Annotated in this window: 50 protein-coding genes and 1 other annotated feature; of the genes, 39 read left to right on the top strand and 11 right to left on the bottom strand. The window is 51.1% G+C overall.

Annotation, left to right across the window (positions count from 1 at the left end; all coding sequences use genetic code 11):
- Positions 1 to 202 precede the first annotated feature (202 nt).
- Positions 203 to 315 (top strand) — a sequence feature (Thr leader region).
- Positions 316 to 399: 84 nt separating this feature from the next.
- Genes thrA through thrC form a run of 3 tightly spaced genes read left to right on the top strand, consistent with a single transcriptional unit; the run spans position 400 to position 5,107 of the window.
- Positions 400 to 2,859, top strand: a complete 2,460-nt coding sequence (gene thrA, locus L4D19_RS24200) for a bifunctional aspartate kinase/homoserine dehydrogenase I (protein ID WP_428454581.1) — start codon at positions 400 to 402, stop codon at positions 2,857 to 2,859.
- 2 nt (positions 2,860 to 2,861) lie between these two features.
- Positions 2,862 to 3,818: a homoserine kinase gene (gene thrB / locus L4D19_RS24195; protein ID WP_160649564.1), complete on the top strand. Its 957-nt coding sequence runs from the start codon at positions 2,862 to 2,864 to the stop codon at positions 3,816 to 3,818.
- A 2-nt stretch (positions 3,819 to 3,820) separates the two neighbouring features.
- Entirely contained in the window at positions 3,821 to 5,107 is a 1,287-nt protein-coding gene (gene thrC, locus L4D19_RS24190; RefSeq protein ID WP_428454580.1) for a threonine synthase, read from the top strand.
- A gap of 129 nt (positions 5,108 to 5,236) precedes the next feature.
- Here the strand turns inward: thrC and L4D19_RS24185 are convergent, their stop codons facing one another.
- Both L4D19_RS24185 and grcA read right to left on the bottom strand, forming a co-directional pair.
- Entirely contained in the window at positions 5,237 to 6,421 is a 1,185-nt protein-coding gene (locus L4D19_RS24185; protein WP_428454579.1) for a dicarboxylate/amino acid:cation symporter, read from the bottom strand.
- A 289-nt stretch (positions 6,422 to 6,710) separates the two neighbouring features.
- Positions 6,711 to 7,088: an autonomous glycyl radical cofactor GrcA gene (gene grcA, locus L4D19_RS24180; protein WP_075762571.1), complete on the bottom strand. Its 378-nt coding sequence runs from the start codon at positions 7,086 to 7,088 to the stop codon at positions 6,711 to 6,713.
- 361 nt (positions 7,089 to 7,449) lie between these two features.
- Between grcA and nfo the strand changes: the two genes are divergently transcribed.
- The 4 genes from nfo (at position 7,450) to L4D19_RS24160 (ending at position 10,076) form a co-directional block, all read left to right on the top strand.
- Entirely contained in the window at positions 7,450 to 8,295 is an 846-nt protein-coding gene (gene nfo / locus L4D19_RS24175) for a deoxyribonuclease IV (RefSeq protein ID WP_428454578.1), read from the top strand.
- Between the two features lie 206 nt (positions 8,296 to 8,501).
- Positions 8,502 to 8,636 (top strand): hypothetical protein, encoded by a 135-nt coding sequence (locus L4D19_RS24170; protein WP_428454577.1) that lies wholly within the window; start codon positions 8,502 to 8,504, stop codon positions 8,634 to 8,636.
- Positions 8,637 to 8,739: 103 nt separating this feature from the next.
- Positions 8,740 to 9,420: a uracil-DNA glycosylase gene (gene ung, locus L4D19_RS24165; protein WP_428454576.1), complete on the top strand. Its 681-nt coding sequence runs from the start codon at positions 8,740 to 8,742 to the stop codon at positions 9,418 to 9,420.
- A 122-nt stretch (positions 9,421 to 9,542) separates the two neighbouring features.
- On the top strand, positions 9,543 to 10,076 hold the full coding sequence (locus L4D19_RS24160; RefSeq protein ID WP_160649574.1) for a hemerythrin domain-containing protein: 534 nt from the start codon (positions 9,543 to 9,545) through the stop codon (positions 10,074 to 10,076).
- Positions 10,077 to 10,160: 84 nt separating this feature from the next.
- Here the strand turns inward: L4D19_RS24160 and L4D19_RS24155 are convergent, their stop codons facing one another.
- Positions 10,161 to 10,343, bottom strand: a complete 183-nt coding sequence (locus L4D19_RS24155; protein ID WP_160649576.1) for a DUF3545 family protein — start codon at positions 10,341 to 10,343, stop codon at positions 10,161 to 10,163.
- 683 nt (positions 10,344 to 11,026) lie between these two features.
- Between L4D19_RS24155 and L4D19_RS24150 the strand changes: the two genes are divergently transcribed.
- On the top strand, positions 11,027 to 12,457 hold the full coding sequence (locus tag L4D19_RS24150) for an alanine/glycine:cation symporter family protein (RefSeq protein ID WP_428454575.1): 1,431 nt from the start codon (positions 11,027 to 11,029) through the stop codon (positions 12,455 to 12,457).
- 109 nt (positions 12,458 to 12,566) lie between these two features.
- Positions 12,567 to 13,340, top strand: coding sequence for a peroxide stress protein YaaA (yaaA, locus tag L4D19_RS24145; protein WP_075762565.1), 774 nt, complete (start codon positions 12,567 to 12,569; stop codon positions 13,338 to 13,340).
- Positions 13,341 to 13,411: 71 nt separating this feature from the next.
- Here yaaA and srmB read toward each other — a convergent pair whose 3' ends face one another.
- Both srmB and L4D19_RS24135 read right to left on the bottom strand, forming a co-directional pair.
- The gene (gene srmB / locus L4D19_RS24140) at positions 13,412 to 14,668 is read right to left on the bottom strand and encodes an ATP-dependent RNA helicase SrmB (protein ID WP_428454574.1); all 1,257 of its coding nucleotides are present in this window, start codon (positions 14,666 to 14,668) and stop codon (positions 13,412 to 13,414) included.
- Between the two features lie 183 nt (positions 14,669 to 14,851).
- Positions 14,852 to 15,568 (bottom strand): tRNA1(Val) (adenine(37)-N6)-methyltransferase, encoded by a 717-nt coding sequence (locus L4D19_RS24135; RefSeq protein WP_160649581.1) that lies wholly within the window; start codon positions 15,566 to 15,568, stop codon positions 14,852 to 14,854.
- Positions 15,569 to 15,926: 358 nt separating this feature from the next.
- Here L4D19_RS24135 and brnQ point away from each other — a divergent pair, with 358 nt between their 5' ends.
- Positions 15,927 to 17,234: a branched-chain amino acid transport system II carrier protein gene (brnQ, locus tag L4D19_RS24130; RefSeq protein ID WP_128785312.1), complete on the top strand. Its 1,308-nt coding sequence runs from the start codon at positions 15,927 to 15,929 to the stop codon at positions 17,232 to 17,234.
- 64 nt (positions 17,235 to 17,298) lie between these two features.
- On the opposite strand, the gene fldB is transcribed toward brnQ, so the two are convergent.
- Positions 17,299 to 17,817 (bottom strand): flavodoxin FldB, encoded by a 519-nt coding sequence (gene fldB / locus L4D19_RS24125; protein ID WP_075762561.1) that lies wholly within the window; start codon positions 17,815 to 17,817, stop codon positions 17,299 to 17,301.
- Between the two features lie 252 nt (positions 17,818 to 18,069).
- On the opposite strand from fldB, the gene xerD reads away from it, so the two are divergent.
- The 9 genes from xerD (at position 18,070) to L4D19_RS24080 (ending at position 29,126) form a co-directional block, all read left to right on the top strand.
- Positions 18,070 to 18,966 carry a site-specific tyrosine recombinase XerD gene (xerD, locus tag L4D19_RS24120; protein ID WP_075762560.1) on the top strand — a complete coding sequence of 299 codons (897 nt, stop codon included), beginning with the start codon at positions 18,070 to 18,072 and terminating at the stop codon, positions 18,964 to 18,966.
- Positions 18,967 to 19,129: 163 nt separating this feature from the next.
- Entirely contained in the window at positions 19,130 to 19,852 is a 723-nt protein-coding gene (gene dsbC, locus L4D19_RS24115) for a bifunctional protein-disulfide isomerase/oxidoreductase DsbC (RefSeq protein ID WP_160649589.1), read from the top strand.
- 120 nt (positions 19,853 to 19,972) lie between these two features.
- Positions 19,973 to 21,697, top strand: a complete 1,725-nt coding sequence (recJ, locus tag L4D19_RS24110; RefSeq protein ID WP_428454573.1) for a single-stranded-DNA-specific exonuclease RecJ — start codon at positions 19,973 to 19,975, stop codon at positions 21,695 to 21,697.
- Between the two features lie 235 nt (positions 21,698 to 21,932).
- Positions 21,933 to 23,031 (top strand): peptide chain release factor 2 gene (gene prfB / locus L4D19_RS24105; protein WP_160649593.1). Its coding sequence is split into 2 segments (ribosomal slippage): positions 21,933 to 22,007 and positions 22,009 to 23,031, totalling 1,098 coding nucleotides; the frame shifts between segments, so codons are not numbered across the junction.
- Between the two features lie 31 nt (positions 23,032 to 23,062).
- The gene (lysS, locus tag L4D19_RS24100) at positions 23,063 to 24,571 is read left to right on the top strand and encodes a lysine--tRNA ligase (RefSeq protein WP_428454572.1); all 1,509 of its coding nucleotides are present in this window, start codon (positions 23,063 to 23,065) and stop codon (positions 24,569 to 24,571) included.
- Positions 24,572 to 24,728: 157 nt separating this feature from the next.
- A complete protein-coding gene (locus tag L4D19_RS24095; RefSeq protein ID WP_428454571.1) occupies positions 24,729 to 25,151 on the top strand; it encodes a hypothetical protein in 423 nt (140 codons plus the stop codon).
- 422 nt (positions 25,152 to 25,573) lie between these two features.
- Entirely contained in the window at positions 25,574 to 26,848 is a 1,275-nt protein-coding gene (locus L4D19_RS24090) for a dicarboxylate/amino acid:cation symporter (protein ID WP_428454570.1), read from the top strand.
- A gap of 229 nt (positions 26,849 to 27,077) precedes the next feature.
- Positions 27,078 to 28,415, top strand: coding sequence for a sigma-54-dependent transcriptional regulator (locus L4D19_RS24085; protein ID WP_160649600.1), 1,338 nt, complete (start codon positions 27,078 to 27,080; stop codon positions 28,413 to 28,415).
- A 465-nt stretch (positions 28,416 to 28,880) separates the two neighbouring features.
- Positions 28,881 to 29,126 carry a hypothetical protein gene (locus L4D19_RS24080; RefSeq protein ID WP_160649602.1) on the top strand — a complete coding sequence of 82 codons (246 nt, stop codon included), beginning with the start codon at positions 28,881 to 28,883 and terminating at the stop codon, positions 29,124 to 29,126.
- A gap of 114 nt (positions 29,127 to 29,240) precedes the next feature.
- On the opposite strand, the gene L4D19_RS24075 is transcribed toward L4D19_RS24080, so the two are convergent.
- Positions 29,241 to 30,275 carry an NADP(H)-dependent aldo-keto reductase gene (locus L4D19_RS24075; RefSeq protein WP_428454569.1) on the bottom strand — a complete coding sequence of 345 codons (1,035 nt, stop codon included), beginning with the start codon at positions 30,273 to 30,275 and terminating at the stop codon, positions 29,241 to 29,243.
- Between the two features lie 192 nt (positions 30,276 to 30,467).
- Between L4D19_RS24075 and L4D19_RS24070 the strand changes: the two genes are divergently transcribed.
- Positions 30,468 to 30,770, top strand: coding sequence for a DUF6482 family protein (locus L4D19_RS24070; protein ID WP_075762552.1), 303 nt, complete (start codon positions 30,468 to 30,470; stop codon positions 30,768 to 30,770).
- On the opposite strand, the gene mutH is transcribed toward L4D19_RS24070, so the two are convergent.
- Positions 30,762 to 31,433, bottom strand: coding sequence for a DNA mismatch repair endonuclease MutH (gene mutH / locus L4D19_RS24065; protein WP_428454568.1), 672 nt, complete (start codon positions 31,431 to 31,433; stop codon positions 30,762 to 30,764). The genes L4D19_RS24070 and mutH overlap by 9 nt on opposite strands.
- A gap of 809 nt (positions 31,434 to 32,242) precedes the next feature.
- Between mutH and rppH the strand changes: the two genes are divergently transcribed.
- The 5 genes from rppH (at position 32,243) to L4D19_RS24040 (ending at position 37,697) form a co-directional block, all read left to right on the top strand.
- Positions 32,243 to 32,764, top strand: coding sequence for an RNA pyrophosphohydrolase (rppH, locus tag L4D19_RS24060; RefSeq protein WP_075762550.1), 522 nt, complete (start codon positions 32,243 to 32,245; stop codon positions 32,762 to 32,764).
- A gap of 26 nt (positions 32,765 to 32,790) precedes the next feature.
- Positions 32,791 to 35,046 (top strand): phosphoenolpyruvate--protein phosphotransferase, encoded by a 2,256-nt coding sequence (gene ptsP, locus L4D19_RS24055; RefSeq protein ID WP_160649610.1) that lies wholly within the window; start codon positions 32,791 to 32,793, stop codon positions 35,044 to 35,046.
- Between the two features lie 9 nt (positions 35,047 to 35,055).
- Positions 35,056 to 35,859 (top strand): sulfite exporter TauE/SafE family protein, encoded by an 804-nt coding sequence (locus tag L4D19_RS24050; RefSeq protein WP_428454567.1) that lies wholly within the window; start codon positions 35,056 to 35,058, stop codon positions 35,857 to 35,859.
- Between the two features lie 66 nt (positions 35,860 to 35,925).
- Positions 35,926 to 36,732 carry a prolipoprotein diacylglyceryl transferase gene (lgt, locus tag L4D19_RS24045; protein WP_160649614.1) on the top strand — a complete coding sequence of 269 codons (807 nt, stop codon included), beginning with the start codon at positions 35,926 to 35,928 and terminating at the stop codon, positions 36,730 to 36,732.
- Between the two features lie 113 nt (positions 36,733 to 36,845).
- Positions 36,846 to 37,697, top strand: a complete 852-nt coding sequence (locus L4D19_RS24040) for a thymidylate synthase (protein ID WP_428454607.1) — start codon at positions 36,846 to 36,848, stop codon at positions 37,695 to 37,697.
- Between the two features lie 129 nt (positions 37,698 to 37,826).
- On the opposite strand, the gene L4D19_RS24035 is transcribed toward L4D19_RS24040, so the two are convergent.
- Positions 37,827 to 38,969 (bottom strand): Na/Pi symporter, encoded by a 1,143-nt coding sequence (locus L4D19_RS24035; RefSeq protein ID WP_160649617.1) that lies wholly within the window; start codon positions 38,967 to 38,969, stop codon positions 37,827 to 37,829.
- Between the two features lie 483 nt (positions 38,970 to 39,452).
- On the opposite strand from L4D19_RS24035, the gene nhaA reads away from it, so the two are divergent.
- The 4 genes from nhaA (at position 39,453) to L4D19_RS24015 (ending at position 42,301) form a co-directional block, all read left to right on the top strand.
- A complete protein-coding gene (gene nhaA / locus L4D19_RS24030) occupies positions 39,453 to 40,610 on the top strand; it encodes a Na+/H+ antiporter NhaA (RefSeq protein WP_160649618.1) in 1,158 nt (385 codons plus the stop codon).
- A 1-nt stretch (position 40,611) separates the two neighbouring features.
- The gene (locus tag L4D19_RS24025; protein WP_160649619.1) at positions 40,612 to 40,878 is read left to right on the top strand and encodes a hypothetical protein; all 267 of its coding nucleotides are present in this window, start codon (positions 40,612 to 40,614) and stop codon (positions 40,876 to 40,878) included.
- A gap of 113 nt (positions 40,879 to 40,991) precedes the next feature.
- The gene (gene nhaR, locus L4D19_RS24020) at positions 40,992 to 41,879 is read left to right on the top strand and encodes a transcriptional activator NhaR (protein WP_075762542.1); all 888 of its coding nucleotides are present in this window, start codon (positions 40,992 to 40,994) and stop codon (positions 41,877 to 41,879) included.
- 107 nt (positions 41,880 to 41,986) lie between these two features.
- Positions 41,987 to 42,301 (top strand): ArsR/SmtB family transcription factor, encoded by a 315-nt coding sequence (locus L4D19_RS24015; protein WP_075762541.1) that lies wholly within the window; start codon positions 41,987 to 41,989, stop codon positions 42,299 to 42,301.
- 69 nt (positions 42,302 to 42,370) lie between these two features.
- On the opposite strand, the gene rpsT is transcribed toward L4D19_RS24015, so the two are convergent.
- Complete coding sequence (rpsT, locus tag L4D19_RS24010) at positions 42,371 to 42,631, bottom strand: 30S ribosomal protein S20 (protein WP_075762540.1); 261 nt, start codon at positions 42,629 to 42,631, stop codon at positions 42,371 to 42,373.
- A 209-nt stretch (positions 42,632 to 42,840) separates the two neighbouring features.
- Here rpsT and murJ point away from each other — a divergent pair, with 209 nt between their 5' ends.
- The 7 genes from murJ to dapB all read left to right on the top strand — a co-directional run bounded on the left by murJ (position 42,841) and on the right by dapB (position 51,283).
- Complete coding sequence (murJ, locus tag L4D19_RS24005; RefSeq protein ID WP_428454566.1) at positions 42,841 to 44,400, top strand: murein biosynthesis integral membrane protein MurJ; 1,560 nt, start codon at positions 42,841 to 42,843, stop codon at positions 44,398 to 44,400.
- 111 nt (positions 44,401 to 44,511) lie between these two features.
- On the top strand, positions 44,512 to 45,483 hold the full coding sequence (gene ribF, locus L4D19_RS24000; protein ID WP_428454565.1) for a bifunctional riboflavin kinase/FAD synthetase: 972 nt from the start codon (positions 44,512 to 44,514) through the stop codon (positions 45,481 to 45,483).
- Positions 45,480 to 48,326: an isoleucine--tRNA ligase gene (gene ileS / locus L4D19_RS23995; RefSeq protein ID WP_428454564.1), complete on the top strand. Its 2,847-nt coding sequence runs from the start codon at positions 45,480 to 45,482 to the stop codon at positions 48,324 to 48,326. Before ribF ends, ileS begins: the two co-directional genes overlap by 4 nt.
- Positions 48,326 to 48,856: a signal peptidase II gene (lspA, locus tag L4D19_RS23990; RefSeq protein WP_075762536.1), complete on the top strand. Its 531-nt coding sequence runs from the start codon at positions 48,326 to 48,328 to the stop codon at positions 48,854 to 48,856. Before ileS ends, lspA begins: the two co-directional genes overlap by 1 nt.
- 106 nt (positions 48,857 to 48,962) lie before the next feature.
- The gene (gene fkpB / locus L4D19_RS23985) at positions 48,963 to 49,397 is read left to right on the top strand and encodes an FKBP-type peptidyl-prolyl cis-trans isomerase (protein ID WP_428454563.1); all 435 of its coding nucleotides are present in this window, start codon (positions 48,963 to 48,965) and stop codon (positions 49,395 to 49,397) included.
- Between the two features lie 12 nt (positions 49,398 to 49,409).
- Complete coding sequence (gene ispH / locus L4D19_RS23980; protein WP_428454562.1) at positions 49,410 to 50,351, top strand: 4-hydroxy-3-methylbut-2-enyl diphosphate reductase; 942 nt, start codon at positions 49,410 to 49,412, stop codon at positions 50,349 to 50,351.
- Positions 50,352 to 50,473: 122 nt separating this feature from the next.
- Positions 50,474 to 51,283: a 4-hydroxy-tetrahydrodipicolinate reductase gene (gene dapB, locus L4D19_RS23975; RefSeq protein ID WP_428454561.1), complete on the top strand. Its 810-nt coding sequence runs from the start codon at positions 50,474 to 50,476 to the stop codon at positions 51,281 to 51,283.
- Here dapB and L4D19_RS23970 read toward each other — a convergent pair.
- Positions 51,244 to 51,594: a hypothetical protein gene (locus tag L4D19_RS23970; RefSeq protein WP_428454560.1), complete on the bottom strand. Its 351-nt coding sequence runs from the start codon at positions 51,592 to 51,594 to the stop codon at positions 51,244 to 51,246. The genes dapB and L4D19_RS23970 overlap by 40 nt on opposite strands.
- Positions 51,595 to 51,831: 237 nt before the next feature.
- Here L4D19_RS23970 and carA point away from each other — a divergent pair, with 237 nt between their 5' ends.
- From carA to L4D19_RS23955, 3 genes are all read left to right on the top strand, one after another.
- Positions 51,832 to 52,971 carry a glutamine-hydrolyzing carbamoyl-phosphate synthase small subunit gene (gene carA, locus L4D19_RS23965; RefSeq protein WP_428454559.1) on the top strand — a complete coding sequence of 380 codons (1,140 nt, stop codon included), beginning with the start codon at positions 51,832 to 51,834 and terminating at the stop codon, positions 52,969 to 52,971.
- 16 nt (positions 52,972 to 52,987) lie between these two features.
- Complete coding sequence (carB, locus tag L4D19_RS23960; RefSeq protein WP_428454558.1) at positions 52,988 to 56,212, top strand: carbamoyl-phosphate synthase large subunit; 3,225 nt, start codon at positions 52,988 to 52,990, stop codon at positions 56,210 to 56,212.
- A 524-nt stretch (positions 56,213 to 56,736) separates the two neighbouring features.
- The gene (locus L4D19_RS23955) at positions 56,737 to 57,591 is read left to right on the top strand and encodes a magnesium transporter (RefSeq protein WP_428454557.1); all 855 of its coding nucleotides are present in this window, start codon (positions 56,737 to 56,739) and stop codon (positions 57,589 to 57,591) included.
- The last annotated feature ends 80 nt before the right edge of the window (positions 57,592 to 57,671 follow it).

The raw sequence follows: 57,671 nt of genomic DNA, 5'->3' as shown, positions 1-57,671 counted from the left end.
CTATGCAACGCTGCACGCTTAACTTCAATCTATCCCCTGTTTTTTTATTCCTTTTAGCGATTGATAACGTGGGTGTTTTGTCACCTATTTGTTAGCAGCTTATTCGAGAAATGCAAAAAAGCTTGTTGACTCAGTCAGTGGAATCAGGTAAACGTTAAGTAATACAGAATATTGGCTAAACCTAAGGCTATTATGTTTTCAGCGATCAGCATTACCACCACCATTATTATTACCGGCACCATGCGTGTTGGGGCGGGCTGATACGCATAAGATTTGAAAAAAAGCCCGCACTCAAAAAGTGCGGGCTTTTTTTTACCTTTTAATTTGGAATATTGTTTGCTCACACCAGCGCGAGTTATGCGGATCGGTCGTCAGTGAATCAGGAAGTTGGAGTAGGGAATGCGAGTATTAAAGTTTGGTGGTTCATCATTGGCAGATGCGGACCGTTTTTCACGGGCAGCAGATATCATTGCCAACAATGCCCAGCAGGGCGAGGTATCGGTGGTGTTGTCGGCACCGGGGAAAGTGACCAACAAATTGGTCTCGGTTATTGAAAGCACCGTTAAAACCGGCGAAGCCGAGTTGCAGATTGCGGATCTGGAAGCGGTATTCAAAGAGTTGTTTGCCGGTTTGCTGGAACTGGAGCCTAAGTTCGACAAAGCCTTGCTCGATGCCAAACTGACCAGCTCGCTGGGCCAGCTAAGGCAGTATGTTCATGGCATGAAGCTGTTGGGGCTATGTCCGGATAATGTTTATGCCAAGGTGATCAGCAAGGGTGAGCGCCTGTCCATCGTGGCGATGAAGGCCATGCTTGAGGCCAAGGGCCAGCCTGCTAGCCTGATCAATCCTGTCGAACGCCTGCTGGCGCATGGGGACTACCTCGAAGCCCATGTCGATATCGAAGTCTCGACCAATAACTTCAAGCAAGATCCGCTGGCCGAGGGGCATGTCCATATCATGCCTGGCTTTACTGCCGGTAACGAGAAAGGCGAGCTGGTTACCCTGGGACGAAACGGTTCGGATTACTCCGCGGCCGTACTGGCTGCTTGTCTGCGTGCCGAGTGCTGTGAAATCTGGACCGATGTCGATGGTGTCTACAGCTGCGATCCGCGCCTGGTACCGGATGCCCGACTGCTCAAGTCCCTTAGTTACCAGGAAGCCATGGAGCTGTCTTACTTTGGTGCCTCGGTGCTACACCCGAAAACAATTGCACCGATTGCCCAGTTCCAGATTCCCTGCCTGATCAAAAACAGTTTTAACCCGCAGGGGGCCGGTAGCCTGATTGGCTTGGACACCGGTGAAGACAAGCTCGATATCAAAGGCATCACGACGCTGAAAGATCTGACTATGGTCAATGTCTCTGGTCCGGGGATGAAAGGCATGGTTGGCATGGCGGCGCGGGTCTTTGGTGCGATGTCGGCAGCCAGTGTGTCAATTGTCTTGATTACCCAGTCTTCCTCGGAGTACAGCATCAGCTTCTGTATAGAAAGCGAAGACAAGGCGACTGCGCAGCAGGCCTTGCAGAACAACTTTGAGCTGGAGCTCAAGGAAGGCCTGCTGGAGCCGGTTGAGTTTCTTGATGACTTGGCTATCGTGACCCTGGTTGGTGACGGTATGCGTACTTCTCGCGGTGTGGCCTCGCGTTTCTTCACCTCGCTGGCAGAGGTTGACGTCAATATTATCGCGATTGCGCAGGGTTCGTCGGAGCGCGCCATTTCGGCAGTGATCCCGGTGGCCAAAGTGTCCGAAGCGGTCAAGGCCTGTCACGAGAACCTGTTTAACAGTAAGCATTTCCTCGATGTATTCGTGATCGGTGTCGGCGGTGTCGGCGGCGAGCTGGTGGATCAGGTACGTCGTCAGCAAGAGAAATTGGCTGACAACGGCATTGTGATCCGGGTCTGCGGGCTGGCAAACAGCAGTGGCCTGCTGCTCGACAGCAACGGCCTGCCGCTGGACAACTGGCGTGATCTGATGGGACAGGCCAGCGAGCCGTTGAGCCTGGCACGGATGATCCAGCTGGTTCAGCGTCATCATATTATCAACCCGGTGATCATCGACTGTACCTCCGATCAGGGCATCGCCGAGCAATATGCCGATTACCTGGCGGCCGGATTCCATGTGATCACCCCGAACAAGAAAGCCAATACCGCCAGCATGGCCTACTACCATCAGCTACGGCAGGCTGCGCGTTCGACTCGTCGTAAGTTCATGTATGACACTACGGTGGGTGCAGGTCTGCCGGTTATCGAGAACCTGCAGAATCTGATGGCTGCCGGTGACGAGCTGGAGCGGTTCTCGGGTATTCTGTCTGGCTCATTGTCCTACATCTTCGGTAAGCTGGACGAGGGCATGAGCTTTAGCGAAGCCACAACCGTGGCGCGTAATAACGGCTTTACCGAGCCGGATCCGCGTGATGATCTTTCTGGTATGGATGTTGCGCGTAAACTGTTGATTTTGGCTCGTGAGGCCGGGTTATCATTGGAGCTTGACGATGTCGTTGTCGAGCAGGCGCTGCCACCGGGCTTCGATGCCGAAGGTTCGGTTGATGACTTTATGGCCCGTCTGTCAGAGGCTGATGCTTACTTTGGCCAGCTGTCAGCCGATGCCGCCAAAGAAGGTAAAGTATTGCGCTATGTCGGTGAGATTGACAACGGTTGCTGCTCGGTGAAAATAGCCGCTGTAAATCCGGATGACCCGATGTTTAAAATCAAGGACGGTGAAAATGCCCTGGCATTCTACAGCCGTTACTATCAACCAATTCCTTTGGTACTGCGCGGCTACGGTGCCGGTACCGAAGTGACTGCCGCCGGTGTGTTTGCCGATTTGATGCGTACATTAGGCTGGAAGCTAGGAGTCTAACAATGAGTGTTGTAGTTTATGCGCCAGCATCGATTGGCAATGTGAGTGTCGGTTTTGACGTACTGGGGGCCGCTGTGTCCCCGGTCGATGGCTCCTTGCTTGGCGACCGGGTCAAGGTAGCCGCTGGCGATCAGCCGTTTTCATTGGCGTGCGTGGGGAATTTTGTCGCCAAACTGCCTCAGGTGGCCGAGGAAAACATTGTCTACCGCTGCTGGCAGGTCTATGGTCGCGAGCTGGACAAGAAAGGGCTACAACTTAAGCCCGTTGCTATGACGCTTGAGAAGAACATGCCGATTGGTTCGGGATTGGGCTCCAGTGCCTGCTCGGTAGTTGCCGCGCTGGATGCACTCAACCGTTACCACGATATGCCTCTTGATGAGACAGAGCTGTTGGCATTGATGGGCGAGATGGAGGCGGAGATTTCCGGCAGCCTGCACTATGATAATGTGGCACCATGCTATCTGGGTGGCCTGCAGTTTATGGTGGAAGAGCTGGGGATCATCAGTCAGTCAGTGCCGTGCTTTGATGACTGGTACTGGGTGATGGCCTATCCCGGCATCAAGGTGCCGACGGCAGAGGCGCGGGCGATTTTACCGTCGCAATACCGTCGTCAGGATATCATTGCCCACGGGCGTTATCTGGGCGGTTTTATTCATGCCTGCCACTCGCAGCAGCCGGAACTGGCAGCGACAATGATCAAAGACGTAGTGGCAGAACCGTATCGTGAAAGACTGCTGCCGGGCTTTGCCGAAGCACGCCAGTACGCCCTGGAAGCCGGTGCCCTCGCAAGTGGTATTTCCGGTTCGGGCCCGACCATGTTCAGTGTCTGTAATGACATTGAGGTGGCCAAACGTATTGCACGTTGGCTCGAAGAACATTATGTTCAGAATGAAGATGGATTCGTTCATGTTTGTCGTCTTGACGAGCAGGGATCAAAAGTAACAGGAAGTGAGCTATAACAATGAAGTTGTATAACCTAAAAGAACATCAGGAACAGGTTTCGTTTGGTCAGGCAGTTCGTCAGGGCCTAGGGCGCAACCAGGGACTCTTTTTCCCTTCTGAGCTACCGGAACTGGGCGATGTTGATGCCTTGCTGGAGATGGATTTTGTCAGCCGAAGTAGCAAGATCCTCTCGGCCTTCATTGGTGAAGAGCTTGCTGGCGAAACCGTCTCCCAGATGGTTGGCAATGCCTTTCAGTTCCCGGCTCCGGTTGCCAAGGTGAAAGACGGGGTGTATGCCCTCGAGCTATTCCATGGCCCGACACTGGCGTTCAAGGACTTTGGCGGCCGCTTTATGGCCCAGTCACTGGCGGCAGTCACAGATAGCGACGGCCAGATCACAATTCTTACTGCGACATCGGGTGATACAGGGGCTGCGGTAGCTCACGCCTTCTACGGAATGGGCAACATCAAGGTGGTGATCCTGTATCCGAAAGGCAAGATCAGCCCGCTGCAGGAAAAGCTGTTTTGTACCCTGGGGGGCAATATCAGCACCGTCGCGGTTAACGGTACCTTCGACGATTGCCAGGCGCTGGTGAAGCAGGCATTTGACGACGAAGCTCTGCGTCAGGAAGTGGGCCTTAACTCGGCGAACTCGATCAATATTAGCCGTCTGATGGCCCAGATTTGCTACTACTTCGAGGCGGTATCACAGCTGCCTAAAGCCGAGCGCGACAACCTGGTGGTTGCAGTGCCTAGCGGTAACTTCGGTAACCTCACGGCGGGTTTGCTGGCTAAGTCTCTGGGCTTGCCGGTGAAACGCTTTATTGCGGCGACCAACGTCAACGATACGGTGCCACGTTACCTCCAAAATGGCGAGTGGGCACCGGCACCGACGGTCCCGACGATTTCCAATGCCATGGATGTGAGCCAGCCAAACAACTGGCCGCGTATCGAAGAGCTTTGCAAGCTAAAAGGCTGGGGACTTGGTGAACTGGGCTATGGCGCGGTCACTGATGAGCAGACGGCTGAAACGCTACGCCAGATGGATGCCGAAGGCTACTTGTGTGAACCGCATGGTGCCATTGCCTATCGAATCCTGAACGAGCAGCTTGAAGAGGGCGAAACCGGTATGTTCCTGTGTACGGCCCATCCGGCGAAGTTCAAGGAAGTGGTTGATGAGATCCTTGAAAAAGACATCGATTTGCCGGCACCGTTGGCCAAGCATAACGCCATGGAACTGCTGTCGCTAGAGCGTGACAATGATTTTGAACAGCTGAAGGCGGTGCTGAGAAGCGTTCAGGATTAACATCTATTTATCGCTGTGCGAGCGGGACAACCGGCGCGACAGGATTGAATAAAAAGAAAGGTAGCCGAGGGGAAAATGAGCTTTCCGGCTACCTTTTTTATTACCGTTTTTTATTTTGCGTTATCGACTTTAGCTTTCTTCTTGGACTTGTGGGGCTGATTCTGTCTCAGGCTGGCGCTTGGCAAATTTGTTCACCCACAGGGAAATAGCACCGTCCCCGGTGATGTTACAGGCAGTACCGAAGCTGTCCTGTGCCATATACAGGGCTATCATCAGTGCTAATTCGGCCTCGCCGAAACCCAACATTGTCGACATCAATCCCAGCGCGGCCATCACCGCACCACCCGGCGCACCCGGTGCGGCAATCATTGTAATACCCAGCATCATGATAAACGGCAGCATATCCATCAAAGACGGAATGGCAATATGCTGACTCAGTGCCATGACAGCCGTTGAGCAGGTAACCAGTGTGATGGTCGAGCCTGACAGGTGGATGGTGGCACACAGTGGGATCGTGAAGTTTGCGATAGAGTCATCGACACCGTTTTCCTTAGTCTGGCGCAGGGTAACCGGTATTGTTGCTGCCGAAGACATTGTACCAATCGCGGTGAAATAAGCCGGCAGCATGTTTTTGATCAGTTTCACTGGAGATTGGCCGACGGCCATACCGGTAATTGTGTACTGAATCATGATCCAGACCCAGTGCATGAAAATGGCGAGAGCCAGTACCACCCCGAAGGTTTTCAGTGTGGTAAAGACCGTGCCTTCGGCTGACATTTCGGCAAAGACACCGGCAATATAGAACGGCAGCAACGGAATGATCACCTTGGCCAGTAGCAGGTCGATGACGCCGCGTCCTTCTTCGGCAAGGGCTTTCAGCTGCGTGCTGTTGGTGATGCTGATACCCAGGCCAAACAAGAAGGCGGTTGCCAGGGCTGTCATGACTCCGAAGAGCGGTGGGATTTCCAGGTTGATATAGCTCGCGAGTTTATCCGATGCATCCGAAGCGGCAGCGGCTGGCTCGGGCAGGCCGGCAATAACCAGGCTGGCGACAAGAAAGGCCAAGCTGCCGGCAATGATGGTCGACCCGTATGATAGCGCGACGGTTTTACCTAATAACGAACCGGAGTTTTTTGGCAGGCTGGCAATACCGCTGGTGATGTAGAAAAGGATAATTAGGGGAATTGTGAATCCAATGAGTTGTCCGCCGAGCAGTTTCACTGTGAGCAGGACTCGAATAATTGCATCGGGGGCAAAAAATCCGAGTAGGATACCGACCAAAATACCTGTAATTAGTTTTAGTATTAACTTCATTAAGCTGGCTCCTGAGATGTGTGTTTGAATGACTCCATCAGTTGATATTGTCTACTGAACCAAGAATTGGTATTGGCAGACAATGCTGACAATGTACGCACTTTTTGGTCATAGCGTCTAAGTTTTGGTCAGAAGTGAGAGGTATATATCAAACTTGTTGATTGTTTGTAGTTGAATATAAACTAAACAAAAGAAGGGGAATTGATAAGTTTGGGGCAGAAATGATTTATCGGCGGAGATAAAAAACGGCACCTGAAGTGCCGTTTTATTATCGATTACTTAACAGCGATTATAGGCTGTTAGTAAAGGTACGAGCGATAACATCGCGCTGCTGCTCAGTTGTTAGCGAGTTGAAACGTACCGCATAGCCAGAAACACGGATGGTTAGCTGTGGGTATTTTTCTGGGTGCTTGGCAGCATCTTCCAGTGTTTCGCGCTTAAGAACATTAACGTTCAGGTGCTGACCGCCTTCGATTTTTGCAGGTGCTTCGATTGGCAGCTCGCGGTACTCGATGTCGCCCAGATCAGAAGTAGCTACGATTTGATCGGCCTCGAAACCCGCTTTTGCACTTACGCAACGCGCTTCATTTTTCTCGCCGTCCAGCAGCCAAATTGAATTCAGTAGATCGTCGTTTGCAGCTTTGGTGATTTGAATACCTGTGATCATGACTTACTCCTCCGAAGGATGTCGTTAATTTTTTCGATTTTGTGTCGAGCTGGGTATTATATATCTCGTTAACCCAAAATTGGTATTGATTTAGATCAAAAAACAACAAAAAACCTTTAATTAACTAGGGGTGTTTTCTTGAGCTAGGTCAACTAAGCTTTATATTTATTGGTTATTTATCTGAATTTTATATATTCAAAAATATTTGAATTGATCAAATGTAGTAAAATTACAACAATTTATTGCGTGTACAATCACGGCTGGTCGCAATAATGTGGCCGATATCAGATCATTTTGTAGTGGAAAACGTTTGAAAATAACGCTGTCCGCCAACAACAACGCAGTAGCAGAAGGTAGAGCAATGAAGTTAATTGGGGCGCATGTATCAGCCGCCGGTGGGGTATTTAATGCCCCGCAAAATGCCGCCAACATAGGTGCAAATGCATTTGCACTTTTTACCAAAAATCAGCGCCAGTGGGTTGCCAAGCCGCTGGAGGAAGATGTGATCCTTGCGTTTAAGGCGCGCTGTCAGCAGTACGGGTTTTCACCGGACGCAATTTTGCCCCATGACTCGTACCTGATTAATCTGGGTGCGCCGGAAACAGAGAAGCTGGAAAAGTCGCGTAGTGCGTTCATTGATGAAATGCAGCGCTGCCGGCAACTGGGGCTGACCCTGCTTAACTTCCACCCGGGGAGCCATCTCAAGAAGATCTCCGAGCGTGATTGCCTGGCACTGATTGCCGAGTCGATTAATCTGGCCCATCAGGAAGTTCCTGGCGTTGTCGCTGTGATTGAGAATACCGCCGGCCAGGGCAGCAACCTGGGCTGGCGATTTGAACACCTTGCCGAAATCATTGAGCAGGTCGAAGACAAGACACGGGTCGGGGTGTGTATCGATACCTGCCATACGTTTGCCGCCGGTTACGATCTGCGTACTGAAGCGGCGACCGAGGCAACGTTTGCTGAGTTTGACCAGGTGGTTGGCATGGATTATCTGCGCGGTATGCACCTGAATGACTCTAAGGGAGGGCTGGGCAGCCGACTTGATCGCCACCATAGCCTGGGTGAAGGAGAGATTGGCTGGGACTGTTTTCGGTTTCTGATGCAGGATCAACGTTTTGACGGTATTCCGCTGGTATTGGAGACCATTAATCCGGAGATCTGGCAGCAAGAGATCAATACGCTTCGTTCGTTTGTGCCGCAATAGGCCGGCATCTTTTCGCAGTACGCGGTCGCACCTAAACTGGGCATCTGCCCGTATTGGGTGCGGTTCTCTTCGGTATATAATATAGTTGCTATAAATATAATTCGTTGATTATTAAGTGTTATTTATCGGTATTGATTTTTTGGCATCGATCTTTCATAGCTTGGTATGAACCTAATTTTATTTGTAGAAAGGCCTTGGAGGCTATTATGAATACCGACATGATAATCTTGTATATTGGCTATGCAATGCGGTTTCCCCAGGCGAATCGCCCTGTTCAAGGGCGAGGTCACTGGCGGACACCGACTCAGCACCATAACCATCATACGCCCGAGCAGAAGTAGGCTGTGAGGTGTCAGAGTGATTGCTCCTGAGGGCAGGCCGTATTTCATTATTCGTTGAAAGGGGATTAAAATAAGCGGCTTAGTTTAGTATCAGGAGCAAGCAATGAGCCAAGTGATGACCTGGCAGGCGCTTATCCGCCAAGAGCGGGAGCTGCCTTATTTTCAACATATCGAGCAGTTTGTCGCCGCCGAGCGCGCAGCGGGTAAAGTGATCTTCCCGCCAGAACAAGATGTATTCAGTGCTTTTGATTCCACCCCGTTTGAAGATGTCAGAGTAGTTATACTCGGGCAGGACCCATATCATGGTCCGGATCAGGCTCATGGGTTGAGTTTTTCTGTGCGCCCCGGTATCAAGACACCGCCTTCCTTGGCCAATATGTATAAAGAGCTGGCCACTGATCTTCCTGACTTTTCGATACCGCAGCACGGTTATCTTCAGCACTGGGCACGCCAGGGTGTGTTGCTGCTGAACACTGTCCTTACCGTCGAGCAGGGCAAAGCGCATTCACATGCCAAAATTGGCTGGGAGACGTTTACCGACCGGGTAATTGAAGAGTTGGATCAACAGCTTGACGGGGTGGTTTTTCTGTTATGGGGATCGCATGCACAGAAAAAGGGAAAGAAAATAAACACTGGCAAACACCATGTCCTGACCTCTGCTCACCCCTCTCCGTTGTCAGCTTATCGCGGATTCTTTGGCTGCAAGCATTTCTCCCAGACCAATGTGTTACTTGAGCAGATGAATAAACCAGCAATAGATTGGAAGTTAGAAGATTGTATCTGATTGGGTGGAATGTGAACTTTTTGTAACTAAATTGAATGTTAAGTAATCAGGATCAAAGCGACTTTGCCTAGTTCGGCTTACACTCAAAATAATGTTTAAGGAAGAATATTTGGGAGGGAGCTATGATGTTGGAGAGTATTCACACTGAGCATGGCTATATTAACCGGTTGCTGAACATCCTGAAGCAAAAGCTGGTTGCGATTCAAAATGGCAAGCCGGTGAATTACAGTTTGATTAAAGACATCGTCGAATATTTGCAAAAGCACGCTGAGTGTTGCCATCACCCGAAAGAAGATCTGCTGTATCGCTATTATCAGTCTCATTATGCACATTGTGGCGAAATGCAAAGCCTGGAGGCCGAACATAAGGAATTGGCCAAGCTAACCCATGAGTTCGCCGATGCCGTGGACATGATCTTGATGGATGCGGTGATCCCCCTTGATGTCTTTGCTGAGAAGCTCAACACTTTCGTGGCAAGGCAAAAAGCCCACCTGGAGTTTGAGGAAAAGCATGTTCTTCCCTTGATCCGCAAAACGTTTACCGCTGAAGACTGGATTGCCGTATCGGCTGAATACCAAGAGTGCGATTGTGATCCGCTATTTGGAGACAAGGTGTCAGAGCGTTACCGCAACCTGGCAGAACGATTGAGTGTGTAGCTCGCGACAATTCAGGCAGGCTCCCTGAGCAGCTAGAAAAAAGCACCGGCAAAACACCGGTGCTTTTTAGCGTTGATGGGTGAATTAACCGATATCGATATCGTCGGAATAGTCGCGGAACATATCAATATCTTCTAATTCTTTACGAAGTCTCTGCTTGTCCTTGAGAGCTTCAATTTCACGCCACTTACGTTTGACGGGTTTGCTGCGTGCAGCACGGCGCGGTGTATCTGTTGCAAGAATGTCATCGAATGCAAAGCTATCCATAGAGCACCTCTTTCCTTACCAGATTGGTCACTAATTAAATATCATATCGGCAATTAAAATAAAATTGACCTGTTTCGCATTTGTTATCTAATTATGAACTTTTTATGAGTGCTACTTCGCAGTTAGCATTTAGTTGATTAAAAAATGGTCGATTTTGAACTCAAATGATCGAAGGAAAAGAAGCGCTTTTCAGGCTACCCAAACCGGGCTGCTCTTGAAGAGCATTATCGCTTTCTCAGCCAATATTGATAGGACAAGAAGGTTTAACCGGGGCAGGGCAGAAGAATATGCGGACAGGATAACGAGAAGGCGAAAATAGTGTGCTAGGCCAGGGGGACGGTGTTGTCACTATTCATTGAAATTGTTAATAATTTTCATTTAAGCACTTGAATATAATGCATATCGGCAAGGCGTAAATGTGCTTATATTCCAGTTGTGCATATTGATTTTTAGCCAATATCTTTGCATGATCATATGCCATCTGCAGTGATACAACACTGATAAGCTGCATTCAGGTAGCACATAATCGTGAGGTTTAGCGAATCGTGTACCTGTCATTTACCACATAAAAAAGAACGTCTAAGGTTGTAACAACAGGCAACCCTATTATTTTTTTGATTATATTCAGCACCATTGAAAAATGTGCTGGAAATAGTCCTTTTTATCATTCTCGAGGGGTATACGTGTCAAGCCAGATTTATTTTATAAACGATCTGTTATGGAGCTCCGTGCTCATTTACCTGCTGATTGGGGTGGGTATTTTTTTCACTTATCGCTTGGGGTTTATTCAGTTCAGGCATTTCGGCCATATGTTCAGTGTCATGAAAAACAGCCGTAAATCGGACAAGGCCGGGATTTCTTCCTTCCAAGCACTGTGTACCAGTTTGGCTGCACGGGTGGGAACCGGCAATATGGCCGGTGTTGCGGTGGCTCTGACCCTCGGAGGACCAGGGGCTATTTTCTGGATGTGGCTGATTGCCATGCTGGGAATGGCAACAGCATTTGCCGAGAGTGCGCTGGCACAGCTGTACAAGACACGTGATGATGACGGTAACTACCGGGGCGGGCCAGCCTACTATATGGAAAAAGGCCTCGGCATGCGCTGGATGGGCGTGGTGTTCTCGATTTTCCTGATCATTGCATTCGGGTTGGTGTTTAACTCGGTACAGGCCAACTCCATTACCCAGGCGATGAATGTGGCGTTCGGCTGGAACCCGACTTATGTCGGCGTGGTGCTGGTGCTGATGGCAGGAGTCATCATTTTCGGTGGCCTGCGGGCGATAGCACGTACCGCAGAGATCCTGGTACCGGCAATGGCGCTGTGTTACCTGGTGCTGGCACTCTTTATTATGTTTACCAACCTGGGCAAGCTGCCAGATGTCTTGCTGATGATTTTCCGCAGTGCCTTTGGCCTCGAAGAAGCGGCCTCGGGCGCGCTGGGCTACTCCATTGCCCAGGGCATGATCAATGGCCTGAAGCGTGGCTTGTTCTCCAATGAAGCCGGTATGGGCTCGGCGCCCAATGCAGCAGCATCGGCGACACCCTATCCGCCTCACCCGGCCTCGCAGGGCTATGTGCAGATGCTCGGGGTCTTTATGGATACCATAGTGATCTGCTCGGCAACCGTCGCCATTATTCTGATGTCTGGCGAGTATGTACCACACGGCGAGATCACCGGTATCGAGCTGACACAGCGTGCGCTTAGCTCGCAGGTCGGAAGCTGGGGCTCGGTCTTTATTGCCGTTGCGATCTTTTTCTTTGCTTTCACCTCGCTGGTCGCCAATTACTCGTATGCCGAAACCAACCTGATCTTCCTCGAGCATAACCATAAAGCGGGCCTGACAGTATTTAGGAGCGTGGTGCTGGGGATGGTGATGTTTGGTGCCGTGGCGGATCTTCCGACCGTGTGGGCGATGGCCGATGTCTCGATGGGGATGATGGCGATCATCAACCTGATTGCCATCGTGCTGTTGTCGGGTACCGTGGTAAAGCTGGCCCGGGACTACAACAAGCAGTTGTCGCTGGGTAAAGTGCCGACGTTTGATAGCAACGACTATCCGGAGCTGCATGCCCAGTTGGAAGAAGGGATTTGGGATCAGTCTGACAAACGTTGATTGGTCCTGCCTATCAGAAAAATAACCACAGCCACGCGACTATCGCGTGGTTTTTTTTTGCATCAGTGTTAATCTTTCGTGCAGTTAGCCTTAATGGGAATAAAGCCTTATGTTAATTGTGGTTTCTCCAGCAAAAACACTTGATTACGAATCGCCTCTGGCAACACAGACCTATACCCAGCCAGCGCTGACCGATCATGCCGCCGAGCTTATCGAGGTGTGCCGGGAACTGACACCGATGGACATAGCCAGCCTGATGAAGGTCAGTGACAAAATCGCCGGGTTGAATGCGGCCCGTTTTGCTGAGTGGCAGCCAGAGTTTACGACCGAGAATGCGCGTCAGGCTATTCTGGCCTTCAAAGGCGACGTCTATACCGGACTGGCAGCAGAAACCCTGACTGAAGAAGGTTTTGCCTATGCCCAGCAGCATCTTCGCATGCTATCAGGCTTGTACGGGTTGCTGCGCCCGCTGGATTTGATGCAGCCGTATCGCCTGGAAATGGGAACCAAGCTTGCCAACCCGCGAGGCACCAACCTGTACCAGTTCTGGGGCGATATCATTACCGACAAGCTGAATGCCGCGCTGGCCGAGCAGGGTGACAAGATACTGGTTAACCTGGCCTCGAACGAGTACTTCAAGTCGGTGAAACCGAAGAAGCTGGATGCCCAGCTGATCACCCCGGTATTCAAGGATTGCAAGAACGGCAATTACAAGGTGATTAGCTTCTATGCCAAGAAAGCGCGTGGCATGATGGCCCGCTATATTATTGATAATAAGATTAACTCGGTGGAAGACCTGAAGCAGTTTGATGTGGCGGGGTATTATTTTGTACCGGCGGAATCGACAGACAAAGAGCTGGTCTTTAAGCGCGAGGAGCAGTAGCGAGCAGCCTCGATGACTCGCCAGATAAAGCAAAGGCAGGGAATTCCCTGCCTTTTCTGTATCTATCTGGCTTATTTGCTGTCTGGCTTGGCCGCTTTCTTTTTCTTCTTGGCCACTTTCTTCTGTTTGGCTGCCTTGAGCTTCTTGTCGACTTTCACCTTTTTCTTCTTCACCGTTTTCGCCTTTTTGCTCGCAGGGCGTAATCCGCTGATAAATCGCTCCGGCACTTCTTCTTTCATATAGCGACTGACACGCTCGATCATTGGCTGATCGTGCGCTTCAATTAGCGAGATCGCATTGCCTTTCTTACCTGCGCGGGCGGTACGGCCGATACGGTGCAGGTAGACGTCGGCAGTACGCGGCATGTCAAAGTTGATGACATGGCTTACGTCCGGCAGGTCAATACCACGGGCGGCGACATCCGTTGCCAGCAGAACGTTGACTTCGCCATCGCGGAAGCGGGCAATCGCATTGTTGCGCGAAGCCTGCGCCATTTCACCCTGGATCCAGCTGCATTTGATATTCATGGCTGCCAGCTGATCACGCAATGCAGCCAGGCGCTCACGGGTTTTGATAAAGACGATGCTGCGCTCGGCCTGCTGGTTGAGGATGTTCTCAAGCAATGCCAGCTTGTGAGGCATATCATCACAGCGCAGGTAGAGCTGGTGAATTTTCTTGCGCTCGCGGCGAGACGGTTCGGCGTTGACTTCCACGGGATCGGTCAGAATCGTGGTCGAAAACTCGCGTACGCCCTTGCCTTCGAGGGTGGCTGAGAACAACAGGCTCTGGCGACGCCAGCGGCATTCATTGTTGATGCGCTCGACAACTTTGCCGAAGCCCATATCCAGCATTCGATCAGCTTCGTCCAGGATCAGGCATTCAATCGCCCGGCAGTCAAAGCGTTCGGCCTCGATGTATTCCATCAGGCGTCCCGGCGTGGCTACCACGATGTCCTGGGTCTTGCCTAGCAGCTCCGCATGCTCGTCGTAGGAGATACCGCCAGTGATGGTGAAGATTTTCTGGTTGGTATATTTCGCCAGGGCACGGGCCTGATCGGCTACCTGGATCGCCAGCTCTCGGGTCGGGGTTAGTACCAGTACACGAGCTGGTCCCGGTTTTTTGCGCGGGAAGTCCTGAAGATGCTGAAGCATAGGCAGAAGAAAGGCGGCCGTTTTTCCGGTACCGGTCGGAGCGGAAGCAAGAACGTCTCTACCGTCCAGGGCATGAGGGATGGCCTGGGCTTGAACTACGGTCGGACGGTTATAGCCGATTTCTTCAATCGCTGTTAATAGCTCGCTATCTAACTCTAATTCGGTAAAGTCTCTCACCAGTCATCTCTCCTCGGGACTAAGACTAACGCCAGCCATTACTCGAAAACATGCGGAGAGTAATGGTACGAGGCATTGATATAAGGGGCGGCATTATAGAGATTATTGCCGCAAGTATCACCGATTAAAATATAAAAACTTCGGAATAAAGTCATCTTGCCACAGGGCGCCCCGGCAATATGGTCAAAGCTTAAGGTAGAAATCACGGGTTAGGGCGGAGAATTGCTCGGAATACTGCCCCTGGTGATGGATGGAGAGCTGCTCAGTCTCCCGGTCGCCCGGCTGGCGAGAAAGGGTGATGAGCAGACGGCTGACAGGCTTTTTCTCCGTACTGCGGACTTCGCATAACCGGCGGCAGGAGAGTTGGTATGCCGGTGCCAGTTTGACTAACTGCCGGCCTTCGAACTCGGGAAGGATCAGGTTGGCCGAGCCGGTATCACAGAGCAAGTGGCGGATCGTAGCCAGTAGTGCCGGGTGGGACAGGCTGTCGGTATGACGGGCTGTCGCTCTGGATTGGCTGTCAGCTTTCAAGCCCGAGTTAAAATACGGCGGGTTGCAGACGATAGTATTAAAGTTGCCGCTTGGTTGCCGGGCTGCCCAGCTCTCGACATCTTGCTCAATGCACTCCAGGCGCGTTGACCACGGTGACTGGGTGAAATTCTGATTGGCGGCCTTAGCGGCTGTAGGATCAATTTCGATAGCCACGACCTGTGGTGCGGTAGCGGCGGTGCGCTGGGCGGCTATCAGTGCCAGCAGGCCGCTGCCTGTGCCAATATCGAGGATCTGGCCGTGCCGGCTGAGCTCTGCCCAGGCTCCCAGCAGCACCCCGTCGGTACTGACTGGCATGCCGCAGCCAAAATCATCAACGTGGAACTGTTTGAAAGTAAAGCCCTTCGCCATTTTATCTCCGCTAAGTTAAGTCATTTCACCTGAGCAGCATTATAGCCAGAAGTGTGCAACGGCAGAATTTTTTAATTTTGTTAATTTGTTGTTGCTTAGCTATTAATGCTATTTTTTATCTTTTTAATAACCGTTATTTCTTGGTGGTATGTTTTTCATTTGGCTTTCAAATTGGTTTGTTATGCTGGTTTTTGAGGTGACAAGCCAAAGATTGTGGTGTTTTTGACTGGGTGGTTGCTTATTGTTCTCTTTTTCTTCATTATGCTGCGATACATGTCACATTTAGCAATAAGTAAATTGTGACAAATAATTCTAAATACGCAGACACAACATATACAGACAGAGTGGAAGGTGCAGTTTGAAAAAAACACTCAAAACAACAGACATACTAGCGTTAGGTTTTATGACCTTCGCGTTCTTTTTAGGGGCTGGTAATATCATTTTCCCACCTCAGGCAGGTCAACAAGCCGGTGAACATTTAGTTCCTGCTATGCTTGGCTTCCTTTCGACGGGGGTTAGCTTACCGCTTATCGCTATTATTGCCGTAGCATTGGCTGGTGGTTGGAAAGGCCTGACCCGTGATTTGCCGTCCAAGGCAGCAACGCTGCTTGCGGTATTGATTTTTATCGTTATAGGTCCTGCATTCGCAGCACCGCGTGCTGGTCTCGTAGCTTACGAGATGGGTGTGAAACCGTTTATTGCAGATGCCGGTCAGCTTAGCCTAACTATTTTCTCTATTGTCTTTTTTGCTATCGCTCTGTTTCTCTCTCGCTCGCGCGGCAACTTGGTCGATATGGTTGGTAAGTTCCTGACCCCGATTTTGTTTGTTGCCCTTGTTGCTCTGGCTATCGCTGTTGTGGTTAATCCACAAGATGCTATTGAAGCGGCGAAAGGCGATTACATCGAAATGCCATTCATTAAAGGTTTCGTTGAAGGTTACAACACGCTAGATGCTGTTGCTGCCTTGCTGTTTGGTATGGTGATTGTTGATGCGGTTCGTAGTAAAGGCGTGACGGATGAGACGGCGACACGTAAGTATCTTATTTGTGCAGGTTTGATTGCTGCTGCAGGCCTGGCTTTTGTTTACGTATCACTGTTCTATCTTGGTGCTACAAGTGTTGAAATAGCCGCGAATGCCGCGAACGGTGGCGATATTCTAGCGATTTATGTTGCAGCACTGTTTGGTCCTGCCGGACAGATGATTTTGTCACTGATCGTTTTATTGGCTTGTTTGACGACAGTTGTTGGTCTGATAAGTGCTTGTTCCGAGTACTTCTCGACACTAACTAGTTGGTCATACGAGAAATGGGTAACAGTACTTGCTGTGATTTGCTGTGTGGTAGCCAATGTAGGTTTGAACCAGTTAATCAAAATTTCCTTACCAGCATTGTTTGCTTTGTATCCGATTGCGATGGCTTTGGTTATTTTAACGTTTATCCGTCGGTGGTTGCCGAATCCAGCATTGTCATACCGAGTGGTTATGTTGGTAGCGTTGTCATTCAGCATGATTGATGCTGCTAAGGTGTCAGGCTTTGATGTTACGGCATTTAAAATTATTCCGTTATTTGACTACGGTATGGCATGGTTGCTTCCAACCACAATTGCTTTGGTAATTACACGCTTTGTGGGTGGTTCTTCTATCCAGGCAGAACAACAGACGGCTTAATTAGTCTGTTGAAAAACACTACGGGATGCCAATGGCATCCCGTTTTTTTTGGAGGCGAGGCGGATTACAGCGTTTCGCTGTATTCTGTTAGAATTTGCTCGCACCACTGGGTGATACGGTCGTCGCTGAGTTCATACTGGCTGTCCTCGTCCAGAGCCAGGCCGACAAAGAACTTGTGGTCTTCGGTCAGGGCCTTTGAGGCTTCAAACTGATAGCCCTCGTTGGGCCAGTAGCCGACAAAGTGTGCACCGGTAGGAACCAGCTTGTCGTGCAGCATGCCCATCGCATCGAGGAACCACTCTGTATAGCCTTCCTGATCGCCGAGCCCGAACAGGGCAATTGTCTTGCCTTCCAGTTTCAGCCCGTCAAGCTGCTCCCAGACCGCTTCCCAGTCTTCCTGCAGCTCACCGAAATCCCATGTCGAGATACCCAGGATCAGCATGTCGAAATCGTTCATGGTGCTGAGCGCTGCTTCCTTGATGTTATGCAGTTCGACCAGCTCCGCGCCGATACAGTCACGGATTTTTTCTGATGCCATTTCGGTGTAACAGGTGGTTGAGCCGTAGAATAAGCCAATTTTCATGCTGCTAGTCCAGTTGGTTTTTGCATTAGAACAATAGCGTGGATTTTACCTAGGTTAACGCCCGTTGACTAATTCTGTGTAGGGCCTGCCGGCGTCAGGCTGGGAATAAGCGGTTTTGTCAATCTAGGTGCCGGGCAATTCGTGGTTAAATGACAAGTTACTTTTGTCCTGAAATAGACTACTATGGCACAAACTACTGTGTATTTATCCATGTGTTAGTTGGATGGATTAGTCGATTGGTTAGAGGTTGTGGTGGAAAACGACGAAACGCTCATTGAACGCTTTCTTGATGCAATGTGGATGGAACGGGGGCTATCTGACAATACCCTGGCTTCGTACCGCAATGACCTGAGCAAGCTGTGCCGCTGGATCGAGCAGGAAAAACTGAGCCTGGAAAAGGTGTCGGTCGATGATTTGCAGCGTTACCAGCAATGGTTGTTTGATGCTGACTATAAGCAGACTTCCAGGGCGAGGATGGTGTCTGCCATTCGGCGGCTGTACCAATACCTCCACCGGGAGAAAATTCGCGAGGATGATCCCAGCGCGATGCTGGTCAGTCCGAAACTGCCCAAGCGCCTGCCGAAAGATATTAGCGAAGAACAGGTGGATGCACTGCTGGATGCGCCCGATCCCAACGATCCGATAGAACTGCGGGACAAGGCGATGCTGGAGTTGCTCTATGCTACCGGACTGCGTGTGACCGAGCTGGTCAGCCTGACGATGGAAAATGTCAGCCTGCGTCAGGGCGTGGTGCGCGTCACCGGTAAAGGCGGCAAAGAGCGGCTGGTGCCGATGGGGGAAAATGCTGTCGACTGGATTGAACAGTTTATCGAGAGTGGTCGTCCGCAGCTGCTGGGCGAGAAAAGTTCCGATGTCGTCTTTCCCAGTAAGCGTGCCAAGCAGATGACCCGGCAGACTTTCTGGCACCGGATCAAACACTATGCCGTACTGGCGGGTATCGATTCGGATAAGTTGTCACCCCATGTAATGCGCCATGCTTTTGCCACACACTTGCTCAATTACGGGGCAGATCTGCGGGTAGTTCAGATGTTGCTTGGCCACAGCGATCTCTCGACGACACAAATCTATACCCATGTGGCGACAGAACGCCTCAAGCAGCTGCATGAAACCCATCACCCGCGGGCATAATAATCATCCATAGGGGGAAAGCGGTAAAATACGATATACTGGTTGCTTATCACTTGGGGTCGTTATACTGGAAGAGTCGATTTATTATTTGAACTCTGAAAGATTTCTGGACTCTTACAGGTCTTATTGGTTATCCATAATTTTGCTGAAAGGAAATAGTCGAATGCACTTTTTTGGCCGTACGATTCTTGCAACTGCTGTAGCACTGACTGCGTTTACAGCAGCGGCTAAACCTGATGATGCTGCAATCAAGACGAAACTCAGTGGCCTTGGGCTGGCCCCAGTCTCAATTACACCATCGCCACTAGCCGGTCTGAATGAGGTAGTGACAGATCGCGGAATTATTTATGTCTCTGATGATGGTAACTATTTCCTGGCAGGTCAGTTATACCAAAATGATAGTGCTCAGCCAGTCAACCTGACCGAGCAGAAAATGGCCAAGTTGAACAAGGCCAAGCTGGCAGGCATGGAAGGCGAGATGATTGTCTACCCGGCCAAAGACGAGAAATATGTCGTTACTGTATTTACCGATACCAGTTGTGGCTACTGCCGCAAACTACATAACGAAATGCAGTCCTACAACGATGCCGGTATCACTATTCGTTATCTGGCCTTCCCACGCGGTGGCGAGCGTTCGCGCAACTTTGCAGAGATGAGTGCTATCTGGGGAGCCAAAGATACGGCCAAGGCAATGGACGAGGCGAAGAACGGCCAGTTCGACATTACCGGCATTGCCCAGCGCGAAGATCTTGTGCGTAAGCATTACCAGTTAGGTGTGGCGATGGGCGTCAGTGGTACACCAGCAATGGTTCTGGAAGACGGTACAATGCTGCCGGGCTATCAGCCTGCGGGTATGCTGCGTAAGATGCTGGATAGCCGCAGCTAGTAGCTTAACCGAGCAAACAACCCGAATTCGAGAAATCGAATTCGGGTTTTTTATAATTGGCGTAGCGCCTATAATGCCTAGCATTAACCCCTCGAAACCCAGCATAGACTTAGCCTTGTTATGATTGAAATAAAACGCCGTCCCCCGGCTGATACCGCCGGTTTTACCGATGCTATCCACCCACTGCTAAAGCGAATTTATGCCAGCCGAGGTTTGGCCGGAGACGCTGATCTCGAGCGAGGTGCTCGGGGACTGCTGGGCTTTAACCAGCTCCACGGTATTGAACCTGCGGTTAAGTTGCTGGTGTCGGCACTGGAGGATAACCGTCGAATTATTATCGTCGGTGATTTTGATGCTGATGGCGCAACCAGTTCGGCATTGTCGGTACTGGCGTTAAAGATGCTGGGCTGTAGTAATGTCGACTACCTGGTTCCTAACCGTTTTGATGATGGCTACGGGTTGAGCCCGGAGGTGGTCGCCCAGGCAGAGGAGCGGGGAGCCGAGCTGATCATGACGGTGGATAATGGCGTCTCCTCGATTTCGGGAGTCGCTGCGGCCAAGGCTAAGGGAATGCAGGTGTTGGTGACCGATCACCACTTGCCGGGTAGTGAGTTGCCGCAGGCCGATGCGATTGTTAATCCAAATTTGCACGAGTGCGATTTTCCGTCCAAGTCACTTTGCGGCGTCGGGGTGGCGTTTTACCTGATGCTGGCCTTACGGGCCGAGCTGCGACAGGGGGACTGGTTTGCCCAACAGGGGATTGCTGAGCCTAACCTGGCCGAATTGCTGGATTTGGTGGCTTTGGGGACGGTGGCCGATGTGGTGGCGCTGGATGGCAATAATCGTATCTTGGTCCATCAGGGGCTGCAGCGTATCCGTGCCGGAAAGTGCCGACCGGGTATCCGGGCGCTGATAGAGGTGGCCAACCGGGATCCGGCAAGGCTGGTCTCGAGTGATTTGGGCTTTGCCCTCGGGCCGCGGATCAACGCGGCAGGACGGCTTGACGATATGTCGTTCGGGGTCGAACTGTTGCTTTGCGACAATATCCAGGCGGCGCGGCGAATGGCCTCGGAGCTGGATGCCCTCAACCAGACCCGGAAGGAAATCGAACATGGTATGAAAGAAGAGGCACTGGCTATTTGTGAGCGCCTTAAATTCAACCAGCAAGATATGCCCTATGGCCTGGCACTGTTCCAGCGCGATTGGCACCAGGGCGTGATAGGCATCCTGGCATCTCGGATCAAGGAGTTGTACCACCGGCCGGTGATTGCCTTTGCCGATGCCGGAAGCGGCGATATCAAAGGGTCGTGTCGTTCGATTCCCGGCCTGCATATGCGCGATGTGCTAGATTTGATTGATACCCAAAACCCGGGATTGATCACCAAGTTCGGTGGCCACGCCATGGCGGCCGGGCTGACCATTCCCGAAGACAAGCTGGCGGCTTTTAGCCAGGCGTTTGATCAGGCGGTGCGTAACGAGCTGGATGAAGATGCCCTTAAAGGCGTGTTGTTGACTGACGGCGAGCTGGATCGTAACGAGCTTAATCTGCAAACGGCCGAGCTGTTGCGTTCGGGCGGTCCTTGGGGACAGCAGTTTCCCGAGCCGATGTTTGACGGTAAGTTTCGCCTTCTGCACCAGAAGCTGGTGGGGGGGAAGCACCTCAAGATGATGCTGGAGCCTATAGACGGTGGCAATGTTATCGACGGGATTGCCTTCAATATCGACATCCGTCGCTGGCCGGATGCCTCTGTCCAGCAGGTTCAGTTGGTATATCGCCTGGATGTCAATGAGTTCCGGGGAAACTGCAGCGCCCAGCTGATGGTTGAACATATCGAAGCGCAGTAGCATTGCAGTAGTAATTAGCCTGGGGCAGAAAGCCGGTTTTCTGCCCTGTGATCCCATTCACTCTTTTTCTGATGCCCTAGCGGGTAAAGAAAATATTTCAAGTTGGTGACGACACTGTTTCTGTGACCGTGCTTATAAAATAAATTCACCGATAACCTTTCTTCCGCTCTGTATATTCTATCAACAATTCGATAGAATCCTTCGGTTACGTCCATTTCGGCTATGAAGAGTGGCAATGTTCGAGATTAATCCTATTAAAAACCGACTTGAGGATGTGTCAGCACGTACTGATGTCCTTAGGGGGTACCTTTGACTATGATGCCAAAAGTGAGCGTCTAGAAGAGGTCAATGCAGAACTAGAGCAACCAGATGTATGGAATGAGCCAGAACGTGCTCAGGCTCTGGGTAAAGAACGCGCAGCCCTTGAGGCTGTGGTTGATACTATCGATCAGCTGGATCAGGGCGTTGAAGACGTCGAAGGTCTGCTTGAGCTGGCGATAGAAGAGAGCGATCAGGAGACGTTTGACGAGATCGAACCGGAACTGGCAGAACTGGAAGCCAAGCTGGCCAAGCTGGAGTTCCGACGTATGTTTGCCGGCGATCACGACGAATCTGATTGTTATATCGATCTTCAGGCGGGCTCGGGTGGTACCGAGGCGCAAGACTGGACGTCGATGATGCTGCGTATGTATTTGCGCTGGGCTGATGCCAAGGGCTTCAAGACGGAAGTGATTGAAGTGTCTGAAGGTGAAGTGGCAGGCTTGAAATCTGCGACTGTCCGCATCAGCGGCGAGTACGCCTACGGCTGGCTGCGCACGGAAACCGGTGTTCACCGCCTGGTCCGTAAATCGCCATTTGATTCAGGCGGCCGTCGTCATACTTCGTTTGCCTCTGCGTTTATCTATCCAGAAGTGGATGACAACATCGCTATCGAGATCAACCCTTCCGATCTGCGTATTGATGTATACCGTGCGTCAGGTGCGGGTGGTCAGCACGTCAACACTACTGAGTCGGCGGTTCGTATTACCCACGTTCCTACCAATACCGTGGTGCAGTGCCAGAATGACCGTTCTCAGCACAAGAACAAAGATCAGGCAATGAAACAGCTGAAAGCGAAGCTGTTCGAGCTTGAGATGCAAAAGCAAAATGCTGAGAAGCAAGCCAACGAAGACTCCAAGTCCGACATCGGCTGGGGCAGCCAGATCCGTTCATACGTTCTGGATGACTCCCGAATTAAAGATTTACGTACCGGGGTAGAAAATCGAAATACCCAAGCGGTACTTGACGGCGATTTAGACCGTTTTATTGAAGCTAGCCTGAAATCAGGTCTGTAACCGAATTCGGTTAACTATTTAAGGGTTCACCATGACAGATCAAGTACAAGATGAGAATAAGCTGATAGCCGAACGTCGCGCGAAACTGGATATGATCCGCGAGAACTGTAAGGCAAACGGCCACCCGAACGATTTCCGTCGCGATAGCCTAGCGGCAGACCTGCAGGCTAAATTCGGCGAGTTATCTAAAGAAGAACTGGCAGAAGCAGGCAACGTTGTTGCGATTGCTGGTCGTGTAATGGCTAAACGAGGCCCATTCCTGGCGATTCAGGATGTGTCTGGCCGCATTCAGGCTTATGCTGACAAAACGGTTCAGAAAGCGCTGAAAGAGAAATACTCGGGTCTGGATATCGGTGACATCATCGGTGTGAAAGGTGAGCTTCATAAGTCAGGTAAAGGTGATCTTTACGTGAACATGAACGAGTACGAGTTGCTGACTAAGGCGCTACGTCCTCTACCTGAGAAATTCCACGGCCTGACCGATCAGGAAATGCGCTACCGTCAGCGCTACGTTGATCTGATTGTGAACGATGACTCTCGTACTGCCTTTATTATCCGCTCTAAGCTGGTAACGGCTATCCGCAACTTCATGGTCGCTAAGCAGTTCATGGAAGTGGAAACACCGATGATGCATGTGATCCCGGGTGGTGCAACAGCACGTCCGTTTATCACTCACCACAATGCGCTGGATATCGATATGTACCTGCGTGTTGCCCCTGAACTGTACCTGAAGCGTCTGGTTGTGGGTGGTTTCGAGCGCGTGTTCGAAATCAACCGTAACTTCCGTAACGAAGGCCTGTCTCCGCGTCACAACCCGGAATTCACTATGATGGAATTCTATATGGCGTACGCGGACTATAAAGATCTGATGGATCTGACCGAAGAGATGCTGTCTGCTGTTGCGACAGAGGTACTGGGCTCGACGTCTATGCCTTACGGCGACGAAATGGTTGAGTTTGGCGGAACATACGCACGTATGAGCATGTTCGAGGCAATCAAGCACTATAACCCGAACCACGAGCAAATCCAGGCGCTGACAGAAGAAGATCTGCAGAACCGCGATCTGATGGTCTCTATTGCCAAGTCTGTTTACGTTGAAGTGGAAGACTTCTGGACCTGTGGTCAGCTGCTTGAAGAAATCTTCGGTGAAACGGCTGAGCCGAAACTGATCCAGCCGACTTTCATTACGGGCTACCCGGCAGACATCTCGCCACTGGCACGCCGTAGCGATGACAACCCGTTCTTTACTGACCGCTTTGAGTTCTTCATTGGTGGCCGTGAAGTGGCGAATGGTTTCTCTGAGCTTAACGATGCAGAAGACCAGGATGCGCGTTTCAAGGCACAGGTAGAAGCGAAAGATGCAGGTGATGACGAGGCAATGTTCTACGATGCTGACTACATCACTTCACTGGAGCACGGTCTGCCGCCGACAGCAGGTCAGGGTATTGGTATCGACCGTTTGGCGATGCTGTTTACCAACACGCACACTATCCGTGACGTGATCTTGTTCCCGGCAATGCGTCCGCAGAACGGCCAGTAAGCGCTAAGCTGATCTTGATTATCGAAAGCCACCGTAAAGGTGGCTTTTTTTATGTAGTTTATCAGCAATTTATAGCGTCAAGTGTCCCTTGTTGCATTGAGTTTGTGTATTATTACCTGGAAATTAATCACACAATCAATAACTAAAAGGGATCTTCATGAAATTCCGCATAGTGTCATTGGCTATTTCTGCCGTATTGTTGTCTGGCTGTATGTCGACAAAGCTGGTTCCGCCGCCATCAGATTTCAGTGGTAATCTGCCTGAAGCGTACAAGGAAGAGCTGAAACCGCTTAATGATCTACCTTCTGAACCGTTTCGTGCGGGTGTTCAGACGTTCCAGTTTGACGAAGAGGCGTCTCTGTTGACGATAGTCTATCGCTTGCGTAATTCACGCTGGTATTGGAATACGCGTAAATCGGAAGCGGAAAAAGATGATTTCCCATATATTTGTGAGACCTTCGGCAATGCCATAGACAATGGCCTGGGCGTCCGCGTCTGGTATGCTGGTAATGGTGGATTTGCCACTGATGTGGTAACACAAGCTACCTGCCGCAAGCTCGCGCAATCTCAGGAAAGCTAATATTGTTTGTACCTCCCATGCCGCAGCATCACTGTTCGGCATGGGAAATGTTGATTATTTCTTTCTCTTCCCTCTAATTTCCAATAGTGGAAAATGTTCACTTTTTATTCCTATAGTGGATTATTGTGTGTGATTGGATTCACATTAACAGCATTTTTCAACCTTCTTAACAGAATGATATTCTGCGAATTTTATTCTATTCCTCATGCCTATAAGTTACAGATATCTAACTGAATTAGTTTGTTGTGCTGTGATTTGTCTGATCTAATAGTGTTTAATTTTGTGTTTTAAATGTAGTTTATTTGTAAAATTTGTTCTTTCCAGTCGGATTTAACTGTGTAAAATGTCGCCCAACCCACGATGAACAGTGGGAACAGGAAGTAAGCGAAACTTTAACAAGCACAACCTACTGGAGATGGACGATGAAGAAATCGCTATCAGGAAAAATATTCGCAGGCCTATTTGCTGGTCTGATTATAGGTACCGCGATTCAGTACCTGTTTAACGGCGTGACACTGATGGATACTTATGTACTTGGCCTGGCTGAAGGTGCTGGCGGTATGTTCGTTTCACTGATCAAACTACTGGTTGTGCCATTGGTATATGTCTCGATCGTCTGCGGTATCGTTGATCTGAAAGACATTACGGCATTTGGTCGCTTGGGTGGTAAAACCTTTGGTCTTTACATTATTAATACCATTATTGCGATCACCGCAGCACTGACGGTTGGGATGATTTTCCAGCCAGGCGCTGACGCGAACCTTGCCGGGACGGTATCAGAAACGGTTACTCTGACAACCACTGAAACACCGGATATTTTCTCACTGATTGTTAACATCGTACCAAGTAACCCAGTACAAGCTTTTGCAAGTGGAGATATGCTGCAGATTATCTTCATGGCGATTCTGACAGGTCTTGCAATTCAGGCGCTTGATAGCCGTGGTGGCCCTGCCATCAAGACATTCAAGATGGCAAACGAAATCATGATGAAGCTGGTTGGCCTGGTAATGGGTCTGGCACCATATGGTGTATTTGCCCTGATGATTCAGCTAGGTGCAACGCTGGATGCCAATACGCTGATGTCGGTTGCAGGTTATGTCGCGCTGGTTGTTGCGATGCTGGTATTCTGGATTTTCTTCTTCTACCCAATGATGGTTGGTCTGACAACGGGTATCAAGCCGGCTCAGTTCCTGCGTCATACTCGCGAGCAGATCCTGTTCTCGCTATCAACGGCTAGTTCTAACGCGACGATTCCGGTAACAATGCGCACCCTGACAGACAAGATTGGCGTCTCTAAGTCAGTGGCAGGTTTCGGTGTGCCGCTAGGTGCGACCATGAACATGTCTGGTGTATCTATCTACATTGCGTTGGCGACTATCTTTGTCGCGAATGCATTCGGCCAGCCAATCAACAGTGCTGACCTGTTTACTCTGGGACTAACCATCTTGCTTCTGTCTATCGGTGCAGGTGGTGTACCGGGCGGCGGTGTAGTAATGGTTGGTGTACTGCTTCACCAACTGGGCTTGCCACCAGAAGGTCTGGCGATTGTTGCTGCTGTTGACCGTATCAATGATATGTTCTGTACCAGCTCGAACGTAGTCGGTGATACCGCAGTCAACACCATTGTTGCTAAGAGTGAAAACGAGATTGGAGTTGAGGCAAACGATGCTCAGCCTGCAACGGCAACAGTGAGTTAACTCACAGTAAGATGATGATTTAAAAGCGCCTTCGGGCGCTTTTTGCGTTTTGGGACGATAAATAATGTGAAACCATTACCAAGATATTGATTATAATAGTAAACAAGTTGCATTATTTTGCGAGAGCGACTTATCATCAAATAAGCAGAGTTTTTTACAACGATAGGCCAAAGCCGTTCGCAACCGGATTTGATGTTTGAGTACTGGCAGATGGAAAGGCGGTAACGGAATGAAGACAGAATTGAAGCGAGCTTCAGCCCTGGGAACATTAATCGTTCTAGGAGGCGACAATATACCCTGGATAACGACACTGGAACAGGCGGGGTGGCGTTGCTATCGCTGCAGTGATCTTCGAACTGCCGAGTCGCTGCTATTGGAGGTGGGCCCCTGTATCGGTGTGGTTGACCTGACGCAGGATAACTTTAGCCTCAATGGTATTGCCGGGGTGGTTAACCGCAACAAGCAGGCACGCTGGCTGGCGCTGGTCCGCGAGGAGCAACTGGATACCGAGGCGACCTGTCAGTTTATCGTCAATTTCTGTATCGATTATTTTACCTCCCCGGTCCCTGAGTCCCAGTTGCTCAAAACCATTGGTCACCAGTTGGGGATGCTGAGGCTGGAACGCAAGGTGTGGCCGGAGCTTGGGCAGTTCGGTCAGCATGGGCTACAGGGCAATACCACTGTCATGAAAAAGCTTCGCCATCAGGTGAAACGTATGGCTGCCGCTGATATGCCGGTATTTGTGCAGGGTGAAATCGGGACAGGCAAAGAGCTGGTGGCCCAGGCGATCCATCAGGCCTCGACCCGGGCCAAGGGGGCCTTCGTCACTGTTAGCTGCGAGGCACTCAATGATTCTTGGTTGATTGACGAGGGCAGCCTGAGCAATGCAGGCCGGTGTTGCTTTGGGGCTGCCGATAAAGGGGTATTATTTCTTGATGAAATCTCCATGTTGGATGATGAGCGCCAGCAAGAGCTACTGCGCTTGTTGCAGGATGGCTGCTTTACGACAGTGTGCGGGCGGCAGGTAACATCGGATCTTCGCCTGATTGTATCAACCCGTCATACGCTCGAAGAGTTACTGGCCGAAGGTAAAATACGCGAGGATCTGTATTATCGCCTGAACGTCCTAGGCTTGGCTGTACCGGCCCTTCGAGATAGGGGAGAAGATATCGTACTGCTGGCGGAGTATCTGCTGCTGAAGTTTGCCCGCCAATATAACAGTATGGCCAAATCCCTGTCGGACGAAGCACAGAAACTGATATTGAGCTACCCGTGGCCGGGTAATGTCCGTGAACTGATCAGTCAGTTGAAGCGGGCGATATTGCTGGCGGAGAGCAAGGTGATCGAAGCCGATCACCTGGATCTCCCGCGGCTGAGTGATGACAAGCAGAGTCTGAAGACGATTCGTGAGGAGTCTGAGCGCTGTGCGTTGCTATCGGTACTGGAGAATAACAAAGGTCAGATTTCTGCTGCCGCCCGTGAGCTGGGCGTATCGCGGGCGACGATGTACCGGTTGCTGAATAAGCATGATCTTGTACCGCCCCCCCGGCATTTCCGACAAAGCTGATGATTGCCGAAAGCGCCTCTGGGCGCTTTTATTGTTTGCTGCTAGCGTTAATCGATTGAGAATAAAGACAAACGTCCCTTTTGTATAAAAATCAGTGATTGTTTTATGCTGCATTATTCATCAGAAAGGCGCTATCTCCGGCGGATATCCATGTTTGGACCTGTTATCTCAGCATAAAGTATTTTTATGCAATTAAGTGCTAATATATGCTTGTTTTATTCGTTCTGCTGGTTAAAATTACCCCAGCTTTATCCCTTTCTTATTTATTACCAGGAGGAAAACATGATGACTATCAGTATCTTGAAATGTCTGCGTCCTGCTGGTGATCTCTTGAAGTACACCAACCACTAACAGCAATTCGCTGTGTAAATGGGCCGCGGATATCTGTCGCGGCGAGTCAAATTGTCAGCTTACTACGGCAGTATCCGTGTCCCTCTTATTATCTAATTAATGGAGAGCACTACTATGCGCCAATCTGTCTATTTACGTATCGCAGTCTTGTTAGTTCGTCTTGACGTCCATCGCGAGGATGCCGCATGGCGTCGCGCACACCGCCGGATCCGTCTGGATATCCCTCACCTGTCTGAGCACTTGCTGCAAGATATCGGTGTGGGTAAAGACTACCGGGTGGAAAACTACCTGTTGTCCGATAAAGCCGGTCGTATGATCCGTCACCTAAGGCGAGAGTATAAGTCTAGACTCGTGACATAATCGTAACGCCTTGCTCTTAATACGTAGCGAGCAAGGCGTAATGGCTAAAGCACAATACTATCAAGCCCCCGTCTGACGGGGGCTTTGCTTTTTCAAAGGATTAAACGGAGGTGCCTACGGGCAAGGGTTGGAGTAGGTGACGCCGACAGCTTCCAGATCGGCCAGCACCTCGTTGCCGAGCGTGAGGTTGACACTGTCGATATTGGCTTCCAGCTGATCGAGGTTGGTGGCTCCTATAATTGTTGATGCGACGAAAGGACGCTGATTGACGAAGGCGAGCGCCATCTTGGCCGGATCCAGACCGTGCCTGTTGGCGACATCGATATAGGCCTGGGTGGCGGCCAACCCCTGCGAATTAAAGTAGCGTGAGAATCGCTCGAACAGGGTGCAACGGGCACCGTCCGGCCGGGCGCCATCGAGATACTTGCCGCTTAGCGTACCGAATGCCAAGGGGGAGTAGGCAAGCAGTTCGACACCTTCATGATGGCTGATTTCCGACAACCCGACCTCGAAGCTGCGGTTGAGCAGGTTATACGGATTCTGGATAGTAATGACCCGAGGAAGGTTGTGCTTCTCGGCAAGGCGAAGAAATGACATAACGCCCCACGGTGTTTCGTTGGAGAGCCCGATATAGCGAATTTTACCGCTTCGCACCAGCTCGGCCAGGGCTTCCAGGCTGTCGGTTAGCGTCACGCCGGAATGATCATCCGCATATTGGTAGTTAAGGCTGCCGAAACAGTTGGTTTCCCGCTGTGGCCAGTGAAGCTGATAGAGGTCGATATAATCGGTTTGCAGCCGGTTGAGGCTGGTTTCGACAGCGTCGTGAATATTACGGCGATCCAGCGCCATATTGTCACGGATATAAGGAAGTCCCCGTGGACCGGCCACTTTGGTCGCCAGTACCACCTTGTCTCGCTTGCCGGATTTGGCTAGCCAGTTACCGATATAGGTTTCGGTCAGTCCCTGCGTCTCGGCTGTTGGCGGGACCGGATACATCTCGGCGGTATCAATAAAGTTGACACCGCGTTCAAACGCGAAATCTAGCTGGCTGTGCGCTTCCGATTCGTTGTTCTGCTCGCCAAACGTCATGGTGCCGAGACAGATTTTGCTGACGTCGAGCGAGGAGTGGGGGAGTCGGTGATATTCCATAAGCCCTCCTTGGACTGATTGCTATCTATTGAATATAACCTGTCTGTCCGTGGGTGAGAAGACCGGTGTTGACCTTGAGCTAGTGGGGAAAGCTGTCGGTTTCACCTTGCCGATATGGTTAACGTGGCACATAGTTATAGACTGATATAACAATAATGTTTGATCGTCAGGGTAAGGATCCGAGGAGCTATAATGAAACTATCGCAGTTGAAGCACTGGCTTAAAGTTGATGATGGCAAAGTCCCTAAATGCATTGTGACCAGCTATGCCGGTTGCTCGGACTATCTGATGGAAGTGGAGTTTAAGCATCAGCTTGAGCCGCTGAAGGATGACAACGACGAAATGGTCCGCTTCCAGTCCATCGAGCAGGTCAAGGATCTCCTCCGTCCGCTGGGGATCACCTCGGTGATATTGCGGGTGACGGATCCCTATGATGAGTTTTCTCCGGACGGAAAGGTCTCTGACTGCCGGGAAGACATGACGATTTCACTGTAAGATGAAATAACGTTCCAGCAGCTCTGCAGTAAAGTGGGTCTTGAGATAAAAGCCGCGGGGCAGGGTCTTTATCGGTTGCCCGTCGGCACCATAGGCCTCTGTTAGCGCCTTGCTGTTGGCAGCCTTTGGCCGAAGCTGCAGGATCTCGCCATGGCGTGCCGTAATTTTCTCGACATGGCCGAGCACGATCATATCCATCAACTCTTCCCAGTCCCGGCGTAAGCGCTGCTCTTCGTCCGGGGACGGGCTCCAAAGCAAGGGAGAACCAACGCGGCGATCAGCCAGGGCAATATCCCGCTCACCCTCCACAGGGATCCACAGTACTCTGGCCAGCTTATGGCGGATATGGCTATTTTCCCAACTGAGGCCCTGAAGGCCAATGAGTGGTGCCACACAAACAAAGGTGGTTTCCAGCGGTTTGCCGTTATAGCCGATCGGGATCGTTTTCAACTCGATACCCAGCTCGATAAAGTCCGGCACGGGCTTGCTGCCAGCGGTGGCGCCGAGGTGCCACTCCAGCAATTGACCGACCCAGCCCTTGTCCCGTTTTAGATCGGGAGGGGTGACAATACCTGCCTCCTTGGCGAGTTCGCCGAGTGACAACCCTGCCAGTTCATGGGCGCGGCTAAGGAGTTCTTGCTCTGTTTGGGGAGTTGGACGCATATCGGTACGAAGGTACTCTAAGGTGAATAGTCGCTGATGCCGAGCATACTAGCATAGCCCCTCTATGCTGATAAGAGTATGGGAAATGATGGGACAACTGTGAATAAATGGGTGGTTAATTTATGCACGATCCTAATTGCGCGGAGTGGATGATCAACACAGAAGGCTATGAGGTTTATTTTTAAGGTGTTGAAAAATATCATTTTAAAGCCGTTTTTGTTGACGGCAGTTTGCTGCTTGGCTTAGCTGGAAAAGGGTTATACAAGCAAAATGTAAGGATCTTTCACAAAGATATCCACAGGATAATTGGATAAATATTTTAATTTCTCACCATCTGGTTATTTATCCAGGTGTTTGTTGGTATTTTATTCGTTGTGCTGGGTGATAAATCAGCAGTTGGCTATGAGCGATGTGGATAAACGCGTTGTTGGTTGATCTTTGACCGATCTGTTTTTTCGGTATGGATGATCATTCAATACCATGGGTTAATTATTTCGTATGATAATTTAATTTGTTGTTTTTATATGTTTTTCTCTAGTATTTCTGATGTGTGTTTTAAAATGGTACGAAACAAAAATTGGCTTGAATCAGGCTGAAATAGAGCTTCTGCACAAATCTATCCACAGAAAGCGTGTATAAATGTGGCATAGGTCTCATTTGTCTGTTTATAAACTCGTCGGCCATTCGAAGTTATCCAGAAACTGAGTGCTAGGTAGGAAAAAACGGTTATTAATTAGAATGTTTGTTTACCCGTTGCATCGTCTGTGAAAAAATCACTGTTAATAGAGATTTATACTTGAGGTCGTCCAGTGATAGATGGCGATGGATACCGCCCTAATGTAGGGATTGTGATCTGTAATAGCCATGGCCAAGTATTCTGGGCTCGACGATATGGACAACACTCCTGGCAGTTTCCGCAAGGCGGCATTGATGAGGGGGAGACCCCGGAACAAGCCATGTATCGCGAACTGTATGAGGAAGTAGGGCTTACCAAGAAAGATGTCCGAATTTTGGCGTCAAGCCGGCATTGGCTACGTTATAAATTACCGAAGCGTCTTGTAAGGTGGGACTCTAAACCTGTTTGTATCGGGCAAAAGCAAAAATGGTTTTTGCTCAGCCTAGAATGTGATGAGTCAAAGGTGAATATGCAGCGTGGCAGCACGCCTGAGTTTGATGGTTGGCGTTGGGTGAGTTACTGGTACCCGGTGCGTCAGGTCGTGTCCTTTAAGCGTGATGTCTACCGGCGGGCACTAAAGGAGTTCGCGGCTATGGCCATGCCTTTCAAAGAGAGAAAAGAGCGCAAGATGAAGCGCAGAGGCAAGCGGGGATAACTCAGGATTACCGGATAAGGTTTACTATGCTGACGCAGCTAAGAGAAATTGTTGAAAAAGTCGCAAGCGCCCCAAATTTAATTGAAGCGCTGGATCAGCTTGTTGTCAGTACCTGCCGGGCAATGAAGACAGACTGTTGCTCTGTCTATATTGCCGATCACGAACGACAGCAGTTTACCCTGATGGCGACGCAGGGACTCACCAAACCCCACTACCAGATTCAGCTGGCTTTCGGTGAAGGGCTGGTGGGGCTGGTCGGCAACCGCGCAGAGCCTATCAATGTTGCCGATGCCCGGCATCATCCCCATTTCAAACATTTTCCCGGTATTGGCGAAGAGTCTTTCGGCTCCTTCTTTGGCACTCCCATTATTCACCAGCGCCAGGTGCTGGGCGTGTTGGTTATCCAGCAGCGGCAGCGACGCGAGTTCGATGAAAGCGAAGAGTCCTTTATGGTTACGCTGGCGGCGCAGCTGGCGGTGATCCTTGCCCATGCCAAGGCCCAGGGAATGTGGCCGGATCAACGTGACGGCCTGCACCTGATTGGTTCGGCTGCCTCGACCGGGGTAGCGGTAGCCCGTGCCTGGTGGGATGATAACCAGCCGCGGCTGGAACAGGTATCACCGGCATCTTGTCTCGATCTGGAGGCAGAGCAGGAAAGGCTAAGTATCGCGATTGAGCTTGCCAGTGCCGAGTTCCGCCGGCTGCGTAAGCGTTTTGACAGTGAGCTACACAAAGAGACGCTGGCTATTTTCGATCTGTTCAGTCACCTGCTCAATGATCCGATGCTGCGCAAAGATCTGTTTGCCAAAATTGCCGCCGGCGATCAGGCCGAGTGGGCGATCCGTCAGGTGGTCGAGGCATATTCCGATCGCTTTGCCAATATGAAAGACGACTACCTTAAAGAGCGGGCGCAGGATATTCGCGAGCTGGGCCAGCGCCTGTTGTTTTTCCTCCATAATGATGATGTTGCCGAGCACCAGTGGGATGAACCGGTTGTTCTGCTGACCCGAGAACTGACAGCGGCTATGCTGGCCAGTATTCCGCGGGACAAGCTGGCAGCGGTTGTCGCCCAGGAAGGTGCCGCCAACTCTCATGCCGCGATCCTATCGCGGGCGCTGGGCCTGCCTGCAATTATGGGGGTCGATTTTGTTCCCGAGAAAGTGCACAACTGCAAGGTCATTGTTGACGGGTACCGGGGAGACTTTCTGGTTAATCCTAACCGTCATGTCCTCGCAGAATATAACCGGCTGCTCAAGGAAGAAGACGAGCTGACCAAAACGGTCGAGGAGGAACTCGGCAAGGCATCCTATACCCAGGATAATCAGCGGATTCATATTCATCTGAATGCAGGCCTGAGCGCCGATACCAGTATTGCCGTGAATCAGGGGGTTGATGGGGTCGGGCTGTATCGAACCGAAGTGCCTTTCTTGTTGCAGCGTAGTTTTCCGTCGGAAGAAGAGCAAACGGTACAGTATCGGGCTATCTTATCTACCTACCGTGATAAGCAGGTGGTGATGCGGACCCTGGATGTTGGGGGCGACAAGCCTTTGCCGTATCTGGCTATCGAAGAGGATAACCCTTTTCTGGGCTGGCGGGGGATCCGCTTTACGCTCGATCATCCCGAAATTTTTCTGATCCAGGTCCGGGCCATGCTCAAGGCCAGTATCGGCCTTGAGAATATGGATATTTTGCTCCCGATGATATCTGGTATTGCCGAGCTGGACGAGTCGAAGGTCTTGATCGAGCGCGCCTTTGTCGAAGTGGCAAAATATGCTGAAGAGCAGGGGAAAGAACTGAAGCGGCCTCGGATCGGTATCATGATCGAGGTGCCGTCGATTTTGTACCAATTGTCGGCGCTGAAAGGAAAGGTCGATTTTATATCGGTCGGCAGCAACGACCTGACGCAATATTTACTCGCCGTTGACCGGAACAATTCCCGGGTTGCGAGTGTCTATGATGCATTGCATCCGGCCGTGCTCCATGCCATGAAGCATATTATCGATACCAGCCGGGGGTTGAATATCCCGGTTAGTGTCTGTGGCGAACTGGCCGGTGATCCGATTGGAGCGCTGTTGCTGGTGGGAATGGGTTATCGCTCCCTGAGTATGAACACCCGCAATGTAGCCCGGATTAAATATATTTTGCGCCATATTTCGGTGAGCGAAATGGAGCAGTTAAGCCGATTTGCTTTGCAGGCGACATTCGCTGATGATGTACGTGCCCAAACAACGGAGTTTGTTGACGAGCGCGGTTTGGGTGGCTTTATCCGTGCCGGTAAGTAGTAGGTTAAGATGATAGATAATGCGTTATGGTTGTTTGCCATGTGCCTGGTTCTGGGCAGTGGCGTTGGCTTGCTGGCTGGTTTGCTCGGTATCGGAGGCGGACTGGTAGTGGTGCCTGCACTGGTATGGCTGTTGCCTCGGGCAGGAATCGGCAGTGAGCTGGTAATGCATATTGCATTGGCGACCTCACTGGCCAGTATTGTACTGACCTCTGGCTCGTCAGCCCGTAATCACATCAGACTGGGAAATGTTGATTTCTCGATTGTGAAAACACTGGCACCTGGGGTGATTATCGGTGGCCTTGGCGGTAGCGTGATCGCCGAGCTGGTGCCGACGGCACTGCTGCCGAGAATTTTTGCCGTGATTGTGCTGCTGTTGGCACTGCAAATGCTGGCGTCGATGCGTTTTACCAATATGCGCCCTTTGCCCGGGCCTATGGCGACGGTATGTAGTGGCGGGATCATTGGGGTTGTGTCGAGTCTGGCCGGGATTGGCGGAGGATCGTTGACCGTGCCTTACCTCAGCTTGCACGGTGTTGAAATGCGCCGCGCGATCGGCAGTGCCTCACTGTCGGGGGCACTGATTGCGGTAGCGGGAATGGTGGGATTTATTACCGCGGGGATCGGTGACGAGACGCTGCCGCCGATGAGTATTGGTTATGTGTATCTTCCGGCATTGCTCGGTATTGTAATGACCTCAATGCTCACGACCCGTTATGGTGCTGCTTTGGTCAGCCGTTTGCCGACCATGACATTGAAAAAGATATTTGCCGTCTTCTTGCTGTTTATCAGCTTGGAGATGTTTTTGGGATAATTGATTAGGACGGGAAGAGCGCAAACGGTGCGTTTTCTTTCCTCCCTGCTTTCTGAGATAGATTGAATGAGCCAAGGTTATTTGACGTTTCCAAACATTGACCCGATTTTGATTGAGATTGGCCCGCTAGCGATACGCTGGTACGGCTTGATGTATCTGCTGGGGTTTGTCTTTGCCATGTGGCTGGCTAACCGCCGGGCGGATAAGCCGGGTAGCGGCTGGACCCGGGAGCAGGTCAGCGACCTGTTGTTTGCCGGCTTCCTCGGTGTCGTCCTTGGCGGGCGTATCGGCTATGTGCTCTTTTATAACTTCGACCTGTTTTTGGATAATCCGCTCTATCTGTTTAAGGTATGGACGGGCGGCATGTCGTTCCATGGCGGATTGCTCGGTGTCATTACCGCGATGTTCTGGTATGCCTATAAGCACGGGCGAACCTTTTTCAACGTAGCAGACTTTGTCGCACCACTGGTGCCGTTTGGTCTGGGAGTTGGCCGCTTGGGCAACTTTATCAATGGTGAGTTATGGGGACGAACATCGGATGTTCCATGGGCCATGGTGTTTCCGACTGGCGGACCGCTTCCACGCCACCCGTCCCAGCTCTATGAGTTTTTCCTCGAGGGCCTGGTATTGCTGATTATCCTGAACTTGTTTATTCGCAAACCGCGCCCTGCCGGGGCGGTGTCGGGGCTGTTCCTGTTCGGTTACGGTAGTTTCCGTTTTATCGTCGAGTACTTCCGTGAACCGGATGCCCATTTGGGGCTGTTTGGCGGTTGGATTAGCATGGGGCAGATCTTGTCTTTGCCGATGGTGATCGGTGGTTTGCTGATGATGCTGTGGGCGTATAAAACCCAGCCGAGAAATACCACCGCGTAAGCGCAGACGTTTTGACCAAGGCAGCACTCAAGGGTGCTGCCTTTTTTGTATTCTGATAATATTGGGCGCAACTGTACCTTACTGGTACAGCTGAGAAATTAACGGGCAGGATGATGAAACAATATTTGGATCTGTGTCAGCGGATTGTCGATGACGGTGTATGGATTGAGAATGAACGAACCGGCAAGCGTTGCCTGACAGTGGTAAATGCAGACTTGACCTATGATGTGGCAAATAACCAGTTTCCTTTGATCACAACCCGCAAGAGCTACTGGAAAGCGGCTATTGCGGAGTTGCTGGGCTATATTCGTGGTTATGACAATGCCGCCGACTTCAGGGCCCTGGGAACCAAGACCTGGGACATGAATGCCAACGACAACCAGGCGTGGCTGAACAACCCGCACCGCAAGGGGCACGATGACATGGGCCGGGTATACGGGGTTCAGGGGCGGAGCTGGCGCAAGCCGGATGGCTCGACCATCGATCAGCTGCGCAAGATTGTCGATGATCTCAGCCGGGGCATTGATGACCGCGGCGAGATCCTGACGTTCTATAACCCGGGTGAGTTTGATATGGGCTGTCTGCGCCCGTGCATGCACACCCACACGTTCTCGTTACTGGGCGATACCCTGTATCTGACCAGCTATCAGCGTTCTTGCGATGTGCCGCTTGGCCTGAACTTCAACCAGATCCAGGTCTATACCCTGCTGGCATTAATGGCACAGATCACGGGCAAGAAGCCGGGTCAGGCTTACCACAAGATCATCAACGCCCACATCTACGAAGACCAACTGGAGCTTATGCGAGATGTCCAGCTTAAACGCGAGCCGTTTCCTTCACCTCAGCTGAATATCAACCCAGACATCAAAACGCTGGAAGATTTGGAAACCTGGGTGACGATGGATGACTTTGAAGTAGTGGGCTACCAGCACCACGAGCCAATCAGGTACCCTTTTTCTGTATAAAACTGTTTCCCGGGGTAACAAATAAACACAGCTGAAATACTTTGCTTGCCCGGAACAGAAATGCAGAACAACAAAAAGCCCCGCAATGCGGGGCTTTTTTGATGGACCGTTGGTAGCGGTTGCGAGGACTTAGGCCGTCACTGCCAGGATAGTACTTGGAATTGCAACAAAGACGAGGCCAAGGTAGCCGGCAACAGCCATTTTGTTCTTGGTCGCCAGCTCACCCAGGAAGAAAGCGGCTTTCAGTGGTAGCTCACGTAGTAGCGGGATACCAAAGATAAACAGGGTTGCCAGCACGTTGAACGACAGGTGTACCAGAGCAATTTGCAGGGCAAATACCGCATTGTCGCCAGAGATTGCCGTTGCAGCCAGCAGGGCTGTGATACACGTACCGATGTTGGCTCCCAGGGTGAAAGGATACACATCACGTACCTTCAGCACTCCGGTACCTACTAGCGGTACCATCAGGCTGGTCGTCGTAGAAGAAGACTGAACCAGAATCGTCACGATTGAACCAGAGGCGATACCGTGAAGCGGGCCACGGCCGATTGCACTCTTGAGGATTTCACGGGCACGGCCAACCATCAGGCTGCGCATTAGCTTGCCCATAGCCGTAATGGCTACGAAGATCAGAGCAATACCGATGAAAATCAGAACGACGCCACCCATGTTGCCAAATGCTTCCAGTGGGCCTTTTACGACTTCCACGGCAGGCTTGGTTAGCGGCTTCATGAAGTTAAGTCCCTTCATGCTCATATCGCCAGCATCCATCATAGGCGATACCAGCCATGACGATACTTTGTCTAGCAGGCCGAACATCATCTCTAGTGGCAGGAAGATCACAACAGCAAGTAGGTTGAAGAAGTCGTGGACTGTTGCGCTTGCAAACGCACGACGGAACTCATCCTTGCAGCGTGCATGGCCAAGGCTAACCAGGGTGTTGGTCAGGGTTGTACCGATGTTGGCACCCATTACCATTGGGATTGCCGTCTCAACCGGCAGGCCGCCAGCAACAAGGCCGACGATGATTGAAGTAACAGTACTGGACGACTGAATAAGCGATGTTGCCACCAGACCAATCATCAGACCGGCGATAGGGTGGGAAGCAAATTCAAACAGCGTTTTAGCCTGTTCGCCTACCGACCATTTAAAGCCGCTGCTGACCATTGAGACAGCAACAAGTAGAACGTACAGCATGAACGCCAGGTTTGCCCAGCGGACCCAGCGCATAGAGCTGTTCATTGGCTCAGCAGTAGTGGCTTGGGTAGTCATAATCATTTCTCCATGACAAGAAGATGTCGTTTGGGTTTCATTTATTTGAAATCTGGAGGCGATGGTAGAGATCGAATATTTCAGAAATATGACACTGTCTGTCATAAAGTATATTTGTGCTTATTTTGTGACCAGAAAGACGATAAAGAAGTGTAATTATTACTTTACCTTTCGACTTAAGGTGTTGTTTTTATTGTGTTATTATTATTTGTCTGAAATCCGTAATAAACGAGATATTTTGCTCCTTAATGAGTGAAAATCAGCTATTTTTTCCATCTATTGAGCAAATTGGCAGTAGGAAATAAGACGCTTTATGACAGCATAAAATTTATTATGCGGATATTACTTTGTTATGGCTCCAATAATTCGGTTTTTCCGAGTCTTAATCTCTAAACAAACGATTTCCCACATCAGTAGTGTGACGACTAAACTAAATTTACACATTCGTTGTGATATTTGTTTCATGTAAAGGAGTTACGGTCGATGACCGATGCAATTCGTAATTTTCTGAAATTAGAGTCCGCCGGCGGCATTATTTTGATTATCGCTGCTGCGATCGCAATGATGGTTGCGAACTCGCCATTGGAGCCTCTTTACAACGGGACGCTGCATTCCTACGTTGCAGGTCTCTCTGTATCGCATTGGATCAACGATGGTCTGATGGCTATTTTCTTCTTGCTGATTGGCTTGGAAGTAAAGCGTGAGCTGATCGAAGGCGCACTAAATACGAAAGAGAAAGCGATCTTCCCGGCAATTGCTGCTGTTGGTGGAATGGTTGCACCGGCTTTGGTCTACTTTGCCTTTAACTTTTCCGACCCTATGGCGGCCAAAGGCTGGGCAATTCCTGCCGCGACCGATATTGCCTTTGCATTAGGTGTGATGGCACTGCTGGGGCCGCGAGTACCGGTATCGCTAAAAGCCTTCTTGCTGGCGCTGGCGATTATTGATGACCTTGGCGTTATCGTCATTATTGCGCTGTTCTACAGCAGCGACCTGTCTACCATCGCATTGGCTGTGGCCTTCGCGGCGACGACAGCACTGTTTGTCATGAATGCCAAGAATGTTACCAAGTTGTCCTGGTATATAGTCGTTGGTTTGATCCTGTGGTTTAGTGTGTTGAAATCTGGCGTACATGCCACGCTGGCCGGTGTTGTACTTGGCTTTGCGATTCCGCTCTCGGGTGAGGATGGTAGCTCTGAGAAGCACTCGCCGCTGAAGCACCTGGAGCATGCTCTGCACCCGTATGTTGCGTTCCTGATTCTGCCGTTGTTTGCATTCGCCAATGCCGGTATCTCACTGGAAGGCGTATCGGTTGAAAGCCTGACATCGATGCTGCCGCTCGGTATTGCCCTCGGTCTGCTCGTTGGTAAGCCGCTGGGGATCTTCTCGGCGAGCTACCTGGCGGTGAAGAGCGGCATTGCGAAACTGCCTGACGGCATCGGCTTTACGCATATTTCGGCAGTGTCAGTGCTGTGTGGTATTGGCTTTACCATGTCTATCTTTATCTCGTCGCTGGCTTTTGTCGGCGCACCTGATGACTTCAGCACCTACTCGCGTCTAGGGATTTTGTTGGGGTCAACGTTATCAGCGGTATTGGGTTATTTCTTACTGAGCCGTTCTCTGCCAAAAACGGAGGCATAATATGAAGCGTTATCTTCTAACCGTTGCATTACTGACATCATCAGCAGCCATCGCGGCACCTGATTATGACAGTTGCATCAATAACAGTAACACGGAAGTTTGTCAGGCCTACCTGGCCGGTCTTAGCCATGGTAAGGCTAGCGTTGAAGACACCGCGATGATTGAGCAGGATGAGACATTCCGCTCACGCGCGCTGGAGCAACGTGTAGGAGAGCGTTACCGTAAGACTGTCCAGTTCGAGAAAAAGTCGATTCAGTCGACAAACTGACGAGATATATGCTCGCTTAATCATTCCCGCGATGATTATGGTTGAAGACCCCGGAGGCACAGCGTAAGCTGCGCGTCTGGGGTTTTTTATATCTGGGAAGTTAGCAAAACAGGATGTCTCATCTAAATTACAACCACCTCTATTATTTCTGGATGGTTTGCAAGCAGGGCTCGGTAACCAAAGCCGCGGACGCCTTGTTTCTGGCCCCGCAGACGGTTACCGGTCAGATCCGGGCATTGGAAGAAAGGCTCAAGGGCAAGCTGACCAAACGCGTCGGACGGAACATCGAGCCGACCGAGCTGGGGCAGCTCGTGTTTAAGTATGCCGACAAGATGTTTGACCTGAGCTACGAGATGCTGGATATCGTTAACTATACCCAGCGTGAAAACCAGTTGCTGGAAGTAGGGGTCGCTGATGCACTCTCCAAGCGCCTTGTTAGCAAAATCTTGCTTGAAGGGGTCCCGGAAGACGAGCGGATTCACCTTCGCTGTTATGAGTCAACCCACGAGATGCTGCTGGAGCAGCTCTCGCAACACAAGCTGGATATGATCCTCTCGGACTGTCCGGTGGACTCGACCCAAAGCCCTGGCCTGTATAGTAAAAAGCTGGGTGAGTCGACCATGAGTTTTTTCTGTTCCAAGCCGGCCAAGGCACTTAACTTTCCCGCCTGTATCGAAGATTACAAGCTGCTGGTGCCGGGGCGCCGTACCGCCATGGGCCGCAAGTTGCACCATTGGTTTGATCAGCAGGGGATCACCCCGAACATTCTCGGTGAGTTTGATGATGCCGCGCTGATGAAGGCGTTCGGCTCCTACCACCAGTCCATGTTTGTTGCGCCTTCTATCTATGCCATGGAGATTGTTGAGTCCAATACCATCTGCGAAGTGAAGCGGGTGAAGGAGATCAAGGAAGAGTATTATGTGATTTTTGCAGAACGCATGATCATGCACCCGGCGGTAAAGAAGATCTGCGAGGCAGATTTCGGTAAGATGTTTAAATAATGTTGCTAATTTCCGGCTGTTAGCACGGAAATTCAACATTGATGGCTAGTAAACCCGGCATAAATTAAGTACATTAGCATTAACTTAATTTTAATAATGGTGGAAGAATGGAACTGCAGCAGATGGAGCAGAATGCTCCCAAGGCCGTAGCATTGCTGAAAGCCATGGCGAATGAACGACGTTTGTTTATTCTGTGCTACTTGCTGGAAGGGGAAATGTCCGTGGGAATGATGAGTGACAAGCTGGGCTTGAGCCAGTCTGCACTCTCTCAGCATTTGGCATGGCTTCGTCGAGACGGGTTGGTTGAGACCAGGAAAGTGGCTCAGACGGTTTACTATCGCCTCAAGAGCGAAGAAGTTCGGGCGATGATCGAGCTGCTGCACAAAATGTATTGCAGTGCAGAAAATACCAATGAAGCGTAAGGTCTGAATTTCAGGCATAAAAAAACCGGCTGATGCCGGTTTTTTTAATGCTCAATCGCAACTCTTCAATTAAAGAGCTTTGATTTTCGCAGCTAGACGTGCTTTATGACGTGCAGCCTTGTTTTTGTGGATCAGGCCTTTAGTAGCCATGCGGTCCATAACAGGTTGCATTTCAGCGAACGCCTGAGAAGCAGCTTCTTTGTTGCCAGCTTCGATAGCAGCGATAACTTTTTTGAAGAAAGTGCGCATCATTGAACGACGGCTAGCATTGTGCTGGCGACGTTTCTCAGAAGTGATAGCACGTTTCTTAGCAGATTTGATATTTGCCAAGGGTGTAACTCCCAAATTCTTGGTACGGTGACAATTTAAGGCCGAGGACTATGCCTGCAAAACCAAAGATTGTCAAATGATTTGTGCAAATAACCGCCTAACCAACAGAGTTGGCACTTGCGGATTAACACGGTTAATATGGCGGCAGATTTTACCAGCTTTTCGCCCTGTAAGTCACCTTTCTGGGCTATCTTTATGAGGTTTTTTTTGTGAGTAAGCGTCTTTTGCGCTCCGGACTGATAGTCAGCACTATGACTTTGGTCTCTCGGGTGCTGGGTTTGGTGCGAGATGTGGTGGTGGCTAACCTGATGGGAGCAGGAGCCGCGGCAGATGTTTTCTTCTTTGCCAACAAAATCCCTAATTTTTTACGTCGTCTGTTTGCCGAGGGGGCCTTTTCCCAGGCATTTGTCCCGGTACTGACAGAAAGCCATGCTTCTGAAGATATGGACAAGACCCGGCTGCTGATTGCGCGGGCCTCGGGTACCCTGGGGGTTATCGTATCGGTCGTGACCTTGTTTGGGGTGCTGGGCTCCGGGATTGTGACCGCCCTGTTCGGTGCCGGTTGGTTTCTTGACTGGTTAAACGATGGACCGTCGGCCCCCAAGTTCGAGCTGGCCAGCCTGCTGCTGAAAATTACCTTTCCTTATTTATGGTTTATTACCTTTGTTGCCCTGTCCGGGGCGATTCTCAACACCTTGGGTAAGTTTGCCGTTTCGTCTTTTACTCCGGTGTTTCTCAATGTCGCGATCATTGGCTGTGCGTGGTTTTTGGCTCCCAATCTGGAGCAGCCGGAAATCGGCCTGGCTATCGGGGTCTTTCTGGGGGGGCTAATACAGTTTTTGTTCCAGATCCCCTTCCTATATAAAGAGGGAATGCTGGTTAAGCCGCAATGGGGATGGAACGATCCTGGCGTTACCAAAATCCGCACTCTGATGATCCCGGCCCTGTTCGGGGTCTCCGTCAGCCAGATTAACCTGTTGTTTGATACCTTCATTGCCAGTTTCCTGATGACTGGCTCGATTAGCTGGCTGTACTACTCGGACCGTTTGCTGGAGTTCCCGCTCGGGTTGTTCGGGATTGCGATAGCCACGGTGATCCTGCCGGCCCTGTCTCGCAAGCATGTCGAGAAGAGCAGCGAGCATTTTGCCCAGACCATGGACTGGGGCGTCCGCATGGTATTGCTGCTGGGGATCCCTGCGATGCTGGGACTGATGGTGCTGGCCAAGCCGATGCTGATGGTGCTGTTTATGCGTGGGGAATTTTCCCCAGCGGATGTCGAACAGGCGTCGCTGTCGTTGCTCGCCTATGCGTCAGGGTTATTAAATTTCATGCTAATCAAAGTGTTGGCTCCGGGCTATTATGCACGCCAGGACACCAAGACGCCGGTGCGCTACGGCATTATCGCGATGCTGACCAATATGGTGTTTAATGCGATTTTTGCCTACCTGTATGGCTACATCGGACTGGCATTGGCAACGGCACTGTCGGCGCTGGTGAATGCCTCCTTACTCTACCGAGGCCTCCACCGTGCCAATGTCTACCGGGTATCAAAAACAACATTGCTGTTTGTCCTGCGTCTGGTGTTTGCCGGGGCGGTGATGGTTGCAGCCCTGTTGTGGCTGTTGCCGGCTATGAGCCAGTGGCTGGCCTGGAGCCTGAGCTACCGGGTTCTCTGGTTGGCTGGTCTGATTGCTCTCGGTGCTGCGGCCTATTTGGTGACGGTGCTTGTACTGGGAGTCCGTCTGCACCATCTGAAGGCCGAGGGATGATTGCCTCTATTAATGTGGTGAACTAGTCAGAATCTGATTCAGATTGGTATGATGGGCGCAGAGTAGTATATAATCCGTCAGTTTTTCACTCTGCGAAAATGAAAGCGGCGCATGGAATTAATCCGAGGTATACATAATATCAAGCCAGAGCATCACGGTAACGTGTTGACGATTGGTAATTTTGATGGTGTTCACTTAGGCCACCAGGCGGTGCTGCGCCGGGTTCTGGCCAAAGCGCATGAGCTGGGATGCCCGGCCACGGTAATGAGCTTCGAACCGCAGCCGATGGAACTATTCGCAGGTGAAAAGGCGCCGGCAAGGCTGACACGTTTTCGTGATAAGTACTTGCAGTTGAAGCAAGTTGGTGTAGATCGTTTGCTTTGCGTCAATTTTAATGCCCATTTTGCCGATATGTCGGCGCAAGATTTTGTTCGCCGCTTGTTGGTCGAGCAATTGGGTGTTAAGTTTCTGGTAGTCGGCGATGATTTTCGCTTCGGCAAGGGCCGCAGCGGAGATTTTGCTATGCTGGTAGCAGCCGGCAAGGAATATGGCTTTACCGTTGTCAGCACACAGAGTTTCTGTGTTTCTGAACAAAGGGTCAGCAGCACGGCGATTCGCCAGGCGCTGGCAAGTGACAACTTGCAGCAGGCCGAGGTGATGCTGGGCCGCCCGTATAGTATAAGCGGGCGGGTATCCCACGGACGAAAACTTGGCCGTACAATCGGCTTCCCGACGGCAAATGTTCCTCTCAAACGGCGTGTGTCACCGGTGTCCGGTGTCTATGCGGTCGAGGTCTTCGGCGTCGAAGGTGCTCCCGTTCCGGGAGTGGCCAATGTCGGCCGGCGGCCGACAGTCAATGGTGTACGCCAGCAACTAGAAGTACACCTGTTTGATTTCCAGTCTGATCTCTACGGGCATCAGATTGAAGTCGTGCTGCACTATAAGCTGCGTGACGAAATAAAATTTGAATCATTTGATGCGCTAAAAGCGCAAATAGAGCGTGATGCTCAAACGGCACGGGTGTGGCTGTCTGAGCGTAATAATGTCCAACTTCGCCCAAGTAACGGAATCGAGAATCAATGAGCGACTATAAAGATACCCTGAACCTGCCTGAAACAGGGTTTCCGATGCGAGGCAATCTAGCCAACCGTGAGCCTGCGATGCTTAAGCGTTGGTATGATGAAGATCTTTACGGTGAGATCCGTAAAGCCAAGAAGGGTAAAAAATCCTTCGTATTACACGATGGCCCTCCATATGCCAACGGTGATATTCACATTGGTCACGCACTGAACAAGATTCTTAAAGACATTATTATTAAGTCAAAGACTCTTTCTGGCTTTGATGCACCTTATATCCCGGGCTGGGACTGCCACGGTCTGCCAATCGAACTGATGGTAGAGAAGAAAGTCGGCAAGCCGGGCCACAAAGTGACGGCTGCGGAGTTCCGCGAGAAGTGCCGTACCTATGCTGCCGGTCAGGTAGAAGGCCAGAAAGAAAGCTTCATTCGCCTGGGGGTACTGGGTGAGTGGGACAAGCCTTACCGTACAATGGATTTTGCAACAGAAGCGAACATCATTCGTTCTCTGGGCAAGATTGCCGATCAGGGCCACCTGCTAAAAGGTTTCAAGCCTGTTCACTGGTGTACGGACTGTGGTTCTGCATTGGCAGAAGCGGAAGTTGAGTATAAAGATAAAGTCTCGCCATCTATCGACGTGAAGTTCAAAGCTGTCGATGAAGCGGCCGTTGTTGCCAAGTTTGGCTGTGCGGATGGCCACGAAGGCCAGGGTGATGTCTCGATTGTTATCTGGACAACAACACCTTGGACACTGCCGGCGAACCGTGCGGTTGCTATCCGTGATGATCTTGAATATGTGCTGATCCAGACTGAAGTCAGCTCTGATGGTGAACAAGCGCCTCAGCGTCTGATCGTCGCGGCTGAGCTGGCAAAAGAGGTTATGGATCGCGCCGGTATCGAGCACTTCCACAACCTTGGCTTCTGTAAAGGTGCGGATCTGGAGCTAATGCGCTTCAACCACCCGTTCTACAGCTTTGACGTACCGGCAATCCTTGGCGATCACGTCACAACCGAATCGGGTACTGGCTGTGTACATACCGCGCCTGGCCACGGTCAGGAAGACTTTGTTGTCGGCCAGAAGTATGGTCTTGAAGTGGCTAACCCAGTCGGTAGCAACGGTGTGTATCTGCCTGATACTGAACTGTTTGCCGGCCAACACGTATTCAAAGCCAACGATGCTGTAGTTGAAACGCTGAAAGAGCACGGTGCGCTACTTCACCACCATGCCTATGAGCATAGCTACCCGCATTGCTGGCGCCACAAGACGCCGATCATTTTCCGTGCAACACCACAGTGGTTTGTATCGATGGATCAGGCGGGTCTACGTGCCAAGGCACTAGAAGAAATCAAAAACGTACAGTGGATGCCGGAGTGGGGCCAGAGCCGTATCGAAGGTATGGTTGAAGGCCGTCCGGAGTGGTGTATCTCACGCCAGCGTACCTGGGGTGTGCCGATTGCCCTGTTCGTTCATAAAGAAACACAGGAACTTCACCCGAACTCGCCTGAGCTGATTGAAAAAGTTGCCAAGCTGGTTGAAGAGAAAGGTATTCAGGCATGGTGGGATCTTGACCACGCCGAGCTGATGGGTGAAGAAGACGCAGCAAACTACGAGAAGGTACTGGATACCTTGGATGTATGGTTTGACTCTGGTGTTACCCACTTCTCAGTGGTTGATAGCCGCGAAGAGTACAACGGCAACGCAGCCGATCTGTACCTGGAAGGTTCGGATCAGCACCGTGGCTGGTTCCAGTCGTCGCTGATTTCGTCTGTGGCGATGAAAGGCAAGGCACCTTACAACCAGGTTCTGACTCACGGTTTCGTGGTTGACGGCCAGGGCCGCAAGATGTCGAAGTCTATTGGTAACGTCGTTGCACCTAAAGATGTCACCAACAAGCTGGGTGCCGACATTCTGCGCCTATGGGTTGCCTCGACTGACTATACGGGCGAAGTGGCTGTTTCTGATGAAATCCTTAAGCGTTCTGCTGATGCATACCGCCGTATCCGTAACACGGCACGTTTCTTCCTGGCCAACCTGAGCGGTTTCAACCCAGAGACAGATCTGGTAGCACCGGAAGAGATGGTGGCGCTGGACCGTTGGGCGGTGGGCCGAGCAATGGCGGCGCAGGAAGAAATCATCAAAGCGTATGATGAGTACAACCTGCACACAGTTACTCAGCGCCTGATGCAGTTCTGTTCTATCGAAATGGGCTCTTTCTACCTTGATGTGATCAAGGACCGCCAGTACACCGCGAAGAGTGGTGGCCACGCGCAGCGTAGCTGTCAGACGGCGCTATATTACATCGTCGAGGCACTGGTTCGCTGGATGGCACCGATTATGTCGTTCACTGCCGATGAGATCTGGAACGAGATGCCGGGTGAGCGCGAGAAGTTCGTATTCACGGGCGAGTGGTTCGACGGCCTGTTCGGCCTGGGTGAAGGCGAAGAGCTGAACAACGAGTTCTGGGCTGAGATCCAGCAGGTACGTGGTGCCGTGAACAAGCTGCTTGAAGGTGCGCGTAAAGATAAAGTGATTGGTGGTGCTCTGCAGGCAGAAGTCACCCTTCATGCTAACGAAGCACTGGCAGCGAAGCTGAACAAGCTGGAAGACGAGCTGCGCTTTGTGATGCTGACATCGAAAGCGGAAGTCGTGGTTGCCGACAGCAAGCCGGAAGGTGCGCAGGATACTGACGTTGAAGGTCTGTTCGTGACAGTTGCGGCTTCGGAAGCGGCGAAGTGTGACCGTTGTTGGCACCATGTGGCCGATGTGGGCACGATCGAAGGGCACGAAGAAGTATGTGGTCGCTGTGTGAGCAACATCAGCGGCGAAGGTGAAGAGCGTAAGTTTGCCTAATGACTAAGTTATCGCCGAAACAAACGCTGTCGCTTAAACAATCTGGAGTTCGCTGGCTGTGGCTGGCAGCTCTGGTGTTTGTACTCGACATTGGCAGCAAGCTCCTGGTCATGAATACCATGGAATACGGTTGGCCTAACCGTATTGAGCTGTTGCCGTTCTTCAATCTGCTTTATGTCCATAACTACGGGGCGGCATTTAGCTTTTTGAGTGATGCGGGAGGTTGGCAGCGCTGGTTGTTTACGGCGATTGCACTGGCGGTATGTAGTCTGTTGGTATTCTGGATGCGTCGTTCTCCGGCGTCGAACCGATTGGCCAACAGCGCCTATGCCCTGATCATTGGTGGTGCACTCGGTAATCTGTTTGATCGCCTGTATCATGGCTTTGTTGTTGACTTCCTTGATTTTTACGTCGGAACCCATCATTGGCCGGCATTCAATATTGCCGATATTGCTATTTGCTGTGGTGCCGGGCTGATTATTTTGGAAGGCTTCTTAGCTGACAAGAATAAACAACCAGTTAACCGCTAAAAGCCGTTACAAGCTATAACCCTGAGCGCTGTCCGTTGATACGGGCGGCGCTTTGTTGTTAAATGGGCGGATAAAATATAACGGACACTACACAAAAGGACCCTACATGTCGGTAATTACGGAAAGCAGTGAAGTACTGATGCACTTTGCCATCAAGCTGGAAGATGGCTCGGTAGCAGAGTCGACCCAGGCGATGGGGAAGCCGGCAAAATTCCGGATGGGTGATGGTAGCCTGACGGATAATTTTGAAAAGTGTCTATTGGGATTGGTCGCAGGCCAGACAAGCAGTTTTACGCTTGAGCCGGAAGATGCATTTGGTCTGTCCAACCCCGATAACATCCACCATGTGGATTTAGCCAGGTTCGGAGCCGATGCGCCGGCCGAGGTGGGAACCATCATCGCTTTTGCCGGCCCTGATGGTAACGATATTCCCGGAATTATAACTGACGTTGTCGGTGACTCGGTGACTGTTGACTTCAATCACCCGCTTGCAGGACAACGTGTCACCTTTGATGTCGAAGTTGTGACCATAGATAATTAAGAGCTGTTAGCAATGAAAATCTTATTAGCCAATCCACGCGGCTTTTGCGCCGGTGTTGACCGTGCCATCAGTATTGTCGAGCGCGCACTCGAAATGTATCAGCCGCCAATCTATGTCCGCCATGAAGTCGTCCATAACCGTTTTGTGGTTGAGGGGCTCAAGCAGCGTGGTGCTATTTTTGTCGAAGAGCTGCATGAAGTCCCTGATGACAATATTGTGATTTTCTCTGCCCACGGCGTCTCGCAGGCGGTGCGCAACGAAGCCAAAGCCCGTCAACTGACGGTATTCGACGCAACCTGTCCGCTGGTAACCAAGGTCCATATGGAAGTGGCTCGAGCCAGCCGCCGCAATATGGAAGTTGTCCTGATCGGCCATGCCGGCCACCCTGAAGTCGAAGGGACCATGGGGCAATATGCCAGCGAAACCGGCGGGATGTATCTGGTCGAGACACCGGAAGATGTGGATAAGCTAACAGTCAAAGATCCATCTAACTTGCATTATGTTAGCCAGACGACCCTGTCGGTAGATGAAACGGCGGATGTGATCGACAAGCTGCGCCAGGTGTTCCCGGACATTCAGGGGCCGCGTAAAGACGATATCTGCTATGCCACCCAGAATCGCCAGGACGCAGTGCGCGAAATGGCCGAGACTGTCGATGTGATGATCGTGGTGGGGTCGAAAAACTCCTCGAACTCCAACCGCTTGCGCGAACTGGCAGAAAAGCTCGGTACGCCGGGATTCCTGACGGACTGCCCGGAAGATGTCGAGGCTGTCTGGTTTGAAGGCAAAAGCAAGGTCGGTGTTACTGCGGGCGCATCGGCACCGGAAGAGCTGGTCAACCAGATCATTGAGCGCATCCGGCAGTTGAGCGGTGCGGAAGTGGAAGAGCTAAGCGGCCGTGAAGAAAATATGTTCTTCGAAGTACCGCGTGAGCTACAGGTTAAAAATGTCTAGCTAGACGGTACAAATCGAATCTCAAATTAAGCCCCGGCCACTGCCGGGGCTTTTTTTATATTCACCAACAGGCTACATTGTCGTAATACAAACAAGATCCAGAAACAGGGAGACTAGACGCAATGGTTAGAATTGCGATTGCTGGAGCGGCAGGACGCATGGGCCGCCAGCTGCTAAAAGCTACACACCTTTCCGAGCAGGCACTGCTGGGGGCGGCGACAGAACGCAGTGGTTCGACGCTGGTGGGCGCAGATGCCGGTGAGTTGGCCGGTGTCGGGGTTGTATCTGTGGCTATTGTCGATGATTTGGCGGCGGCTAAAGATGACTTCGATGTCCTGATTGATTTTACTGCACCGGTAGCCACGTTGGCGAATATCGAGTTTTGCCGTCAGCATGGCAAGAAAATCGTCATTGGGACGACCGGTTTCAGCGATGACGAGCGCTTGTTGATTGACAAGGCGGCGGAGCATATGCCGGTTGTAATGGCTCCTAACTATAGCGTCGGGGTGAACCTGGTGTTTAAGCTGCTTGAGAAAGCTGCCAAGGTGATGGGCGACTATTGCGATATCGAGGTCATCGAAGCCCACCACCGCCACAAGGTTGATGCGCCGTCGGGAACTGCGATTGGTATGGGCGAGGCGATAGCCGGTGCGATGGGGAACCAGCTCAATGATGTTGCGGTGTATGCCCGTGAGGGGATCACCGGTGAACGCAGCCGGGATGAAATCGGTTTTGCCACAATCCGTGCCGGCGACATTGTCGGCGAGCATACCGCGATGTTTGCCGATATTGGCGAGCGGGTGGAAATTACCCATAAGGCCACAGATCGCATGACGTTTGCCAATGGCGCTGTGCGTGCTGCAGCATGGCTGAACAATAAAGAGCCAGGCTTCTACACCATGCAGGATGTGCTGGGACTGGACGAGCTGTAAGCTGGTTTTTTTAGATTGACTCCCTCTTCTGGGCACCTTGGTGATCCAGAAGAGGTGAGGAGATATGCGCCTTGTTGTCGCCTTTGCATAAACAGTGGTTTGTGTTGTTGTTTTTCTGCTGTTTTATTTTCACTTCCTTTTTTTCTCGCATACTCTCTCTTTTCTTTTGTTTTTGTGCCTCTTAATTTTGTTTTGCGGCCTGAACTGCAAAACCGTGGCTTAACTTTTATATTTTTGGTTTTTTTTCTTGGTTTTGTTGTTTGTGTTGTTTGGTGAATTTTAGCAAACGATAAAATGAGAACGGGTGTCATTCTTTAGGCCTAAAAACCACAGAAAGCTTGTTATTTTTACGCCTTTGGTGGCTTTATGGTGTAAGGTTGATATAAATTAAATTTATTTTTGTCGATTTCTTGACAGAATTATCTGCGATCTCTAGACTGCGCGGAATTTGTCAAAAATCAGCTTGACTCGCTTTTTGACTTTGTATGGAATGGGTAGTTGCAAGTTTATCTGTTTTTGTTGCATGATTATTTTTTTTGGAGGTTGTCTTGAGCAAATCTGCGCTGTTAGTCCTTGAAGATGGGACAGTGTTCCGCGGCGTGTCCATAGGGGCAGATGGTTCGGCCGTTGGTGAAGTTGTTTTTAACACCTCGATGACGGGGTATCAGGAAATTCTCACTGACCCCTCTTATTCCCAACAGATTGTTACTCTTACCTATCCCCATATTGGCAACACCGGAACCAATTCCGAAGACGAAGAATCCTCCTCAATCCACGCGCAAGGCCTGGTCATTCGCGATCTTCCCCTCATTGCTTCAAACTTCCGTAATCAACAATCCCTTTCTGACTACCTTAAATCACAAAACATTGTCGGTATTGCCGATATTGATACGCGTAAGCTGACACGCGTGTTGCGTGAAAAAGGTGCGCAGAACGGCTGCATTATGGCAGGCGACAGCCTGGACGAAGCACTGGCGCTGGCGAAGTCAAAAGAATTTCCTGGCCTGAAAGGCATGGATTTAGCTAAGGAAGTGACCACGGCTGAAACGTACCAGTGGAAGCAGGGGTCATGGACACTGGAAAATGGCTTGCCTGAAGCCAAAGATGATAACGAACTGCCGTATCACGTGGTTGCCTATGATTTTGGTGCCAAACGTAACATCCTGCGTATGCTGGTTGACCGTGGCTGCCGCCTGACGGTAGTCCCGGCCCAGACTTCGGCAGAAGAGGTGTTGGCACTGAACCCGGATGGCGTGTTCCTGTCAAACGGCCCGGGTGATCCGGAGCCTTGTGACTACGCGATTGAAGCCACTAAGGTCTTTTTGGATAAAGGGCTGCCGATTTTCGGTATCTGCCTTGGCCACCAGATCCTGGCACTGGCAAGCGGTGCCCAGACGGTGAAAATGAAGTTCGGCCACCACGGTGCGAACCACCCGGTTAAGGATCTTGACCGCGATGTCGTCATGATCACTTCCCAGAACCACGGTTTTGCCGCTGATGAAGCGACGCTGCCTGATAACCTGCGTGCAACGCACAAGTCGCTGTTCGATGGCTCCCTGCAGGGAATACACCGTACCGACAAGCCAGCATTCAGCTTCCAGGGTCACCCGGAAGCAAGCCCTGGCCCGCATGATGCAGCGCCACTTTTTGATCACTTTATCGAATTAATTAAGCAGCACAGCGCCTAAGCCGGAGTAGTAAGAGATGCCAAAACGTAATGACATTAAAAGTGTTCTGATTCTGGGTGCTGGCCCAATTGTTATCGGTCAGGCCTGTGAGTTTGACTATTCGGGTGCGCAGGCCTGTAAGGCGCTGCGTGAGGAGGGATACCGCGTTATCCTGGTTAACTCCAACCCGGCTACCATCATGACCGACCCGGACATGGCCGATGCCACCTATATCGAGCCGATCCACTGGGAAGTGGTTCGCCGGATCATTGAGAAAGAACGTCCGGACGCTGTACTGCCGACCATGGGTGGTCAGACGGCGCTTAACTGTGCGCTGGATCTTGAAAAGCACGGTGTGCTGGAAGAGTTCGGTGTCGAGATGATTGGTGCAACGGCAGATGCAATCGATAAAGCCGAAGACCGCTCTCGCTTTGACAAGGCAATGAAATCCATCGGTCTTGAATGCCCGCGTGCCGATACAGCGAAAACCATGGAAGAGGCTTACCGAGTGCTCGATATGGTTGGCTTTCCTTGTATCATTCGTCCGTCATTTACTATGGGGGGAACTGGTGGCGGTATCGCGTATAACAAAGAAGAGTTTGAAGAAATCTGCCGTCGCGGTTTGGATCTGTCACCGACCAACGAACTGCTGATTGATGAGTCGCTTATCGGTTGGAAAGAATACGAGATGGAAGTGGTTCGTGATAAGAACGACAACTGCATTATCGTATGCTCAATTGAAAACTTCGATGCCATGGGTATCCATACGGGTGACTCCATCACAGTCGCGCCTGCCCAGACGCTGACTGACAAAGAATACCAGTTGATGCGTAACGCCTCTCTGGCGGTACTGCGTGAAATCGGCGTAGAAACCGGTGGTTCAAACGTTCAGTTTGGTATTAACCCGAAAGATGGCCGGATGGTTATCATCGAGATGAACCCGCGTGTATCCCGCTCTTCTGCGCTGGCATCGAAAGCCACAGGCTTCCCGATTGCTAAAATCGCAGCCAAGCTGGCTATCGGCTTTACCCTTGATGAACTGATGAATGACATTACCGGCGGTGCGACCCCGGCATCGTTCGAACCGACAATCGATTATGTTGTTACCAAGATCCCTCGTTTTAACTTCGAGAAATTTGCCGGTGCCAACGACCGTCTGACGACTCAGATGAAGTCGGTTGGTGAGGTGATGGCGATTGGCCGTAACCAGCAGGAATCGTTGCAAAAAGCCCTTCGCGGCCTGGAAGTTGGTGCGACTGGGTTTGACGAAATGGTTGACCTTGATGCACCGGATTCATTGACCAAGATCCGCCACGAGCTGAAGGATGCCGGTGCCGAGCGCATTTGGTACGTTGCTGATGCCTTCCGTGCCGGCCTGTCGGTAGACGGTGTGTTCAACTTGACCAACATCGACCGTTGGTTCCTGGTTCAAATCGAAGATCTGGTCAAGCTTGAGGCACTAGTGAAAGAGGGCGGTTTTGCCGGCCTGAATGCAGATGTCCTCCGTCAGCTTAAGCGCAAGGGCTTTGCCGATGCGCGTCTGGCGAAGCTTCTGGGTGTTGCAGAAACTGAAATCCGCAAACTGCGTGATCAGTACGATATTCACCCGGTTTACAAGCGCGTTGATACCTGTGCGGCCGAGTTTTCGTCAGATACTGCCTACATGTACTCATCCTATGATGAAGAGTGTGAGGCTAACCCGACGGACAATGACAAGATCATGGTACTGGGCGGCGGTCCAAACCGTATCGGTCAGGGGATTGAGTTCGACTACTGCTGCGTACATGCCTCTCTGGCACTACGAGAAGACGGTTACGAAACCATCATGGTTAACTGTAACCCCGAGACGGTATCAACCGACTACGATACCTCTGACCGTCTGTATTTTGAACCGGTTACGCTTGAAGATGTACTGGCGATTGCCCGTGTTGAAAAACCAAAAGGTGTGATTGTGCAGTATGGTGGCCAGACGCCGCTGAAACTGGCACGTGCATTGGAAGCTGCTGGGGTGCCAATTATCGGTACCAGCCCGGATGCGATTGACCGTGCAGAAGACCGTGAGCGTTTTCAGGCTGCGGTTGAACGTCTAGGCCTGTTGCAACCCGATAATGCCACGGTCACGACTATGGAGCAGGCCGTTGAGAAGTCGAAAGAAATTGGTTTCCCGCTGGTTGTCCGTCCGTCATACGTACTGGGCGGCCGTGCAATGGAAATTGTTTATGACGAGTCTGACTTGCGTCGTTACTTCAACGAAGCGGTGAGCGTGTCGAATGAATCCCCGGTACTGCTTGACCGCTTCCTGGATGATGCAACAGAAGTGGATGTCGATGCGATTTGCGACGGTGAGCGGGTGGTGATTGGCGGTATCATGGAGCATATCGAGCAGGCGGGTGTTCACTCGGGCGACTCGGCATGTTCACTACCTGCTTATACGCTAAGCCAAGAAATTCAGGATGTTATGCGTCAGCAGGTTGAGAAGCTGGCCTTTGAGCTAGGTGTTCGTGGCCTGATGAACACCCAGTTCGCGGTGAAGGACAACGAAGTCTACCTAATTGAGGTGAACCCGCGTGCCGCGCGTACGGTACCGTTCGTCTCGAAGGCAACTGGTGCGCCGCTGGCGAAAATTGCCGCTCGTGTAATGGCCGGTCAGTCTCTGGAATCTCAGGGTTTTACCAAGGAAATCATTCCTCCTTACTACTCAGTGAAAGAAGTGGTATTGCCATTTAACAAGTTCCCGGGTGTTGACCCACTGTTGGGGCCTGAAATGCGTTCTACCGGTGAGGTGATGGGCGTGGGTGATACGTTCGCCGAGGCGTTTGCCAAGGCGGAACTGGGTTGTGGCAAGGAGAAGCTGGCCAAGGGCCGTGCTTTGCTATCTGTTCGTGGTAATGACAAACAGCGTGTGGTTGATCTGGCTTCTAAGCTGGTGAAACAGGGCTACGAGCTGGATGCGACTCACGGCACAGCCGTTGTGTTGGGTGAAGCGGGTATCAACCCTCGCTTAGTGAACAAGGTACACGAAGGCCGTCCTCATATCCTTGACCGTATCAAGAACAATGAGTACTCCTACATCGTAAACACTGCCGAAGGGCGCCAGGCGATTGAAGACTCTAAAGTACTTCGTCGCGGCGCGCTGGCTGAGAAGGTGAACTATACCACCACCCTCAATGCTGCCTTTGCGACTTGTATGGCCTGGACAGCCGATGACCGTAACAAGGTCACATCGGTACAGGAGCTTCATGCACGTCTTAACAACGCCTAACGGTTGTTGTCGAGACGAATGAGCAGCCCGCCTTGTGCGGGCTGTTTTGTTATTGGTACTCGAGCTGCGGCATTTATATTTTCTGTCAAATTCGCAGGGATACTGCTTGAACTGACAACTGAATTGCGTACAATTGGCGGCGTCGCATAAGCGATAAATTTTTTGGAGACTTTAATGAACGATACCGACCATCCCCCGAGTATGAAGGTGGAAAATCAAACCCGCTAACGGTGTCGGTCTCCTGTGATTCCGAGCCAGCCCGGGTTCGGAATAGTATGTCTTGTATCTTTTCTTTTTTGATATCTTTCCTGACAAACCATTCCTGGTTTTCTTACCTATTTCTCAATATTGAATGTCGCTAATTTGTAATAAATGACAGGCTTTATGCTGTCGGCTATCTGGGCTTATTTGCTGTCCGGTTCCGGTAGTATTCGGCACATTTATGCTGGTGTATAGCGCCATTCTGGTGGTCGTTACCCATGCTACGTCTGATAGGGCGGGCATTGCCAATCGGGAGATTCGCCATGGCGGTAATGAACTATGCAGCTCAGTCTGTAGCTGCAACAGAAAATCTTGGTCAGAACGATGTTCTGGCAGTACGTAATGCTTTTTTGAAATACAACATTGAAGAGCAGGCCACTCTGCTGGCGAGAATGCCGATTTCAGAGGCGATTGCGGTGTTACATGAGTGTCCGTTGCGTCATGTTCAGACGCTGCTGGATCTGTTGGATGAGATGAACGAACACGTTCGGATGCGTCATTTGGCCAACGGGCTTGGCTTGATCTGCTCTGAAGCCGAACCGGCCGGACACTACCTGAAAAACAGTGTGTTCAGTCACGTTCGCGAGCGTATCGGCTGGATCGTCGGCTTAGCATTGCTGGGGATTGTCTCGGGCCTCATCATCTCTCACTACGAGGACACCTTGAGCCAACTGGTATTACTGGCAATTTATATGCCGGTGATCGCCGCTGCCGGGGGAAACACCGGCTCTCAGGCTGCCACTTTGGTAGTCAGGGCATTGGCGATGGAAGAAATACGGTGCCGGGACTGGGTGGCCGTGATGTGGAAAGAGTTCCGGGTCGCAATTGTGATTGCTGCGGTACTGGCTGTGGTGATTGTCGGCCGGGTATTGATGTTCAGCGACAGTACGGCTCTGCCGATGGGGATGCAGTTGCATGACATTGCGCTGGCAATCGGTATGGCTATATCGCTGCAGGTTGTCCTCTCGACGACTGTCGGTGGTATCTTGCCAATGATCGCGAGGGCTTGCCGGCTGGATCCGGCAGTGCTGGTCAGCCCGGTACTGGCTTCGGTGGTTGATATTACCGGGATGATGATCTACTTCACCACGGTGAACTGGATGCTGGGTCTGGCGTAAGTTTTGTGCCCCTATAGTAGGGGCATAAACTTCGAGGATGCTGTTTTTGCCCCTCCCATTTTCAAGGGGAGGGTTAGGGT

It is taken from the genome of Photobacterium kasasachensis (assembly GCF_050336885.1).
Classification (GTDB): Bacteria; Pseudomonadota; Gammaproteobacteria; order Enterobacterales; family Vibrionaceae; genus Photobacterium; species Photobacterium kasasachensis.
Note: the sequence above shows the minus strand (reverse complement) of the source record. Positions and strands in the feature narration are given on the sequence as shown.

Bases quoted from the DNA above. Each gene is read 5' to 3' on its own strand.
- thrA (WP_428454581.1), top strand. From the start codon at position 400: ATGCGAGTATTAAAGTTTGGTGGTTCATCATTGGCAGATGCGGACCGT.
- thrB (WP_160649564.1), top strand. From the start codon at position 2,862: ATGAGTGTTGTAGTTTATGCGCCAGCATCGATTGGCAATGTGAGTGTC.
- thrC (WP_428454580.1), top strand. From the start codon at position 3,821: ATGAAGTTGTATAACCTAAAAGAACATCAGGAACAGGTTTCGTTTGGT.
- L4D19_RS24185 (WP_428454579.1), bottom strand. From the start codon at position 6,421: ATGAAGTTAATACTAAAACTAATTACAGGTATTTTGGTCGGTATCCTA.
- grcA (WP_075762571.1), bottom strand. From the start codon at position 7,088: ATGATCACAGGTATTCAAATCACCAAAGCTGCAAACGACGATCTACTG.
- nfo (WP_428454578.1), top strand. From the start codon at position 7,450: ATGAAGTTAATTGGGGCGCATGTATCAGCCGCCGGTGGGGTATTTAAT.
- L4D19_RS24170 (WP_428454577.1), top strand. From the start codon at position 8,502: ATGAATACCGACATGATAATCTTGTATATTGGCTATGCAATGCGGTTT.
- ung (WP_428454576.1), top strand. From the start codon at position 8,740: ATGAGCCAAGTGATGACCTGGCAGGCGCTTATCCGCCAAGAGCGGGAG.
- L4D19_RS24160 (WP_160649574.1), top strand. From the start codon at position 9,543: ATGATGTTGGAGAGTATTCACACTGAGCATGGCTATATTAACCGGTTG.
- L4D19_RS24155 (WP_160649576.1), bottom strand. From the start codon at position 10,343: ATGGATAGCTTTGCATTCGATGACATTCTTGCAACAGATACACCGCGC.
- yaaA (WP_075762565.1), top strand. From the start codon at position 12,567: ATGTTAATTGTGGTTTCTCCAGCAAAAACACTTGATTACGAATCGCCT.
- L4D19_RS24135 (WP_160649581.1), bottom strand. From the start codon at position 15,568: ATGGCGAAGGGCTTTACTTTCAAACAGTTCCACGTTGATGATTTTGGC.
- fldB (WP_075762561.1), bottom strand. From the start codon at position 17,817: ATGAAAATTGGCTTATTCTACGGCTCAACCACCTGTTACACCGAAATG.
- dsbC (WP_160649589.1), top strand. From the start codon at position 19,130: ATGCACTTTTTTGGCCGTACGATTCTTGCAACTGCTGTAGCACTGACT.
- recJ (WP_428454573.1), top strand. From the start codon at position 19,973: ATGATTGAAATAAAACGCCGTCCCCCGGCTGATACCGCCGGTTTTACC.
- lysS (WP_428454572.1), top strand. From the start codon at position 23,063: ATGACAGATCAAGTACAAGATGAGAATAAGCTGATAGCCGAACGTCGC.
- L4D19_RS24095 (WP_428454571.1), top strand. From the start codon at position 24,729: ATGAAATTCCGCATAGTGTCATTGGCTATTTCTGCCGTATTGTTGTCT.
- L4D19_RS24090 (WP_428454570.1), top strand. From the start codon at position 25,574: ATGAAGAAATCGCTATCAGGAAAAATATTCGCAGGCCTATTTGCTGGT.
- L4D19_RS24085 (WP_160649600.1), top strand. From the start codon at position 27,078: ATGAAGACAGAATTGAAGCGAGCTTCAGCCCTGGGAACATTAATCGTT.
- L4D19_RS24080 (WP_160649602.1), top strand. From the start codon at position 28,881: ATGCGCCAATCTGTCTATTTACGTATCGCAGTCTTGTTAGTTCGTCTT.
- L4D19_RS24075 (WP_428454569.1), bottom strand. From the start codon at position 30,275: ATGGAATATCACCGACTCCCCCACTCCTCGCTCGACGTCAGCAAAATC.
- L4D19_RS24070 (WP_075762552.1), top strand. From the start codon at position 30,468: ATGAAACTATCGCAGTTGAAGCACTGGCTTAAAGTTGATGATGGCAAA.
- mutH (WP_428454568.1), bottom strand. From the start codon at position 31,433: ATGCGTCCAACTCCCCAAACAGAGCAAGAACTCCTTAGCCGCGCCCAT.
- ptsP (WP_160649610.1), top strand. From the start codon at position 32,791: ATGCTGACGCAGCTAAGAGAAATTGTTGAAAAAGTCGCAAGCGCCCCA.
- L4D19_RS24050 (WP_428454567.1), top strand. From the start codon at position 35,056: ATGATAGATAATGCGTTATGGTTGTTTGCCATGTGCCTGGTTCTGGGC.
- lgt (WP_160649614.1), top strand. From the start codon at position 35,926: ATGAGCCAAGGTTATTTGACGTTTCCAAACATTGACCCGATTTTGATT.
- L4D19_RS24040 (WP_428454607.1), top strand. From the start codon at position 36,846: ATGAAACAATATTTGGATCTGTGTCAGCGGATTGTCGATGACGGTGTA.
- L4D19_RS24035 (WP_160649617.1), bottom strand. From the start codon at position 38,969: ATGACTACCCAAGCCACTACTGCTGAGCCAATGAACAGCTCTATGCGC.
- nhaA (WP_160649618.1), top strand. From the start codon at position 39,453: ATGACCGATGCAATTCGTAATTTTCTGAAATTAGAGTCCGCCGGCGGC.
- L4D19_RS24025 (WP_160649619.1), top strand. From the start codon at position 40,612: ATGAAGCGTTATCTTCTAACCGTTGCATTACTGACATCATCAGCAGCC.
- nhaR (WP_075762542.1), top strand. From the start codon at position 40,992: ATGTCTCATCTAAATTACAACCACCTCTATTATTTCTGGATGGTTTGC.
- L4D19_RS24015 (WP_075762541.1), top strand. From the start codon at position 41,987: ATGGAACTGCAGCAGATGGAGCAGAATGCTCCCAAGGCCGTAGCATTG.
- ribF (WP_428454565.1), top strand. From the start codon at position 44,512: ATGGAATTAATCCGAGGTATACATAATATCAAGCCAGAGCATCACGGT.
- ileS (WP_428454564.1), top strand. From the start codon at position 45,480: ATGAGCGACTATAAAGATACCCTGAACCTGCCTGAAACAGGGTTTCCG.
- lspA (WP_075762536.1), top strand. From the start codon at position 48,326: ATGACTAAGTTATCGCCGAAACAAACGCTGTCGCTTAAACAATCTGGA.
- fkpB (WP_428454563.1), top strand. From the start codon at position 48,963: ATGTCGGTAATTACGGAAAGCAGTGAAGTACTGATGCACTTTGCCATC.
- ispH (WP_428454562.1), top strand. From the start codon at position 49,410: ATGAAAATCTTATTAGCCAATCCACGCGGCTTTTGCGCCGGTGTTGAC.
- dapB (WP_428454561.1), top strand. From the start codon at position 50,474: ATGGTTAGAATTGCGATTGCTGGAGCGGCAGGACGCATGGGCCGCCAG.
- L4D19_RS23970 (WP_428454560.1), bottom strand. From the start codon at position 51,594: ATGACACCCGTTCTCATTTTATCGTTTGCTAAAATTCACCAAACAACA.
- carB (WP_428454558.1), top strand. From the start codon at position 52,988: ATGCCAAAACGTAATGACATTAAAAGTGTTCTGATTCTGGGTGCTGGC.
- L4D19_RS23955 (WP_428454557.1), top strand. From the start codon at position 56,737: ATGGCGGTAATGAACTATGCAGCTCAGTCTGTAGCTGCAACAGAAAAT.